Raw genomic sequence first — 57,671 nt, forward strand, 5'->3', positions numbered from 1 at the left:
TCGGCCCCGGAATCCATCGCCTGTGCCTGCAGTTGCTGCAGTTCCCGTTGCAGTTCTCCGGACGATAGCGGGCGGGCGTTGGGCTGGAACGGCACAGGTTCGGGGTCGCCCCGCGCCACACGGCTTGCGGTCAGCGTATTGAGCAGGTTCCGTACGGTCGCAAAGGCGGTTTGCGCCGCCTGGGCGTAGCCCCGGAACCCGCTACCGGGCATGCCGGGTTTGCGGTGGGTAGCATTTTCGGAGGCAGCGGCCTTTTCCGGTTCCGGTTCAGGGGCAGTGGCCGGTTTTTCTTCCGGGCGCGGCGGTGCCGGCCTGGCCTGCGCCGGCTTTTCATCACCCTTCACACCGGCCTGTTCGCTCAAGTACTTGCTCAGATCCAGATCCGGCAGGACGCCATGACGAATCAGGATATTGTTCAGTTCCTCGTAAAGAGGCCCCAGCTGTTGCAGAACGGTCTGCTCAAACACCCGCAGGCAGACTTTTTCTACCTCACGGGTGGCCCTGAGCTGGCTCAGTCCACTATGGAAGGCCTCACAAACCAGTGATGGCCCGAGGGGGTTGTGATGCCCGGTGGCGTTGGCAATACCCAGATTGTCGAGGCGCAGCTTCAACTGCAGCAGGTCACCCCGGTACCGGGTATCCGCCTTGGTGACCATCACCCGGATGGTCAGCCAGTCCTCGAATTCGCCCTTGTCCACCACGGACAGCTCTGAACCGGGAAAGCCCCTGGGGGCCGGTTTGAGGGGAGATTCCAGGCTACGGGCCATGTGGTGCCACATGACGCGCTGACGGGCCTGGATCTGGCCAGATGCGTCCATGTATTCATTGGCCTGCTGATCATTCGGGGCTTTCCGGGCAGCCTGCTTGAGCCCGTCGACCATCTGCACAAAACAGGCATCCATCAGCGGCTCAATAAACTGAATGACCGCTTTGGCAGACTGGAGTAAAACAAACTGGACCCGGTCACTGGGGGCGCGCAGGGAGGCGCGGTCCTGGTTCCGGGAGCTACCGCACTGCCGCAGCATGGCATCCACGGCTTCCGGATTCGGTCGGGTAAAATTCACCCCCATCGCCCCATCAATACGCCGGACGACGGCAACGTGCAGCTCATGGCGACGAGCACCATCCAGGCCGCGGAAACGCACGACCAACTCCGGCGGCGTACCGGACGCAAAGGCCCGCTCAAGCTTGTGGGAGGTTTCACCGGAATAGCGAACAAACAGGCCCTCCGGACAGAAATCTGAAATCTGACACGGCCAGGACTCGCCGGTTCCCAGATCAATCTGGGCGGCAAGTTTGATGGGTTGGCGGGGGCTGTTACGACGTTCTCTTGGATCCATGAGCTACCTGATATCTCGCTAAGCCGGAGTAATCGCCGGACCCACAGTCCGACACCGACTCACGTCCCTGAAACGGCGGCGGATGCCACCTGCTACTATGGGAACCCTGACTGTACTATAGCGGCCTGGCCGTCACCGGCAAACCCATCCACTATAATATCCTGACCCATGAAACAGCTTAGTCAGATCTATCTATTTTTGCTACTGGTAACAATGCTGAACGGCTGTTCGGCCATTGGCTACTATTCGCAGGCGGCCGGCGGTCACCTATCACTGATGATGTCGGGGGAACCCGTGGAAGCGGTGCTCTCCGACAACACGGCTCCGGCAGAACTGCGGGAAAAACTTGGCCTGGCCCGACAGGCCCGGGAATTCGCGGCTCAACGACTGGCCCTGCCGGTGGGAGGTGCCTTCAGTGACTATGTCCGGCTTGACAGGCCCTGGGTGGTGGTCAACCTGGTGGCGGTTCCCGAGTTCTCTCTGGAGCCCCATCGCTGGTGTTACCCCATCCTGGGCTGCCAGGCCTACCGGGGATATTTCAGTCTGGCGGATGCCCGTGCCGAACAGACCAGATTCCGGGACAGGGGGTTTGATACCTTTATTGGCGGCGTGACCGCCTATTCCACCCTCGGCTGGTTTGATGACCCGCTGCACACCGGCTTTACCCGACTGCCGGAGGACCGCATGGTCGCGCTCATGTTCCATGAACTGGCCCACCGCGTTGTCTATATTGCCGATGACACCGCGTTTAACGAGAGCTTCGCCACAGCGGTGGAGCTGGAAGGGCTCAGGCTCTGGCTGTCGGAGCAGGGCAAACCCGGACAATTCCGGGAGGCGCTGGAACGCCTCATTCGCCGTAACCAGACCCTTGCCCTGGTCGAGGACGTCAGCACCCGGCTGGAAGCACTGTACACCCGCCAGGACCGCCTGCCGGAAGAACAGCTGCGCGCCCGCAAGGCGACCATACTCGAAGACCTGGCTCTCGCCTATCACCAGCTTACCGCCGACTGGCCCGAGCCCGGCCCCTTCGGCCCGCCGCCGGTCAGTCTCAACAATGCCAATCTCGCGCTGTTCCGGCAGTACAACCAGCACCTGCCGGCATTCCGACAGATGCTGCGGGACGCAGGGTACGACTTCCCGGGCTTTTACCGGGCCGTCGAGGCGCTGTCTGAAACACCCGAACCTCAGAGGTCAGAGTACCTGGCCGTCCTGTCAGAGCGGTTTGAAGAACACCTTTGAATTCCGCCGGGTGTTGTAGGAAGCCAGCTTGGGGCCCGGCAGAGCCTGCACGGTTGAGGGCTGGAAGCCACGTTCCCGGAACCAGTGCTCGGTCTGGGTGGTGAGTACAAACAGCTTCCGGATACCCTGGCCCCTGGCCAGTTTCTCAACCATCGCCAGAATCTCATCGCCCCGCCCGGCCCGGCGGTAGGTCGGATCTACCGCAAAGCAGGACAACTCACCGGCGCCCTCATCCGGGTAACTATAGAGGGCCGCACAGCCCACGATAGTGCCGTCGCGCTCGGCCACCACAAACCGGTCGATTTCGGTTTCCAGCATTTCCCGGGAGCGGCGCACCAGAATGCCCTGTTCTTCCAGCGGCTGGATCAGCTCCAGAATGCCGCCAATGTCTTCCACCCTGGCCTGGCGGAACTGCTCATAGTGATCACCACTGACCAGGGTGCCGGAACCGTCCCGGGTAAACAGTTCCTCCAGCAGCGCGCCGTCGTCCACATAACTGATAATGTGCGCCCGTCGCACGCCCTTCACACAGGCATCACAGGCGGCTCTGAGCAGGTCGGCATCGTGACCGGTCACGGCACCGGCAGCAAGCCGCTCGGACGCCTGGCGCGCCGACAGCTCCCGAATCAGGGTGCCATCCTCTTCCTGCAAGCCGGGATCATCAATAAACACAATCAGTTTCTCGGCCTGCAGCGCGGCCGCCACCTGGCTGCCAACATCCTCGTAGGAGAGGTTAAAGGTGTCCCCGGTGGGCGAGTAGCCCATCGGCGGTAACAGCACAATGTGCCCCAGCTCCAGCAATTTCTCGATACCGGCGACATCGACCCGGCGAACCCTGCCGGTATGGCCGAAATCAATACCGTCCAGCACGCCCACCGGCTTGGCGGCCACATAATTGCCGCTGGAAACCCGGATGCGGGCATTATGCATGGGGGAATTCACCAGCCCCATGGACAAGTGGCTCTCCAGATAGGCCCTCAGGCCACCGATCGCCTCCATCACCATGCCCAGATGATTCTCGGGCGTAATCCGCAGACTCCGGGCAAACGACGACTCCACACCGGCACCATCCAGGCGCGCCTGGATCTGCGGACGGGCGCCGAAGGCAACGACCAGCCGAACGCCGAGGCTGCTCAGCAAAGCGATGTCATGAACAATGTTGATGAAATTCTCATGCGCAATGGCATCCCCGGGAATGGTCAGCACCACCGTGTGGCCGCGATGAGCATTGATGTAGGGGGATGAGTGGCGGAATCCATGCAGCCAGTCGTTTGATTTCAATGCGAGTACTCCAATCGTTTTCTTTGGGCGGCCTGCAGATCAGTCTGACGAACACTGTCGGGGGCCCGCTCCAGAACCGTGGAGCGCCAGGGATGGCGCGACCGAGCCCTACAGGGACGTATTCACGGGCGTGTTTTGGAGCAGGCCCCCGACAGTGTTCAGCCCCCTATTTGACCCGGACTCCGAGCTAAAGGCAAAACTGCCGGATAAGCCCTTGTAGTACTCTCACCGTCGGCGCCAGCTGGGAAAGCTCGATATATTCGTCTGGCTGGTGCGCCTGATCGATGGAACCAGGCCCCATAACCAGGGTTTCCAGGCCCAGTTTCTGCAGCCAGGGGGCTTCGGTGGCAAAGGCAACGGCATGGGCCGTGTGGCCGGTCAACTGCTCGCAGGCTTTGACCAGGGCGGCATCGGCCGGGGTCTCGAACGGGGGAACACCGTCAAACAGGGGTTCGAACAGCATGGACAACTCACGGCGCTCGGCCACCGGCCGGACCTTGTTGAGGATCGCCTGGCGCAGGGTTTCCATATTCATGCCCGGCAGGGGGCGCAGATCGAAGTGCAGCTCGCAACGGGCGCAGATGCGGTTGGGGTTGTCACCACCGTGGATGCAGCCGAGGTTCAGGGTCGGCACCTGAACTTCGAAGCTGGGGTTCCGGTACTGTTCCTGCCATGCCGAGCGGAGAGCCAGCAGCTCGGTCATGGCTTCGTGCATCCCTTCCAGGGCATTACGGCCCAGGGCCGGATTGGAGGAATGGCCGGACTGGCCCTCGAACTTCAGGCGCTCCATCATGATGCCCTTGTGCATGCGCACCGGCTTCAGACTGGTGGGTTCTCCAATGACCGCGTAGCGGGCCCTGGGCTTGCCGGCCTCGGCCAGTGCCCGGGCGCCATCCATGGAGCTCTCCTCGTCTGCGGTGGCCAGAATGATCAGGGGTTGCTTCAGGTCTTTCCCGACAAAGGCCCTGGCGGCTTCGATGGCCAGCGGGAAAAAGCCTTTCATGTCGCATGTGCCCAACCCGTACCAGCGGTTGTCCCGCTCGGTCAGGGTAAACGGGTCGCTCTGCCAGCGCTTGTCATCAAAGGGCACAGTGTCAGTATGGCCGGACAACACCAGGCCGCCCGGGCCGCTGCCCAGGGTTGCAATCAGGTTGAACTTGCCGGGCATGCCCGGCACTGGCAGGACCTCTACAGAAAACCGGAGAGCTTTCAACCACTCTTCCAGGGTCCGCACCACCGGCTCGTTGCTGTGATCCCACTCCGCCGAGGCACTGCTGATGGACGGCAGGGAGACCAGGCGGGCAAGCATGTCGCGGATGCCCGGTACCGCTATGGTCTTGCTATCGGACTGCGACATAGTTTCCTCTCAGATTCCCGACGGAATCATTGTGCACGGCCGCGCCGCCACACTTCAAAATTGGTAATGGCGCGGATCAGCATCGGGTAGGCAACTTCTCCGCCGGCAACCACCCGGGCCACCTCAAGTTCCTTTTCGCTGACACTCACCAGACGGCCGTCCACAACCCTGTCGTTGGAGAGCGTCACCCGGACCTTATAATCAATCCATTGGTCCGCATTCGCCATATCCGCCACATACCAGCCTTCGACGCCCGGGTTCTCCCGCGGCACGACAGGGTCTACCGCGATGTCTGGGACTTCCGCCCTCACTGGCCGGGCTTCCGTGAGATAGACATCAGGGACCGCCGCGCCATTATAGCGCACTGGCCAGCTGTGGCCGGCCTGCTTCGCCTCTTCAGCTCTGACCGGAATACCGAACAAGGCCTCGCCGGGCCGGAGACTCACCGTAAGCTCACCACCTTCCAGTAACCACTGCCGATACAGTGCCTTCAACTGATCGCTTGGCTCCAATCCCCGGGCTTCCAGCCCCGCTACAAGTGCGTCCAGTGAACGCCCGGCCCATTCGCCGGGCTCAACGCCCGCCTCGCGGGCGCAATAGGCGGCGATGCGACGCATCAGGCCAGCATCCCGCAGGGTCAGTTGCAGGGGCTCCGTGCTGCTGGATACCGTAATTTCTCCGTCCTGCAAACGGACTCTGGCGGCTGGCCAGTCCAGTTCCAGGCTACCGGTACTGATGGTATTCAGTTCGGCATGAATACGATCAGGATTCTGGTGCAGAAAGGCTTCGCCAGCCAGACCGGCAATCCCCATCCGGATCAGATCCCCGCTTCCAAGCTGCTGGCGAGGCTCCGGGGCACAGGAGAGAACAAACAGGGCCTGCTCGCCTTCACTGTCCACACCCTCCGCAGTGACCCAGTTGCGCAACATGGCGGGGTCCAGGATCAGGCTCAGACCCTCCAGTCTTACAGACCACTGCGCCGGCATTCGGGAGGGGGCGGCGAGGCCGGTCAGCAGGTTGACCGGAGAACCCGCATCAAACTCGGCACGGGCTATGTTCAGGGGCTGGGTCAGTTCAAAATCATGCCAGCTCGCGCCGTTGAGAACCACACGACCTTCCACACCCGAACCGATGCTGCCCCGGTGCAGCACTCCAAACTCCGCCAGCGCCTGCCGTGCGCCTGCCATTCGCTGGTCTGCCAACCACCAGACGCCCGTCTTGAACGCGGCAAGGCCGACCAGGGCCAGTATTACCAGCGTCGCTAACAGGCGTCTCATCCGGTAACTCCTTGCCGGGGCCTTCAGTTACGGGAAATCAGGGTGCCGACACCCTCATCGGTGAAGATTTCCAGCAGGCAGGCATGGGCAACCCTGCCGTCGATAATATGGGCCGTGCGCACGCCGTTTTCCACCGCGCTCAGGGCACACCGGATTTTCGGCAGCATGCCGCCATGGATAGTGCCGTCTTCAATAAGATCGTTGACCTGCTTTGCCGTCAGTCCGGTGAGCACCTTGTCGTCCTTGCTCTTCAGCCCGGAAACGTTGGTCAGCAGTATCAGCTTCTCGGCTTTCATGGCTTCGGCCACCTTGCCCGCTACCAGATCGGCATTGATGTTGTAGGAAGCACCGTCCGGCCCCACTCCGATGGGTGCAATCACCGGAATCACATTGCCGTGAGTGAGCATGTCGATCACGCCCACGTTCACGCTGGCAACTTCGCCGACATGGCCGATGTCGATGATTTCCGGTCGCTCCAGCTCGGGGGAACGGTTGACCACCTCCAGCTTGCGGGCCCGGATGAGGTTGGCGTCCTTTCCGGTAAGCCCCAATGCGGTGCCACCCTGGGCATTGATCAGGGACACGATTTCCTTGTTCACCTGGCCGCCGAGCACCATCTCCACCACATCCATGGTTTCGGAATCGGTAACCCGCATGCCATTGACGAACCGGGACTGGATGTTCAGCCTTTCCAGCAGCTCCCCAATCTGGGGGCCACCGCCGTGCACGACAATCGGGTTGATGCCCACCAGCTTCATCAACACCACATCGCGGGCAAAGCTGCTTTTAAGGTCTTCGTTCTCCATGGCGTTGCCGCCATATTTGATGACCACGGTCTTGCCGGTAAATCTCTGAATATAGGGCAGCCCCCGGCTCAGTACCGAGGCCACCTGCATTGCTGTTTCACGATCCAGCGCCATGTTTTTGCCTTGTTAATCCTGAATGACCTTGTTAATCCTGAATGAATAGGTGCCTGCGAGTCAGCGACGGTGCAGGCATCAGAAATCCGCCACCAGATCCGGCGCCGCCTTCCGCAGCTGTTCCCGGAACACAGATTTGATACGCTCAAGTGCTTCCTCGGTCTCCGCTTCAAAGCGCAGAACCAGCGCCGGCGTGGTGTTCGACGCCCGGCACAGACCCCAGCCGTCGGCGTAGTCGACACGGATACCGTCAATGGTACTTATATTACCGTCACCAAAATCCCCCGCCTCACCGAGCCGTGCAATGATGTCGAACTTGGCGCTGTCCGTCACCTCGACATTCAGCTCAGGGGTGCTGATATCGTCCGGGAAATCCTCAAAAACCTCATCACTGCGCCGGTCTTCCACACCAAGAATTTCGAGTAATCGGGCAGCGGAATAGAGGCCGTCGTCAAACCCGTACCAGCGCTCCCCGAAAAAGATGTGACCGCTCATTTCTCCGGCCAGCAGGGCGCCGGTCTCTTTCATCTTGGCCTTCATGAGGGAATGGCCGCTCTTCCACATGATCGGCCGGCCGCCGGCTTCGGAAATCACACCCGCCAGCCTGCGGCTGCACTTCACGTCGTAGAGAACGTCTGTGCCAGGATTCCTGGAGACCACATCCCGGGCGAACAGCATCATCAGCCGATCAGGCCAGATAATCTTGCCGGAATCAGTCACCACACCCAGGCGGTCACCGTCACCGTCGAACGCCAGCCCGATATCGGCGCCCTCTGATTCAACCCGGGCAATCAGGTCTGTAAGATTCGCCGGCTTGCCCGGATCCGGATGGTGATTCGGGAAGTCACCATCCACATCGCAGTAAAGCGGAACCACTTCACACCCCAACTCCTCAATCAGCATGGGCCCGAGCTCACCGGCAATGCCATTTCCAGCATCCACCACCACCTTCAGCGGCGCCGCTACCGCGATGTCACCCAGAATCCGATCCAGATAGGCCCTGCGGACATCCTCTGAAGACTGGTTGCCCTGACCGCTGGCGAAATCGCCGGTCTGAATACGCTGATACAGCTTCTGGATGGCTTCACCCGAGAGAGTTTCCCCGCCCAGCATGATTTTCAGACCATTATAGTTGGCCGGGTTGTGGCTGCCGGTCACCATAACACCGGAGCCGGTCTGGAGCTCATGGGTGGCAAAGTAGAGCACTGGCGTGGGCACCGCACCCACATGGATCACGTTACAGCCGGCGACCATGACCCCGCGTGCCAGCGCCCCTGCCAGATCCGGGCTGGAATGGCGACCGTCGTAACCGATGCAGAGGCTGTCGACACCCCGCGCCAGGGCTTCAGAACCAATGGCCCGGCCGATCACCTGAACCCCCTCGGCCGTCAAGGTCTCGCCAACAATGCCCCGGATGTCGTAAGCCCTGAAGATGTCCCGGGAGAGCTCCACCTGCGGCAGCCCTACCTCTTCCACGTCCGGGGTATCGCCGGACCCAAACACCGTATCGTCACCGGTGCCGAAGCCGAGCACATCCTCATCGCCATCCAGCATGTCGATGTCGGGCATATCCTTGTCCTGAAACAGGGGCTCATCGCTGCCCTTGGAGGCACCGGCACCCGACTTTCCGGAACTGGCCGGTTTCGGCTTCGCCGTCTCACCCGCCTTCGCAACCCGCTTGTCGACGACCTGAGACAACCGGAATAGCACCTCGCCGGCCGACGCCACCATGTCCCACCGGAAAGTCGGCAGTTTCACCCGCTCCCCGCCAAACACCTTGTGGGCCCACTGGATCAGGGCTGTCACATCCTGGCGCAGACCTTTCTGGGCACCGCCCAGCAGAACCCAGATAATGATCGCGGCGATCAACGCGGGCGCTCCTACCAGGATGGCAATCATCACGGTACCAACCGGCGCAGCGGACACCTTTGCGGGGGTATAGGCCACCGTCCAGTCCGGGTTGGTGAGCCTGCGGGATTCGGCACTTCCGGAGCCGCTACCATTACTGACCACCGTCCGGGACGCACCGGACACGGTCTGGACCAGGGCCAGCTCGCCACCCAGGCTGGCATTGACCACTTTCAGCAAAGGCTGGATCTGGCCGGTGTCAAAGATAATCAGCAGACTTCCGATGACGGCGTTACTTGTGGGATTACGCACTGGGGCCGCTATCTGGACAAACCAGCGGTTATCCCTGGGAAACGCATCGGGGAAAAGTCGTTGGCCGGTTTCAGCGCGACGTGCAAGTTCAAGGCCCGAGAAGCCCAGCAGCCCATCACCGGTTGAAGCGCGCGGAATATCACGGTAGGGAAAGAGGTGGACTTCCTCGATTGCAGGCAGAAAATTCGCCAGTTGCAGTTCCGTTACCGGTATGTCGTTCCTGCTGTTGAGAGCCTGAATCACGTGCGGCTGGGTGGCCAGGCCATTGATGCTTTTCTGGACCTGGTCAAAATACTGGTTCAGACGAAGTGCGGCGGCATCGGCCTCAAGCGCTTTCAATGACGCGAAACGCGCCTGTGCGGAAGGCTGGACCACGAGAAAATGAAGCAATGCAACAGCAATCATACCCGCCAAAACCACGACCAGAGACTGGTTCATTGCCACGGAGCTGAGCCGTTTGAGTCTTGGCCCCGCCGTCCTGGCGTTTTCCTTTTTTGCCGGCTTCTCATCAACGGACGCATCGGCAGCCTTCTTTTTACCCAGCTTCATAGTCCATCCTGCCATTGTGATTTTATCGTCCTGGACACGCAGCTACCCGCAAAGTATAGACGCCGGAGCGGCCTTCTGCGTGGCTGGCCTCCGGGGTCACCGTGTTCCGGTGGAACCAAAGCCGCCATCACCGCGGGCACTGGCGCCAAACTCCGAAACCACCTCAAAATCCACCTGAACCACCGGCACCAGAACCAACTGGGCCAGACGCTCGCCCACCTCCACCGTGAAGCGGGTTTGCCCACGGTTCCAGCAGGAGACCATCAACTCGCCCTGGTAATCCGAATCAATCAGCCCCACCAGATTGCCAAGCACAATCCCGTGCTTGTGGCCGAGACCGCTTCGGGGCAGGATCATGGCTGCCAGCGACGGGTCGGCAATATGGATCGACAATCCGGTCCGGATCAGTTGCGTTTCGCCCGGCGCCAGGGTCAGCGGCTCATCAAGGCATGCCCGAAGATCGAGGCCGGCAGACCCTTCGGTGGCGTACTCGGGAAAGGGAATCTGGTTGCCAATGCGGTCATCCAGAATGCGTACCTGAAGATTTTTCCTGCTCATGAAGGGTCCTGTCGGTTTTGCGGCCTGCGCTGCATCAGTGAGTGGCCTCGCCAAGATGTTCGGCTATCATTGCCACGAGGTGCCGGGCAATGTTCGTTTTGCTGTCCGGCCCGATCGACTCCTGGCCCCCCGGCCAGAATACGGTTACCGCGTTGTTCTCACTGTTAAAGCCCAATCCCGGAGCCGACACATCGTTGGCCACGATCATGTTCAGCTTCTTGCGCTGCATCTTTTCGGTGGCGTAGTTTGCCACATCGCTGGTTTCTGCAGCGAAACCCACGGTAAACGGCGCATCGGCACGTCCGGCAATGGTGGCCAGGGTATCCGGGTTACGCACCAGGGAGAGCAACATGGCTTCACTGGACTTCTTGATCTTGTCCCCGGCGCAGGTTTGCGGGCGGTAATCCGCCACTGCGGCAGTCGCAATAAAAAGGTCGCAGCCCTCATCCACCGCGCCCGAGGCTTCCCGCAACATGTCCTCCGCCGTTATCACCGGGCGCACATCGACACCGGCAGGGGGCGCCAGGGCCACCGGACCGCTGACAAGAGTCACCCGGGCGCCTGCCTTGCGGGCTGCACTGGCCAGGGCATAGCCCATTTTCCCCGAGCTGTGGTTGCTGATATAACGGACCGGGTCAAGGGGTTCCCGGGTGGGACCTGCCGTAATCACGACCCTCTTGCCAGCGAGCATCCCGGAGCTACCACCATCGACGAGACCGAGGATTACCTCCGGCTCCAGCATTCGCCCGGGGCCGGTATCACCACAGGCCTGTGCGCCCTGTTCGGGGCCCCACAATTCAATCTGGGGATCGTCCCCCAGAAGCCTGATATTTCTCTGGGTACGACCGTTGCTCCACATCGCCTGATTCATGGCCGGCACCACGGCAATGGGCGCTTCGGTTGCGCAACAGACGGTGGTCAGCAGGTCATCCGCCATGCCCTGGGCCAGCCGGGCAATAAAGTCCGCGGACGCCGGTGCAATCACCACCTGATCGGCCCATTTGGCCAATTCGATATGCCCCATGCCCGCTTCCGCCTCGGGATCCAGCAAGGATGTCCGGACCGGCTCTCCACTGAGGGCCTGGAACGTCAGCGGCGTCACGAAGGCTTCCGCCCCCCGGGTCATGACCACTCGCACCTCGTGGCCCGCTTTCTTCAGTTGGCGCACCAGTTCGGCACTTTTGTAGGCGGCAATACCACCGGTCACTCCCAGAAGGATTCGTCTGGCGGCCATCGAGGCTCCGTTTCCACGTTATAAAGAAAGGCTTTTAAGATAGCATGCTCCGGCGGCAGGGACAGCCCACGGACAATGAACATACGTTTACCGATTGTTACTTTTTGAAGTAACCTTTGTAACCCTGATGTAACCCTGAGACCACCGTTCCGGTGCGGGAAGCGCCCGACCACAAATGCCAACGCAAGGAAGCCCATATGACAGACCCCGCCTGGCCCACGGACGAACGTCCGAGGGAACGCCTGCTCGCCCATGGCGCGCAAACCCTCTCCGACGCCGAACTGCTCGCCATTTTTCTGCGCACCGGGACCACCGGCATGCCGGTTATGGCGCTGGCCCGTTACCTGATTGATGAATTCTCCGGGCTTCGGGGCCTGCTGGCCGCATCCCGTCGCCAGTTCTGTGAGGTAAAAGGCCTGGGAACCGCCAAATACGCCCAGGTTCAGGCTGCCATGGAAATGGCCCGCCGGGTTATGGACGAGCCACTTCGCCAGGGCGACCCCCTGCGCTCACCGGAAGACACCCGCCGGTTCCTGACCAGTCGCCTGGGCACCTACCCCCACGAGGTATTTGCCGGTCTGTTCCTTGATAACCGGCACCGGGTCATCCAATACCGGGAACTGTTCCGGGGCACCATCGACGGCGCTGCCGTGTATCCCAGAGAGGTGGTACGACAGGCCCTGGAGGACAACGCAGCGGCGGTTATTTTCGCACACAACCATCCATCCGGCGTAGCAGAGCCCAGCCAGGCAGACATTTCCCTGACCCGTCGCCTGAAGGAGGCCCTGGGCCTGGTGGATATCAGGGTTCTTGACCATATGGTTGTTGGCCACGGCGAGGTAGTATCACTGGCTGAACGGGGGCTGATGTAGGAACAGTGAGCGCGGACACCGGAAAACTGGCCAAATTCCCAACAATTTTTTGCGTTGGAGGGACAGTTCTGGTATAAAAGCGTCCCTTTCTGGCGGCGTCTGGCGAGCAGCGCTCAGTTTAGAGGCGCAAATGGGAGTGTAACGGCTCCTTAGCAACCAGAGACGCATTTAAAACGAATTCGTATTTTTGAGACCATTGCTCAGGTCGGAGGCAAGTATGTCCAGAGTTTGTCAGGTTACCGGTAAGCGTCCGCTGTCCGGTAACAACGTTTCCCACGCGATGAACCACACTCGTCGTCGTTTTCTGCCGAATCTGCAGAACCATCGTTTCTGGGTTGAGTCCGAGAAGCGTTTCGTGAAGCTGCGCGTATCCACCAAGGGCATGCGCATCATCGACAAAAAAGGCATTGACGCTGTGCTGGCCGATCTTCGTGCCCGCGGCGAGAAATTTTAAGGAGCCGCATCATGCGCGAGAAAATCAAGCTGGTATCTTCAGCAGGCACTGGTCACTTCTACACGACCAAGAAGAACAAGCGTAACACGCCGGAAAAAATCGAGATCAAAAAATACGATCCGGTTGTCCGCAAGCACGTTGCCTACAAGGAAGCCAAGATCAAGTAATTCCTGATCCGGCATCCAGAAAAGCCCGGCACATTGGCCGGGCTTTTCTGTGGATCAACCCCGCTCAGAACTTCTCCAGATAGCCCTCGGGTAACGCCACATCCATGGCAATAGGCAGGTGATCCGACATCGGATAGCTCACCACCTCCGAGCGCCGGATTTCCAGGGACGGGCTCACCAGAATGTGATCCAGGGCCTTCTCGGGTCGCCAGCTGGGAAAGCTGTGAGCGGTATCCGGCAGAGGCACCAGGTTGGTCTCTTTCAGAGGCGTCTGGGTCAGCAGTTGTTCAGCGTGGGCGTTCATGTCCCCCATCAGGACCACATGCTGGTAGTCCGCAATCAGCTCCCGGATATATCCCAGTTGTCGCTGCTGGGCTGCCTTACTCAGGGAAAGATGCATTAACACCAGTACCAGCGGGTCATGTTCGGTTCCATAACGGGCAATGATGGCCCCACGGCCGGGAATCAGCCCCGGCAACCTGTGCTCGGTCACATCCAGCGGCCGGTATCGGCTTAGCAGGCCATTGCTGTGCTGGGCGATCTGGCCGAGATTGCGATTCAGCTGCTGGTACCAGTAGGGAATGCCCGCAGCCTCTGCCAGATACTGCACCTGATTGATGTAGCCACTGCGCAAACTGCCACCATCGCATTCCTGCAAGGCGACCACATCGTAGTTGCACAGCAGCGACGCAATGCGATCCAGATTCCCGATACGATTTCGGTGAGGCAGGAAGTGCTGCCAGCTCCGCGTGAGGTAATGGCGATAAGAGGAGGTATTGATACCCACCTGAATGTTGAACGTCAGCAGGCGGATGTGCCGGTGTGGTTCGAATTCCGGCACATGCTCGGTTCCGGAGCAGGCACCCCTGGGGCCGCCGGCCGGCCCCAGGATGCCATTCAACTGCTTTCGGATATGCTTGTACATAATGGCAGTCTCAACCGGCAGACTATTCCCGGCATTCGGGCTGCAGCCTCAATTTTCAATAATGAGACGCCTATTCGGCGTTGTCGTGCTCCTTGGCAACAAGGTAGTCCAGCACTTCCAGAACAGCTTCATGGCTGCCAGCCATGGACGCAGTGACCCTGTACTTGCCATTTATTAGCATAGTCGGTGTTCCGGTAACCCGCGCACCACGGATTTTAGCCTGGGCCTTCTGCATCAGCGCATTCACGCCAAAGCTTTTGTAATTGGCAAGAAACTCGTCCCGGTCCACACCGTACCCTGCCACAAAATCGGCCAGTGCTTCCGGGGTATTCAGTGGGCGACGTTCGCCGGCGAGGGCATCAAACAGGGCATCGTGCACCTTGTCCAGCTCCCCCATGGCCTGCAGGGCATAAAACGCATAGGCATGGGGCTCCCAACTCCTTCCGAGGGCGGCGGGAATTTTGACAAAATTGACGTACTCCGGTGCATTGGCCTCCCAGTTTTCAATCAGCGGCTTGAAGTTATAGCAGTGAGGGCAGCCATACCAGAACACTTCCGCCACCTCGACCCCTGACTGACTGTTTGTGGGCACAGGCGTATCCAGGCGCTCGTAGTGCGTACCCTCCTTCCACTCCGCGGCACTGGCCAGGCCAGAGACAAACAGGGCCAATATAAGCGGAAAAGCCGCTCTGAAAGATCGAAACATGGGAAATCTCCGGTTATTTGAATGTCGTTATTAAAAGGATTATGACCCAGCGAACCGGATAAGTTCCACACGCCCGCGATTACGGAATCGCAAGGGACAAAAAACCCCGCACGAGGCGGGGGTTTTTGGCGCAGACTGAACAGATCAGTTAAGACCGGAAATGTAGCTGGAGACCGCTTTGATTTCAGCATCAGTCAGCTTTGACGCCACATCCATCATAATGGCCGCATTGGTACCGGTGTTGCGGGTACCTTCACGGTAGGCCTTGAGCTGCTTGGCCACGTAATCGGCGTTCTGGCCACCCAGGGCCGGATAACCGGCCGGTTCGTTGCCGTTGCCTTGAGGACTATGACAACCGGCACAGGCCGGAACACCCGTGGCCATGTTACCGCCGCGGTACAGTGCCGCCCCCTTGTCAGCCAGATCAGGATCGGCCTGGCTGACAACCATGTCCTGTTTATTAAAGTACGCTGCCAGGTCCTGCAGATCCTGATCGGACATGCTGCCCAGCATACCGGTCATCTCTGGAATGACCCTCTCGCCTTCCTTGATAGCCACCAACTGGTTATACAGGTACTTTTCACCCAGACCAGACAGCTTCGGGTAAACACCCATTACCGGCTTGGCACCGCCCTGGCCATGACAGCCAGCACATACCGCTGCGTTTTGTTCGCCTGCCTGGGGATCTCCTGCCCCGTGCGCCATGGCTGCGAGGCCAATACCAAGAACAACTCCTGCGATCAGTTTTTTCATGCCCGCTCCGCTTCTCTCATCTTTTTAAGGGTATTCTTCGCTTTGCAGCCGGCAGGCGCTGAGCGGTCAGGCTCAAGACCGGGGCTGCCAGCGGTCACGCACAGCGCGCCGCCCGGAATTGGTGTAGCATTATACATTAATCCCCGATAACTGAAATGCAAAGGAAAGCCAACCGCTGTGGACTCTGATCTGACTCAAAAAACCGTCTCTTTTAACAGCGCCCGTTTCCTGGTCAGCGCCTCCCGCCTGGATGAGTGCCCACCGGATATCGGCGCGGAAGTCGCCTTCGCCGGCCGCTCCAATGCCGGCAAATCCAGCGCACTCAACGCCATTACAGTAAACGGCAAACTGGCGAGAACCAGCAAAACCCCTGGCCGCACCCGCCTGATCAACTTCTTCTCCCTCAACCGGGAGCAATGCCGCCTGGTGGACCTGCCCGGGTATGGTTATGCCAAGGTTTCCAGGGACATGAAGGATGACTGGCAACAGCATCTGGGGCACTACCTGAATGACCGTCGCTGCCTGCGCGGGCTGGTTCTGGTGATGGACATCCGCCACCCGCTGACCGACTTTGACCAAATGATGGTGCAATGGTGCGAGCATAACAACCTTCCGCTGATGATTCTGGCCACCAAGGCCGACAAACTGAAGTTCGGCCAGGCCAAAACCAGCATGATGGGCATCGCCAAAAAACTTTCGGGGTTTCAGTGTGTGGAACACCTGATCATGTTCTCGGCAACCTCAAAACGAGGCGTCGACGAATGCCGGAAGGCACTGACTGACTGGCTGGAAGATAATGACACCAATGATGATGTAACGGCCTGAAACAAGAAATAAAAAAACCGGCCTGCCAGAAAACGGGCCGGTGAAACGTCAGGGTTTGCGACGTGCTAAAACCTGAGATCGCACTCAGGAGACGCAAGGAATGTCCGAATTCCCAACGTCTCCTGTTTTGAGCAGGGTATTCGACGAAAGTTCCAGGTCAGATCATTTCTTGACCAGACCTTCCGGTTTCACCTGCACAGTGCCTCGCCCACACCCAGGCTATCCCTGTCGTGAAGTGCCGGCCGGTACTTCTCTCTCAGCGCCATCACCCGATCCCGGTAGGCCGGGGTCAGGTAAGGAATCTCGAGGGTCAGCACCTGGTAGATGCCCTGCTTGAGCTCAGTGAGCGTCAGGCTGGCCGACGCCTCCTCCGCATGGGCCGTTTTCAGGAACGCCATCCAGTTGGTGATCACCAGCCACACGTTCAGGGACATGGCCGACCGCAGATCCTCTTGCTGAGGCTCAACGATTCCGGCCTCTGCCAGCTTTTCGAAGATCCGACTGATCGACACCAGACAGCGATTGGTAAACTCCCGGTAGTCCTTTCGCAGACGCTGATCGCTGTCCAGCAGGTACTCCAGGTCCCGGTGAAAAAACCGGTAACTCCAGAGGCCGTCGAAAACCGACTCCAGGTAGAAAGTCATATCCTCGAGCGTCATGGCCCGGTCTTCCGGAATATCCAGATAGAAATCCACCAGCTTTTCGTATTCCTGGAAGATCTCGTAAATGATGTCCGACTTGTTGCGGAAGTGGTAATAAAGGTTCCCCGGCGAAATAGCCAGATGCGCCGCAATATGGTTGGTGGTGATATTGCGCTCACCCCGCTCATTGAACAGCTCCAGGCTGGAGAGCAGTATCTTGTCTCTTGTCTTCATAGGCCCGTCGGCGTTTGTTGCTGTGCAGCTCACAGATGGCCCGATCCGCCACCTGCCTTAGCTTGACTCACTAGAGTATATACTCTAATAATACCTCCAGACGCAAATCGCACAATTTTTCGCCACAATCGTGCAATGCCAGGAATAACGGCTGCCGACTGATTCAGACCGGCACCACAGAGGAGAGATCATCATGGGAGCCACTGTCGTCCAGCTCACCGAGAGCAAGAAACAGATCCAGCACACCCACCGGGTGTTCGAGGAACAGAAAAAGGCGTTCCGCAACAATCCCATGCCTTCCCTGACCGAGCGTCAGGAGAACCTGAAACGCCTCAAGCGGGTACTGCTGGGCAATCAGGACCGTTTGCTGGACGCCATTGACCGCGACTTCAGTTGTCGCTCAAAGGACGAATCACTCATCGCCGAGGTGATGCCCTCCATTCAGGGCATCAATTACACCCTGAAGAACCTCAGTGGCTGGATGAAAGCCTCCAAACGGCACGTTTCCGTCCTGTTTCAGCCCGCCAGCAACAAGGTTCACTACCAGCCAAAAGGGGTTGTTGGTGTGATCGTGCCCTGGAACTACCCTCTCTACCTCGCCGTAGGTCCGCTGGTAGCCTCACTGGCAGCGGGCAACCGCACCATGATCAAGATGTCGGAATACACGCCACATACCTCCGCCCTGTTCAGGGAGCTGATTCAAGCCAGCTTCCCGGGGGACCTGGTCTCGGTCATCACCGGCGAGGCCGACGTGGCGGCGGACTTCTCGTCGCGCCCGTTTGATCACCTGCTGTTCACCGGCTCCACCACCGTGGGCAAGCTGGTCATGCGGGCGGCTGCGGAAAATCTGACCCCGGTCACCCTGGAGCTGGGTGGCAAATCGCCGGCTGTGGTATCACCGGATGTGCCAATGGAAGATGCAGCCCAGCGCATTGCTTTCGGCAAGGCGTTCAACGCAGGGCAGACCTGTGTGGCGCCGGATTACGTGCTCTGCCCGGCAGACCGGGTTCAGGCGTTTGTGGACGAGTTCCGGGCCCGTTTCTCGGAAATGTATCCAAGCCTGCGGGACAACGATGATTACACGGCCATCATCAATGAGCGGCAGTATGATCGGCTGCGGGGCTACCTGGAGGATGCCCGGGAAAAGGGTGCCGAGCTGGTGGAGATCAATCCGGCCCGGGAAAACCTGAAGGACGGCACCCGCAAGCTTCCGCTGACGCTGGTTCTGAAAACCACACCGGACATGAAGCTAATGCAGGATGAGATTTTCGGCCCGATTCTGCCGGTGGTCAGTTATGGCAGCCTGGATGAAGCCATCCATTACATCAATGACCGACCGCGGCCGCTGGCCCTGTATTTCTTCGGCTATGACAAGACCCAGCAAGAGCATGTTGTGGATAACACCCACTCGGGCGGCATGTGCATCAACGATTCGCTGATGCATGTGGCTCAGGATGATCTGCCGTTTGGTGGCGTCGGGGATTCCGGGATGGGCCATTACCATGGCCGCGAAGGCTTCCTGACCTTCTCCCACCACCGGGCCATTTTCACCAAGCAGAAGTTCAACAGCGGCAAGTTTGTCTATGCGCCCCATGGAACGGCGACACACAAGATGGTTTATAAGTTTTTTATCCGCTAAAACCTTTGCCTTCGTTCCTCGGGGCTGGCTGAGGCGGGCAGGGGCTTTCGGGACACGCCGTGGATACGTCCATGTAAGCTTGAGCAAAACATCCCTGTTTTGCACAGTCCCGCAACCCCCTACCCGCCTCAACCGATCAAGCTTTTTGCAGGCACCAAAATAAAAAAATAAGAGACGGATCCATGAATGATCATCCCACTTCTTCCAATTCTCTTGATTTCTCAAACATCGACCGCCGAAGCTTTCTGAAAACCGGACTGGGCGGCGCCCTTCTTCTGGGCACCGTCAGCGTCACCGCCGGGCTGAGCGGTTGCGCCTCCCAGCCAGCGGGTCGGCTCAGTGCCGTTGGCACCCGGATGGATGCCAGTTACCAGTTCCGGTTTTTAACCGAGGATGACATTGCGCTGTTCGAGGCCCTGCTGCCGGCCATGGTTGGTCCGGGTTTGCCGGAACGGCCCCAGGCCAGGAACAGCGCGATTGCCGGGACCATCGAGCGGATTGATGCCGGCATCCACAAGTTCGGGCCAGCCAATCAGGCGGAGCTGCGGCGGCTGTTTGATCTTCTGAACTTCGGTCTCACCCGGGTGACGGTTGCCCGGGTCTGGTCCAGTTGGCCGAATGTGACTACGGCGGAGGCGGACGCCTTTCTGGAGCGCTGGCGCACCAGCCGGATCGGGCTGTTCAACAATGGCTACATTGCCCTCACCAAGATCAGCAACGTGGCGTTCTATGGCTATCGGGATTTCTGGCATCTGTCCGGTTACCCCGGACCGCCCCAGCATGCGGTCGATGCCCTGCCACAGTTTCAAAACGCCTGATTGCCAACTGATCTGACGGAGCCAACCATGTCATTAACTGATCGTATTGCCCAGGGCCTGGAATCGGGCTGGAACGTCACCGATGGCGCTAACCTGGAGGCAAACCTGACCACGGAAGCCGACGTTGTGGTGATCGGGACCGGCGCCGGCGGCGGCACCACCGCCGAAATTCTGGCCCGCAGTGGGTTGTCCGTAATCCTCGTGGAGGAGGGCCGGCTTTACTACCAGAAAGACTTCAAGATGGACGAGCAAACCGCCTATGCCAATCTCTACCAGGAAGGCATGAGCCGGGTAACCCGGAACGGCGCTATCGCCATTTTGCAGGGCCGCTGCGTGGGTGGCTCCACCACCGTGAACTGGACCAGCAGCTTCCGAACACCGGCGGCCACCCTCAATTACTGGGCCAACCAGTTTGGCCTGGAAGCACTCCGGCCAGACGCCATGGCGCCCTGGTTCGACGGCCGGGAGGAGCGACACTCCATGGCACCCTGGCAGGTGGATCCCAACGTCAATAACGACATCCTGCGCCAGGGCTGCGAGAAACTGGGCTACAGCTGGCAGATCATCCCCCGCAACGTCAAAGGCTGCTGGAACCTGGGCTACTGCGGCGTTGGCTGCCCAACCAATGCCAAGCAGGGCGCGCTGATGACCACCATCCCGGGGGCACTCGATAACAACGCCCGGTTATTCCATAGCCTGCGCGCAGACCGTCTGGTCATGAAACAGGACCAGATCGACCATCTGGAAGCCTCCGCGTTCGCCACCGATGGCATCACCCCGACCGGGGTCAGGGTCACCCTCAAGGCCAGACATTTCGTGGTCGCCGCCAGCGCCATCGGCAGCCCCGGTCTGCTGCTTCGCTCCGATATTCCGGACCCGAACCAGCGCATCGGCAAGCGGTCGTTCATCCATCCGGTCAACGCCACCGTTGCCCGGATGCCCCAGCAGGTGAACCCCTTTTACGGCGCGCCGCAGTCCATCTACTCGGACGAATTCAACTTCCGAAACGGCGTCGACGGCCCCGTTGGCTACAAACTGGAAGTGCCGCCCCTGCACCCCGGCATGTCCAGCGGCGTCATCCCCGGCCACGGCGAAAACCAGATCAACACCATGGCCGGTCTGCCCCACATGCAGTCCGTCATCGCCCTGCTCCGGGATGGCTTCCACCCCGAAAGCCCCGGCGGCACCGTCTCCCTGCGTGACGACGGCAGCCCGGTACTGGACTATCCGGTTACCGACTACCTCTGGACCGGACTGCGGCAAGCCTTCCACACCATGGCTGAAATCCAGTTCGCCGCCGGCGCCGAAAAAGTCCGCCTGATGCACCTGGATTCCGACTGGTATACCAACTGGGCCGACGCCAAAGCCGCCATCAACCAGCTCCCCATGGCACCCCATCGGGTCCGCCTGTTCACCGCTCACCAGATGGGCGGTTGCGCCATGGGCACTAACCCGGAAACTTCCGTCGTCAACGGCTTTGGCGAACACCACCACGTCTCCAACCTCAGCATCCACGATGCCTCCATCTTCCCAACCAGCATCGGGGCAAACCCGCAGCTATCGGTTTATGCCCTGGCGGCAAGGAACAGCACGAGGCTTGTGCAGAGACTTGTCACGCCCTAGCACAATTTTCGGGGAGGCCGAACTCGTGCGAGCGTGCATGTGTGCCTCCCCTCCTCCCGGGAATGTCGAAGGCCATGGATGGCCTGAGCCAAGCGCACAGGGATGTGCTTGTAGCGTTTCCCGGGAGGAGGGGAGGCACACATGCAATTCACGGAGCCGCGACCGCCTTCTCCAGTGTCCCGGACTACAGCACACAAGGTGATCCTGATATCCTGTGGGTCTTAAATAAAAGGAGCTGTGCATGCCTAAAGTCATCTATCCGGGCACCTTCGACCCAATCACCAACGGCCACACCGACCTGATCGAACGGGCCGGCCGCATGTTCGATGAAATTGTCGTCGCCATCGCCTACAACCCCAAGAAACAGCCGCTTCTGAACCTGGAAGAACGCTGCGAACTGGTCCGCCGGGCAACTGCGCACCTCCCCAATGTCAGCGTCACCGGCTTCAGCAACCTGCTGGCGGACTTTGTCCGTGAGCAGGGCGCCACCGTGATCCTGCGTGGCCTGCGCGCCGTCTCCGATTTCGAGTATGAATTCCAGCTGGCAGACATGAACCGCCGGCTTGCCCCGGAGGTGGAAAGCGTGTTCCTGACACCCGCGAACCACCTGTCCTACATCTCCTCCACCCTGATCCGGGAAATCGCATCCCTGGGCGGCGATGTGTCTGAATTTGTTGATCCGGTGGTAGAGGCTGCCCTGAAACGGAAGTTTGAACGGGCCTGAGGTGCCTCACCTGCGCATCCGGCACCAGCCTGTCGCCCTCCTGAACCAGCAAGCCCAACTTGATCAGGGGCGACAGTTGCGGGCGCAGCTCCGGATACGCCTCTGCCAGGGCCAGGAGCAGACCCAGATTCGTTTCGCCGTCCAGGCGTTGGGGGCCGTAAGTTTCCCCGGAAATCAGTTTTTCCCGGTCAATCGTTCCAGCAACACCAACTGGGACGCCAGGCGCTCCTCACCTTCAGCGGGCTGGTTCTGGATATAACTGCCGTCCGATTGCAGTACCCAGGACTGGCAGTTATCCGCCAGATAGGTATCCAGGTCTTCGCGAACACGGGCCGCCAGGGCCGGGTCATCCAGGGGAAACGCGGTTTCCACCCGGCTCAGCAGGTTACGCTCCATACCATCCGCGCTTGAGCAGTAAACATCGGGCCGGCCGTTGTTGCCGAAGTAATAGACCCTGGTATGCTCGAGAAAGCGACCAATGATGGATCTTACCCGAATGTTATCGGAAAGGCCCGGCACTTCCGGACGCAGGCAGCAGATACCGCGAATAATCAGATCGATTTTCACGCCCGCCTGGGAAGCCCGGTACAGGGCCTTGATCATCTGGATCTCGGTCAGGGCATTGAACTTGATGATAATCCGGCCCTTCTCGCCATAGCCGGCTTCCCGATCAATCAGGCTAAGCAAACGCGAGTGCAGGGTAAACGGGGAATGAAACAGCTTCTTGATCTTCAGGGCCTTGCCCATGCCTGTCAGCTGCTGAAACAGCTTGTTGACGTCATCGCTGATGGATTCATCACAGGTCATGAAGCTGTAATCGGTGTACAGGCGGGCGTTGCCAGCGTGATAGTTACCCGTGCCCAGGTGCACATAGCGCCGCAGTCGTCCTTCCTCCCGGCGAACAATCAGGATCATCTTGGCGTGGGTCTTATAGCCGACAACGCCATAGACCACGATCACCCCGGCTTCCTGAAGCCGGCTCGCCAGTTCAAGGTTTTCTGCCTCACTGAACCGGGCCCGCAACTCAATAACGGCGGTCACTTCCTTGCCGCGCCGGGCCGCGTCCGCCAGCGCTTCGACAATTTCGGAATCCGCCCCGGTCCGGTAGAGAGTCTGGCGAATGGCCAGCACCTGGGGATCCTTGGCGGCCTGGCGCAGTAAATCCACCACCGGGCTGAAATTCTCATAGGGATGCAAAAGCAGTATCGGCTGCTTGCGAATGGAATCGAACATCGAGTCCTTGCTTCGGATCTGCCTGGGAATCGATGGCGAGAAGCCGGAATAGGTCAGGTCCGGCCGGTCCACCAGGCCACCCACGGCCATCAGCCGGGTCAGGTTCACAGGGCCATGGACCTGGTACAGATCCCGTTCGGTGAGGCCAAACTCGGCCAGCAGGAATTGCACCAGCTCCTGGGGGCAGTTGTCCGCCACTTCCAAGCGCACGCCGTCGCCGAAACGGCGGCTGAGCAGCTCACCGCGCAAGGCCGACGCCAGGTCTTCCAGGTCGTCCTCAAGCTCAAGGTCGGCGTTACGGGTGAGCCGGAACTGGTAGCAGCCTTTCACTTCCATGCCAGGGAACAGCTCGTCGGTATGGGCGTGGATCATGGAGGACAGAAACACCAGGTTTTCTCCGCCGTCGCACACCTCATCCGGCAGTCGCACCAGGCGCGGCAGCGACCGGGGGGCCGGGACAATCGCCATGCCGGTTTCACGGCCAAAAGCATCCTTGCCGTCCAGTTCCACGATAAAGTTCAGGCTCTTGTTGACCAGGCGCGGAAAGGGGTGCGAGGGGTCCAGCCCGATGGGGCTGACAACCGGCAGAATTTCCTCCTCAAAATAGTTTCGAACCCATTCGGCCTGCTGCGGGGTCCACTCCCGGCGACGCACGAAATGGATGTTCTGCTGCTCCATTTCAGGAATGAGTACGTTATTGAGGATGTCATACTGTTCGTGGATGTAGTCGTGGGCAACGCAGCTGATTTCCACCAGTGCCTGGTCCGGCATCATGCCATCAGCGCCAAGGGTCTCGCGGCCATATTTCATCTGCTGACGCAGGCCCGCGACACGGATCTCGAAAAACTCGTCCATGTTGCTGCTGAAAATGCAGCAGAAAATCAGACGATTAATCAGGGGGTGGGTGGTATCCAGAGCCTGTTTGAGCACCCGGTAGTTAAACTGGAGCTGGCTCAGTTCCCGGTTGAAGTAGTTTTCACTGGCGTCCAGATTGACCTCTTCGCCCACCGGGGGAACTTCCACCGGCGCAGGCACACTCAGCTCACCACCCTTTGTCTGGTCCTTGACCGTTTCCGTCGTCATGTTTCCTCGATTTCAGTGTTGTTCACCGCCGCTGGTTTGCACGCCGGCGATTGGTTTGTATCGGTTGTCAGCGAGGCCGGTCCCGCATCAGGCGGGCCGCACGCACGGCAAAATAGGTCAGGATGCCGTCGGCACCGGCCCGACGCATTGCCATCAGGCTTTCCATCATCACCGCATCTTCGTCCAGCCAGCCATTCTGTGCCGCCGCCATGTGCATGGCGTATTCACCGCTGACCTGGTAGACAAATGTGGGCACCTGCAGTTCCGTTTTCACCCGGTACACAATATCCAGGTACGGCATACCGGGCTTGATCATCACCATGTCGGCACCTTCGGACAGATCCATCGCCACCTCGTGCAATGCCTCGTCGCTGTTGGCCGGATCCATCTGGTACGTGGACTTGTTGCCTTTGCCGAGATTGGCCGCCGAACCCACCGCGTCACGGAAAGGCCCGTAATAGCTGGATGCATACTTTGCAGAATAGGCCAGGATTCGGGTGTTCACATAGCCGGCATTTTCCAACGCTTCCCGAATGGCGCCAACCCGGCCGTCCATCATGTCCGAGGGGGCGACCACATCGGCACCGGCATCGGCATGGGAAAGCGCCTGATTGACCAACGCTTCGACGGTCACATCGTTGAGCACATAACCCTCGTTATCAATGATGCCGTCCTGGCCGTGGGTGGTGAACGGGTCCAGCGCCACATCGGTGATCACGCCCAACTCCGGCTGCGCTTTTTTCAGGGCCCTGACAGCCCGCTGGGCCAGGCCGTCAGAATCCCAGGCGCCGGAACCGGACAGATTCTTTCTCTCCGCAGGCACCACTGGAAACAGGGCAACGGCCGGAATTCCCAGCTCTACCAGCTCCGCCGCCTGCTCAACCAGAAGATCGATGCTCAGGCGCTCAACCCCCGGCATGGACGGCACCTGCTCGCGCTGACTTTCGCCTTCCAGCACGAAAACCGGATAAATGAGATTGCCCGGGCTCAGTTGGTTTTCCCGAACCAGACGGCGGGAAAAATCGCTGGCCCGGTTGCGGCGCAGGCGGGCAGCTGGGAAAGCACGGGGAGTCGGAATCGGCACGGATGACCTCCTGAATAACTGTACAAAACGTCTGATGGATATTCCCGGCGCCGGTCTGGCGCCCTGTGCACCATCATACACGGCCAGCGCCGCCGGTTGCAGGCTCGCCCAGCAGGTTAATCCGATTTGATGACAGGGCGATTAGCGAATGGAATCCAGCGCCTCGGCACGGATCCGTTCGGTTTCATTGAAGTGGCGGGCCCTGAGGCGGTCCAGCGCCTCTTGCCGCTCCTGTGCCGCCAACCCGGACGACATCAGGCGGTTCCGTTCCACGGAGTACACCTGCCAACGCCGGTCCCACTCCCGCTGTTCCTTTTCAAGCTGTGCCAGCCGGTCCGCCGCTTCCGCGCCGAACACCTCCTGCCGCCAGGCCTGAAGTGCCCGGGGATCGCCTGCCAGCTGCTGGCGCACCTGTTCATACTCGGCGAACTGACGGGTTTCTTCCCGGGCCTCGCGGAGCGGTTCCGGCAACGATGATTCGGCCTTACGCAGGGCCGCGGCCTTCTCTTCAGCCGTCAGGTTCCCGTCCCGGGCAATTCGGCGTTTCTCCATCTGAAAACGGTCTACCGCTTCATCATCGGCAAAAAAGGCCTCGGCGGTAGCGGCATCCAGCCAGGTTCGGCGCAGGCCATGGATCTCGGCCATTCGTCGCTGCATCTCATCCGGGCCAAGGTCAGTCATATCGCCATAGGCCTGCTCGAGTTCCGAAACGGCCAGCTTGTAATCAAGATAAGAGCCAAGGGTTGCCAGGGCCTGGGATCTCGCTGGCTCCCCAAGCGCTGCCAGGGCGGACCCGATACGGGCCACCAGCTGTTGCAGTGACTCCTCTCCCAGGGCGGAAAGAAAATACTCGAACATCTGACGCAAATGCGCGGTGGGTATCAGGTTGCCTAACCGGTCCGTTCTGGCCCATCCGCCCGGAACAGACGTACCTGCCAGGGAAGCCGGCAAGGTTTTCGGGACGGTAACTGCCGACTCGCCAACCAGCTTCGAGGGGGCACTCCGCCCGCCGGCAGGCCCTTGTTCCGCCACCACGACCGTTTGCCCGCTCTGATAGAAAAAATTGGCGGATGGGGTCGTTTCCTGTGAATCGGTGGTGAACAGCCAGAATGCGACAATAACTGCTATTATCACCGGCAATGCAGCGCAGAATCGGATAAGGGATTTCATGGCCAGGGGCGAATCCGGAATCATCGGGTGACTGACGCCTTGCCCCGGTTAACAGGACAGGATGGTAGTGGGCGAGAATAAACCAGGCTGGCAGGTGGTACCGAGACAGCGATCAAAAACAGGGCCGGGGGGTACCCCGGCTCGCCTGACCGGTGTTCAGAGAGACCGGTTGTTGAACCCGACTTCCACCTTACGCGGGCAATCCGAACGAAAGGTTGTATCGACTTCCTGTATCTTGCCGCCCTGGCCCAGGAAAGCATCAATGTCTGCCTGCAACTGTGCGCGAATCCGTGCACGGCCGGCAATGGAATGGTTGTCATCACTGTCGCTGGTCCAGCTTCCGGACTGCTCCAGGTTGCTTTCGTCGAATTCACTCATCGTCTTTTCTCCATCAACGAAAACAGATGGCCGAGTGCTGCGACCCCGCAGGGAACCTCACTCCGTATCGACGAACAACCGCCTGCGGCCTCGTCTTGGCGTCTTTATAATCTGCTTTTTATGACTACGCCATTCACCGGCAACTACTTTTTTGTAATTTTTTGTAAATATCGATAAGGCAATGAATTAAAAGGTTTAATTTATTATCTATCCAGAGCCTGAAGAATTGACACAAAGAATGAATAATGATTCACTACTTATAGGGAGCCGGAATGGCCTATCGGGAAACGGAGAAAATGCGCCAGCGTAAGGCCGAGGCGCGAAAGCGGATTGTGAAGTGCACCTACCGGTGCGTTGCCGAGGGTGGTTTCCGAAGCGCGAGAGTTACCCGTATTGCTGACCTGGCAGGCGTTGCCACGGGAACCCTCTACCGGCACTTCGAGTCAAGGGAAGACCTGTTTGCGGAAATATTCCGGCTGGCAACCCAGCGGGAAGTGGACAAGGTTGCCGAAGCACTGGCCACCTCAGGAAACGCAGCCGAAAGGCTTGAGCGGGCCCTGAGACAGTTCGCCGAACGGGCCCTGAAAGGTCCGATGATGGCTTGGTCACTGATTGCCGAGCCGGTGGACCCGAAAGTTGAAGAGGAACGGCTGGCGTACCGTAAGGCCTACGCCAGCCTGTTTGAGAAAGCGATCCGGGAAGGCATCGACGAAAAGTGCATACCGGATCAGGACGCACGCCAGAGCAGTACCTGCCTGGTCGGCGCCATTGCAGAAAGCCTGGTTGGGCCGCTGTCGCCAACCCAGACTGCCTGCGCAACAATTGACAACAACGACCCGCTGGTCGATTCCATCATCCGCTTCTGCATGCAGGGGTTGACCGGCACCAGGAGGTAGCAATGAACGCGCGGCAACCCAGACCCCCGATGCCAATAACCGACCAGGAGGATCGCTACCTGGCCACCACCCACGAGGTCTTCAACCAGCCTCCGGCCCTGGAGAACTATAACCTGTTTGAGCAGGACACGGCTTTGCAGGAAGCCGCTCTCCGAGAAGGTGCCGGAAGCGCAACCGAAGACCTCACGGCATTCGGTGCCCTGGCCGGCGCCGCCGAAACCATCGAGCTGGGCTTTCGCGCCAACGCCAACAAGCCGGTGTTCAACACCCACGACCGTTTTGGCCACCGCATAGACGAAGTGGATTTCCACCCGGCCTACCATGAACTGATGCGGATTGCCTTCGAAAACGGCCTGCACAGCAGCCCCTGGAGCCAGCCCGGTCAGGGCGCTCACGTGGCCCGCGCCGCCAAATACTACATGCACTCCCAGGTGGAAGCGGCCCATTGCTGCCCGGTCACCATGACCTTCGCCGCCATTCCGTCCATCCGGAAACAACCTGAACTGGCGGCGGACTGGGAAGCCCGGATCCTCGCCAACCGCTACGACCCACGCAACCTGCCGGACAGCCAGAAAACCTCCGTCACCATCGGCATGGCCATGACCGAAAAACAGGGCGGCAGCGATGTCCGGGCCAACAGCACCAGAGCCTACCCGGTGGGTGCCGAAGGCCCCGGCCAGGCTTATGAACTGGTGGGCCATAAATGGTTTGTCTCCGCCCCCATGTGCGACGCCTTCCTGGTACTGGCCCAGGCACCGGGCGGACTGTCCTGTTTCCTCATGCCCCGCTGGCGCCCGGACGGCACCAAGAACCCCTGGCAGGTCCAGCGCCTGAAAAACAAGATGGGCAATATCGCCAACGCCTCCAGCGAAACCGAGTTGCGCGGCGCCCTCGCCTGGATGGTGGGCGAAGAAGGCCGCGGCGTACCCACCATCATCGAAATGGTCGCCATGACCCGCTTCGACTGCATGATCGGCAGTTCCGCCGGTATGCGCCAGGCCGTGGCCCAGGCCACTCATCACTGCCGCCACCGCAGCGCCTTCGGCAACCGCCTGATCGAACAACCGCTGATGCAGAACGTGCTCGCCGACCTGGCCCTGGAGAGCGAAGCCGCATTGACCTACACCCTGCGCATCGCCCGCGCCCTGGACAACCAGGACAAGGAACACGAACGCCTGCTGGCACGCCTGGCCACCCCGGTCGGCAAGTACTGGATCTGCAAACGCACCCCGAACCACGCCTACGAAGCCATGGAATGCATCGGCGGCAGCGGCGTGATGGAAGACTGCATCATGCCCCGCCTGTTCCGGGAATCCCCGGTCAACGCCATCTGGGAAGGCAGCGGCAACGTCCAGTGCCTGGACACCCTCCGCGCCCTGCAAAAAGAACCCGAAACCCTCGACGCCTTCTTTAAAGAAGCTGCCGAAGCCAAAGGCGTAGACCGCCGCTTCGACCAGTTCCTGGCGCAACTGCAACACGACTTCGCCGACATCAGCGACTTCCAGTACCGTGCCCGCAACCTGGTCGACCGCATGGCCCTGGTCATGCAGGCGTCCCTGCTGCTGCGCCACTCCGACAAAGCCGTAGCCGACGCCTTCTGCGCCTCCCGCCTGCAATCCGGCGGCGGCATGAACTACGGCAACCTGCCCTCGGGCACGGATCCGGCAGCCATTATCAAACGGGCAACGCCTGTAGTAGGCTAATGTATTTGTTGTCGGCGCTATAACGAACGACGGCCAAGGCAACAGAAGCCTACTGAGAACTATGCGAACCGGTGGGGGTTGGCTTTCCAAAACTGTGCGGAGCCATGGATGGCGGAGCCCAAGCGTCACAGGGATGTGCCGTAAGGAGCGTGTTTTGGAAAGCCAACCCCCGCCGGTTCAGGCACCAAGGTCGGAACCAACCATGTCAGAAGCCCTGAGAAAACTCCTGAGGGAAGGCGAAAAGCCCCAACAGCCAGTAATCACGCCCCACGTGGGCGTCCTGACCCTGCACTTCCAGCTCTACGGCTGCGACGACCTCAAAGCCAAGCGCAAAGTCTTCACCGCCCTGAAAGCCATCTGGGGCAAAGAACCCGACCTGGCCGTGGCCGAAACCGCCGACCTGGACGCCCTCGATTGCGCCACCTGGACCATCGCCGCCCTGGGCACCTCCTCCCGGCAGATTACCCAACGCCTCGACCAGGTCGAAAAAGCCATCCAGGAACGGGTGGATGCTGCCATACTGGATAGTCATCGGGAACTACTCTGACTGGGGCACAACACCCCGGGCAGGGGCGATGTGGCGTAACCTGTCGCCAGGCCGTATACTACGGCCCCTCAGGGATGCCAATGCGCCTGCCAGGGGCAGGTGACCAGAAACCAGTGCCGGACATCAATACCGGCCGTGTCCGCAGGGCATCCGGAACCGGCCCTCCGGATGCCCACTGAGCATGGGTGGCGCCTATGACCGGAAAGAAAAAATCCGCCCAGGCCTCGGTTGAGGCCATGTATCGCGTATTCACGGTGCCCGAGGCGCCGGAATCCACGCTGAGCCGGATTGACCAGAACATCTCCCGCAACCTTGCAGGCTTCCTGCAGGAGCACATTGTTGCGGTTGAACGGGACCTTTCGGACGTGGAGAAAGACTTCTCCGATTACAGCATCCCCGAAAAGCCCGTCTTCGTGTCTGAACAGGCCCAGTTCCTCCTGGACAAACTGGTCGCCAACTCCGTTCACACCGCCTCCCCGGCCTTTATCGGGCACATGACCTCAGCGCTGCCCTATTTTATGCTGCCATTGTCCAAGATCATGATTGCGCTGAACCAGAACCTGGTCAAAACCGAAACCTCCAAGGCGTTCACTCCCATGGAGCGCCAGGTCTTGGGCATGATTCACCGACTGGTCTACCAGGAGGACGGCGCCTTCTATCGTAAGTGGATGCACGACCCCCGCCATGCCCTGGGCGCCATGTGCTCCGGCGGCACCATCGCCAACCTGACTGCCCTCTGGGTCGCCCGCAACCGGGCCTTCCCCGCCGAAGGCAGCTTTCGGGGCCTGCATCAGGAAGGCCTGTTCCGGGCCCTGAAATACTATGGTTACGAAGGCGCCGCCATCGTGGCCTCCCGTCGCGGCCACTACTCCCTGCGCAAGGCTGCCGACGTACTCGGCCTGGGCCGGGAATCCCTGATTTCGGTGGACACCGACGACGAAAACCGAATCCAGACCGACGCCCTGCGGGACAAATGCCTGGAACTGCAGCGCCAGAAGATCAAGGTCATGGCCATCTGCGGTGTCGCCGGCACCACCGAAACCGGCAACGTCGACCCACTGGACGCCATGGCCGACATCGCCCGGGAATTCGGCGCCCACTTCCACGTCGACGCCGCCTGGGGCGGGCCAACCCTGTTCTCCCGCACCTACAAACACCTGTTGCGAGGCATCGAAAAAGCGGACTCCGTCACCTTCGATGCTCACAAACAGTTATACGTACCCATGGGTGTGGGTCTCGTCGTGTTCCGCGACCCAAGCCTGGCCAGTGCCGTGGAGCACCACGCCCAGTACATCATCCGGAAAGGCTCGCGGGATCTGGGCAGCACCACCCTCGAAGGCTCGCGGCCCGGCATGTCCATGCTCATCCTCTCCGGCCTGAAAATCCTCGCCAGAGAGGGCTACGAGATCCTGATCGACCAGGGCATCGACAAAGCCAAAACCTTTGCCGAAATGATCGAAGCAGTGCCGGATTTCGAACTGGTTACCCGACCAGAACTGAACATCCTGACCTATCGCTATTGCCCCGAGAACGTTCAGGATGCTCTGGCATATGCCGATCCATTACAGGCGGAGAAGCTCAACACCTGCCTGAACCGGATCACCAAGTTCATCCAGAAAACCCAGCGGGAACGGGGCAAGGCGTTCGTCTCACGGACCCGGCTGGAACCCGCCCGTTATTTCAACTTCCCCTGCATCGTATTCCGGGTGGTGTTGGCAAACCCGTTGACCACAAAGGACATCCTGGCGGACATATTGGCTGAACAACGGGAGCTGTCAGCGGATGAAGGAATCCGGGACGAAATGAACATACTGCATCAGATGGCTGAAGCCGTATTGAAACAGGTAACGCCCAGCGCCCGGCAAGCATGAAGGCGACCGTAAATGCCAGGTGAGCCGGCTGGGGGCGCTTCAAAACACGCTGCGAATACATCCCTGTACGCTCGGCTCCGCCATTCCTGGCTCCGCACGGTTTTTGCAGGGACTCTGCCCCACTCGCTCCGAGTTCAACTCAACCTCAGTAAAGCGCCTCTTCATCATCCAGGACTTCGTGGATGATATCCAGGAACATGCGGTCCGCCTCACTCCAGTTCTCGGGGATCCGAATGGTGGTATTGGCACTGATTTCCCGGGCGATGATCTCCTCGGCATTCGGCTCACCGCGATGCTTGCGGGCAATCTCCATGGATTTGACCGCAATGGTCGGATCACTCAACACCTTCTTGATGAATACCCGAAGCTCATCAATCATCTTCGCCTGACGGCTCTCACTCGACGTACTCATACTTCACTCCCCGGACAAATGGATGCGCGAAGGCACCGCCTCCGTACTTTCTGCATAGTATGGCCAAACTGGTCGGCTACAACCAGCCCAGTCAGATCAACAAGCCCCGCAGGGTGAAGAACAGGATAGCCGCCATAAAGGCCGACGCCGGCACGGTGATAATCCAGGCTGCCGCGATGCGTACCAGGTGGGAGCGCTTGACCATCTCTTCCCGGTAGATCTTTTTCAGCCGCTTGCGTTCGGATTTGGACAACGGCACCTGTTTTTTCTTTTTGGCCTGCTTCAGCAGGTCTTCCATTTCCTCGACGGAGGCATTGCGAAAGTCATCCAGGAAGGGCTTGAGGCGCTCCTGCTCGACAGGATCGTGGTGCTCCATGATCTTGTGCAACTGGGTTGCGTAATTGGATTTCAGGTATTCCCGGAGAAATCCCACGCCGAATACACCGCCGATCGCAATATGGGTGGAGCTGACCGGCAGGCCCAGTTGGGAAGCGAGAATAACGGTGAGCGCGGCAGACAGGGCGATACAGAAGGCCCGGGTCTTGTCCAGTTCGGTGATTTCGCTGCCAACCGTCTTGATCAGGCGCGGACCAAACAGCATCAGGCCAACGGCAAGACCGAGAGCACCGACCATCATGACCCATAGCGGGATACTGGCCGAGGTAATCACCGCTCCGGTTGACAGGGCATCGTTAATGGCCGCCAGCGGGCCGATGGCGTTTGCCACGTCATTGGCACCATGGGCAAAGCTCAGCAGCGCAGCTGCAAAGATCAGTGGCCAGATAAACAAGGTGTTCACTCCGGCCGGACTGTTCTCCATGGTTGACGCCAGTCGTCCCACCAGCGCGCGCATCACGAAGAACACCACAGTCCCTGCCACAAGACCGATCAGCGTCGCCTCAAGAAAGTCTACCTTGACGACTTTCTTCACCCCTTTGACCATCAGATAGGTACCGAATGCCCAGGCCATAATAGCCACCAGCCAGGGCACGAAGGTGCGCGCCGCCGGGATGACATCCTTGCGATACAGCACCGTCTTCTTGATCACGTACAGGAACAGCGCCGCCAGGGCACCACCCAGCACCGGTGAGATAACCCAGCTCGCAGCAATCTTGCCCATCACCGCCCAGTCAGCAATGCCCCAGCCGCCGGCAGCAATGCCGGCACCGAGAACGCCGCCAACAATGGAGTGGGTTGTCGATACCGGTGCGCCCATCCAGGTGGCCAGGTTCAGCCAGAGCGCGCCGGCCAGCAGGGCCGCTGTCATCAGCCAGACAAAGGCCCGACCCTCTTCCAGGGTCGAGGGATCAATAATGCCGCCTTTGATGGTAGAGACCACCTCGCCACCGGCGATGATCGCACCGCTTGCCTCAAAAACAGCCGCAATCACAACCGCCGCGCCCAGTGAGAGTGCCCCGGACCCCACCGCCGGACCGACGTTGTTGGCAACGTCGTTGGCACCGATATTAATTGCCATGTAACCACCAATGACCGCGGCGGCCATCAGCAGCATGCTGTTCGGCATTCCCTGGCTGAATGATCCGACGGTCAGCCATATACCAAGCAGGAAAAGCAGGCTGATGCCGACCCTGTATCGTTCTGTGGTAGGGCTGGTAAGGAGAGTGTCCAGGAATCCGCTCGAACGGGCCATAACAGATCAGGTCTCGTTTAGTCTGTGAAAAAAGGGAGCGCGCTTTGCCGCGCCGCAACTATAAAATCTTTGACATGAAATTGAAATAAAACGGTCATATTTCAGCCAGGCTAAACACATCACAGACGAGGCTGCGAAATTTCACTAACGTCACTCATAATCCGGGTCCAAAAGCGTCTAAATCACAAAAACACCAAAAATAAGGCTTTCATGTCCCAACCAACCTCCTCCGGCCAGATCGCCGCCGGCGCACAGGAAGACGCCCAGGTCTCGCGGCTGCTCACCTGGCTGTCGGCCACCGCCATTGCCTTTCTCGTCGGAATCGGCGCCAAGGCCTGGTTCGCCGGCCACGCAACCCACGCCTGGGTGCTCTGGTCGTTTATCGGGCTGATCGGCCTGAACATGCTGTATTTTGCCAGCACCGGCAACCAGACAAGGCAGAAAGGCGGGCTGATTGTTATTGTCGGCCTGCTGTTTACCTATCTGATGGCCTCTGGCGGTGAGAGCAATACCGGCCCCCTCTGGTTCTATGTATTTCCACCCCTGCTGTTCTACCTCACCGACCTGAAAACCGGCACGGCGGTTTTGCTGTTTTGTTACCTCATTGCCGTTGTGGTGTTCCAGTTTCCCGGACTGCCACTGGTGGTCGCGGAATACAGCACGGACTTCAAGATCCGTTTCTTTGCCACCTTCACCTTCGAATCGATTTTCTGCTTTGTCCTTGAGGCCAGCCGTCTCAAGGCCCGCAATGAGCTGCTGGCGCTTGCCGAAACCCACGAGCGTGCGGCGAGAACCGACGAGCTCACCGGGCTTTCCAACCGCCGGGACATGCAAAACCGGCTGGCCATGGAGTTTTCCCGCTACCTGCGCTCCGGGCATCACTTCTCCATTGCCCTGATTGATCTTGACCTGTTCAAGACCATCAACGATCAGTTCGGCCACGATGCCGGTGACGAAGTGCTCCGCGAATTTTCTGTGCTGATGAACACAGTGATCCGGCAAACCGATGTGGCGGCCCGGTGGGGCGGCGAAGAGTTTCTGGTACTCCTCCCCGACACGTCCCTGCTCCAGGCACTGACCCTGGCAGAAAGGCTTCGCTCCCGGGTCGCCCGGCAGCCGTTTCGGTTCAGGGGGCAAAGCCTGCCGGTTACCATCAGTGCGGGCGTCTGTTCTATTGCCAAGGCCGGATCCCTGGACGAACTGCTGAAACAGGCCGATATGAACCTGTACGCTGCCAAGGAGTCCGGTCGCAACCGGATCGCACCACGAGTGCGCAGTCAGGAGACTGACCCGCCCGTTAAGCCCGTGAGTTGAGCCGGCCAGAAGCGGACACACTGCCCCGGGCCCGGGATTGGCTTAATCAGAGCTGGCGGGATTTCAGAAATTTGCCAAACCGGTCCCGCCAGCGACTTGAGCCATTAATGGCGACACGTCATACTCGCAAAGACAGCAATAGAAAGCGGTACACCGTGGCATCAACACACTGGCTCCGTTTGCTGATAGCACTTACTCTGCTGTCAGGCCATGCAGCCCCTTCCCAAGGGGCTGAGACATCGTATATCCCGCAGATTGAGTACCTCCGCGTTGGCCCGGATAGCGCCCTCACCGCCGCCGAAGCGATGGCGTCCGGCGACTGGCAAACCCTGAAAGAGGAAAGCCCGAATTTCGGCTACATCAGGGACACGGTCTGGCTCCGGTTTCCCGTCAGCCACCCGGAAACGATCAATCTTCTGGAAGTCCGCTATTCCCAGCTCGACAGGCTCACTTTCTATCTGCTGGAAAACGGCCGGATCGCCACCCGGGTAATGACCGGGGACCGGGTTCCCTTTAAGCAGCGACCCATACTGCACCGCTATTTCCTGTTTCCCTTTGAACAGAGCATTGCCAGTGAGTACCAGATTCTGCTGGAGGTGAACACTCAGGGAGCCATGCAGATACCACTCAAGCTCTGGAACGCGCAGGCATTCTTCGAGCACATATCTATCGAAGATCAGTTGCATGCAGTCTATTACGGCATCCTGATCACCGTTATCTTCTTTAACCTGTTCATTTTTTCCGCCCTGAGGGAGCCGGTTTATCTGCTCTACGTGCTCTCAACCCTTGGCTACCTGCTGTTGATCGCCAGTCTCAATGGCACAACCTTCCAGCTTATCTTTCCAGACAGTCCCGCCATACAGAACCAGATAATGCTGCTATCGGTGCCGTTTGCGGTGTTGTTCACCCTGCTGTTCTCCCGCTCGTTCCTGAAGCTGAAGAATACCGGACCCACTCTGGATCGGCTGGTCGTTCTCACCATCACCCTGAATGCCGCGGTTGCCGCTATCATCTTCTTTGTTGATTACAGCACCGGGAGCCGCCTGACCGTGGCACTGGCCATTCCCAGTTGCCTGCTGCTGACGACCCTTGGCCCATTGCAATGGGCCAAGGGTAATCCCCAGGCCAGTTACTACACCCTGGCCTGGGGTGCACTGACGCTCGGCAGCGCCGTCACCGGGGCCAACAAATACGGGCTGCTACCCACTACCTTCCTGACCACCTACGGGATGCAGATTGGCTCGGCGTTGGAGGCCATCCTGCTCACACTGGCTCTGGCAGCGAGACTGTACCAGCAACGGCAGGAGAAGGTGGAAGCCCGGGAGGCCGAACTCAGGGCCATGGCAGCGCGACGCTCGGCAGAGCTCAAGCTGATGGACCACGCCCTGCATAACCCGCTGACCGGTCTCCCCAACCGCAGCAGTTTCGAGATGATGCTGAATGACCTGATGATGCGCAGCCCGGATAAACGTTATGGTGTTGCGATCATTCATCTGAACAACCTGCAGTCCATTACCAAGACTCTGGGCCACCGCAACAGCGACCGGATTCTGGAACTGGCATCGAAACACTTCAATGCCGTTATCCGGGAACTGCCGGGTGCCATGCCGGTGGAACAGAGTGATCTGCGCAATTTTTTCCTGGCCTCACTGGATCCACAGACCTTTGCGTTTGTCGTTGACGCCGATGCCACCGGCTCCGTTCCCCGGTCGATTATCAAAGGCCTGGACGGCATTCGGTACCCTATCGATTACCTTGGCATGCAGGTGCCCCTGGACCCGCGACTGGGTGTGGCGATTTTCCCGGAGCATGGCGTGGATGCAAACACGCTGATCCGCCGGGCGGTGATCGCCGAAGGCTCGGACTCGGCCCGGGAACGGGGCATCGCCTATTACAAGCCGGCAAGGGATTCCTACAGCGCTGACCGGCTCACCATGGTTTCGGAGCTGCGGCAGGCACTGGAAAATGATGGGTTGGCGCTTTTCATGCAACCCAAACAGTGCCTGAAAACCGGCCGGATTGTGGGCATGGAGGCACTGATCCGATGGCCAGGACGGCCCCAGCCGATACGTGCCGACGAGATTGTCAGCCTTGCGGAGCAGACCGGGCTGATCAAACCCCTGACACGATGGGTGCTTGAGCAGTCCCTGGCCATGCGCTCGCAACTGCTGGACAGCGGCTGGGCCCTGACGATTTCCGTGAACATTTCTCCGAATAATCTGCGAGAACCGGATTTCCCGACTTTTGTACAACGCTTAATGAGCAGCTATCACGGCCATCGGGGTGCCATCATTTTTGAAGTCACAGAAACCTCAATGATGCAGGACCCGGGCAATTCCCTGAAAGCCCTGAACTCCCTGAATGACACGGGCATTCCGGTGTCCATCGATGATTTCGGCTCCGGTTACTCTTCGCTCTCATACATCAAGCAGTTACCCGCCAGCGAGGTCAAGATTGACCGGTCACTGGTCACGGATCTTGCCACCGAGGCTGAAGACCGGGTCATCGTGCAGACCACCATCGACATGTGCCACAGCCTGGGCTATCAGGTCGTTGCAGAAGGCGTGGAGGATCACGGCACGGCGGATCTGCTGCGGGAGATGGGGTGTGACATGATCCAGGGTTACCTGATCACACCGCCGCTCCCCTTCCATGAGCTGCTGGACTGGCTGGGCCGAAACCACCACCAGCCGGACCAGCGCAAACTTGGCTGAGCATCCTGTCAACGCTGACGGATCAACGCCTCCTGGGTGGTGGAAGCCACCAGCAAACCCTCCTCATTGAAAAAGTTGCCGCGGTTAAAACCACGACCTGCCGAGGCGCTGGGGCTGTCCTTGTCGTACAGCAGCCATTCGTCCATGCGAAAATCCCGGTGAAACCAGATGGCGTGATCCAGGCTGGCCACCTGCAGGTTCTTGCTCATGAACGTCAGGCCGTGGGGATTCAGGGAAGTTCCGAGAAACTGGAAATCGGAGGCATAAGTCAACAGGCAGCGGTGCAGCACCGGATCATCCGGCAACGGCCCCTGGGCGCGGAACCAGCTCTGCTTGTGGGGCGGACGTTTTTCGGGCTTTAGCGGATTGACCGGGTTCACGGGCCGGATTTCTATCGGGCGGTCACGGGTCAGGATCGGCCGCATTTTCTCCGGCACCTGGGGTGCCAGCAGCTCGCCCCACTCCTGTTCCGAGCGAAGCGTTTCCGGGCCCGGTGCATCCGGCATTGTCAACTGGTGCTCAAAACCGTCTTCGGCCACCTGGAACGACATGGACCCGGTCAGGATTTCCTTGCCATCCTGGCGGGCAATCACCCGTCGAACGGAGAAACTGCCACCGTCCCGGACCCGCTGGACCTCGTAGTCAATGGGCATGCTCTGATTGCCCGGTCGCAAGAAGTAGGCATGGAGGGAATGACAAAGGCGACCCTCGACGGTGCGGCTGGCAGCCATCAGCGCCTGGCCGAGAACCTGTCCGCCGAACACGTTGGGAAAGCCCAGGTCCTCGCTATCGCCCTGAAAGTGATCATCGCCGATGGGCGAAAGGTCGAGCAATTCCACCAGCCTCCTGGTTACCTCAAGCATGCCTGCTCCTGTGATTTCGTTAGCACACGACGGAGTTTTCTACCGCAAGCGGGGAGATTTCGCAATAAAAAGCCGCGAACGGCAGGCAAAACGGCTCCAGGGAACCGAAGCCATTCAGTCAGTTCGGAGAGTTACCCGTGTATCGGCGGCACTTCCCGGGACAACGCCTGTTTCTCCAACGCGAAGCGGCCAGTTACTGCAAACCCGAGGACCTCACCCTCCGGCCCCCTGAACAGCGCCCTGACGTCAGTGCCGTCCTGCTCCACATCCCAACTGCCCCGGGCATCCGGAGCCGGCGGGCAAACGGCAGTGGGGCAACAGGGGGTCTTGACCATCACCGGCATGGTGCCATAGCTCACGTCGGTTCGCTCGCCGGTCAGCGTCTTGGCGAGGGCCCGGGCACAGGCCATCAGGGGCAGGACATAAAGCAGGACATGACCGTCCACCTCGGCACAGTCTCCGAGAGCGTAGACGTCCGGCGCCGAGGTTTCCAGGGCACGGTTGACGGTAATGCCATGACCGGTAGCAAGGCCGGCCGCCAGTGCCAACCCGATCCTGGGCCGCAGGCCGACGGCGGACAACACCAGGTCGGCATCCAGAGTCTCGCCATTGGCCAGAGTCAGGCTGACGCCGCCTCCCTTCCGGTCGATCCGGTCCACCACGGTGCCGAGGTGGAAGCGGACGCCCAGGCTTTCCAGCTCCCGCTGAACCGCATTGGCGGCAACCTCTGGCAACAGGCCAGGCATCACCACTTCCGAAGGCGCAATCACGTCCACCTCGTAGCCGCCGTTGCGCAGATCATTGGCGAACTCACAACCGATCAGGCCGGCACCCATAATTGCGACCCGCTTGCCATCGCCAAGGGCCTTGCGAAACTCGCGGTAGTCCATCAGGTCATTGATGGAGAACACGTGCTCCTGACCATCGCCCTCCAGGCCCAGCCGAATGACATCGGCGCCCCAGGCCAGGACCAGCTTGCTGTAGACGAGGCGCTCGTCGCCCAGCACCAGTTCGTGTGCCCGGGTATCAATTCCGGTGACAGTGGTGAACGCCCTGATCTGCACATTCAGCTGTTCCGCCATGGCGCCGGCTGCGCCCTGGGCCAGACCCTCGGCATCCTTGCCCCTGGTAAAGCCGGTGGAGAGCATGGGTTTGGAGTAGCTTACGCCGTCATCGGCAGTCACCATGATTACCGGGGTCTCTTTGTCCTGCTTGCGGATTTCCCGCGCCAGCGAGTAGCCGGACAATCCGGTACCGACGATAACGATGGGGGCCTGCTCAGTCATAACCGCGTTCCTCATTTCGTCAAACCGCGCCAGGTGGTATCAGCCAATCTCGATCATCTCAAAGTCTTCCTTGCCAACCCCGCAATCGGGGCAGACCCAGTCTTCCGGCACGTCTTCCCACTTGGTGCCGGGCTCAATGCCATCCTCGGGCCAGCCTTCCGCCTCATCGTAAATCAGACCGCAAACCACGCACTGCCACTTCTTCATAGAACGTCTCCCAATGTCTTTCGGGCGCAATGATAATTGTCTGACAATATTGCGCACAAGTGTTTTTACCCTGTTACCAGGTACGAACAACGGTTGAATCAGGCCATCATACCCATCGCCCCGGAATTGACCAATGCCAATACCGGCGGACCATACCGGGGGGTTCTGCCAATAGCCACAAATACAGACCCGCCGAAAAAGGAGCAACCCTCCCTTCCGGCGACTCTCTCCGGTATAATCGCCCGTTTTACGACAGGACCGACCGATATGACCGATACCGTCGCCGGGATGAACGAGGTAATGGCCGAAGCCGACTGCCTGGTCGATGAGCAGCAGGTACAGACTGCTATTGGCAAACTGGCCGACGATATTACCGAACGCCTGAAAGACAGCAATCCCCTGTTATTCTGCGTTATGAATGGCGGACTGATCCTCACCGGGCAGTTACTGCCCCGGCTCCGGTTCCCGGTCCAGGCCGAGTATCTGCACGCCACCCGCTACCGCCAGGAAACCACCGGCGGCATCCTGGAATGGAAACTTCAGCCAGAAGCCGACATGAATGGCCGCACCATTCTGATTGTGGACGACATTCTGGATGAAGGCACCACCCTGTGTGCCATTGCCGATTACTGCCGGGCCCATGGTGCCCGGGAAGTACTCACCGCGGTACTGGTGGACAAGAAACACGACCGCAAAGCACGGCCGGACCTGAAGGCGGACTTCACCGGCCTGCAAGTGGAGGACCGTTTCCTGTTCGGCTACGGCATGGACTACAAGGGCTACTGGCGCAACGCGCCCGGCATCTATGCGGTCAAGGGACTCTGATATCAAAAGCCGACAGAGCGACATCAACAGCCAACTGACCATCCCCCCGACGAGCTGGTATCGCTCTCTCACAGCGGCCGGGCTGCGCAATCCCGCGGTGCACGGTCGCGCCCGGTACTGGCTGCAGGTGGAAGGCTCGTTTACCCGGGCCCTGCAGAAACAATGCATCCGGTCATTTCATGTCGAGGTTCGGCGGGAGGGCTTCGGGTCACCGAGCCTGGAGGAATCCCGGCGCCTGGCAATTCCCCCCAGGCAACACGCCTGGATACGGGAAGTGCGGCTGTGCGGTGACGGCGAGCCCTGGGTGCTGGCACGGACCGTCATCCCCCTGAATTGCCTGGAAGGTGAAGGGCGCCGCCTGCTGCATCTGGGCAACAGGCCACTGGGGGCCTATTTGTTCACCAGCCCTCATTGGGAACGGGGCCCGCTGGAAACCGGCCTCTGCAATCCTGTCATTCCCGGCCAGCCAGAGCTGGCCCGGCGCTCCCTGTTCAGTGGCCATAACAGCGCCCTGCTGGTGGGTGAATATTTCCTGCCCGCCCTGTTTCACCGGAACACGCTTTAACCGGCTGCCTGCCACTGGCTATAATCCCCTGCACTTGCTGAATTCGCAGAACACCAGACGGACGCACCCCATGTTGCCCGATGCCGTGCCAGACCCTATCCAGCGCCGGCTGGCCGACTACGCCAGCCTGCTCAGAATCGACCGCCCGATCGGGACATTGCTCCTGCTCTGGCCTACCTACTGGGCCCTGTGGCTGGCCGGGGAAGGCAGCCCCGGATTTGGCAATGTCATCATTTTCACGCTGGGCGTCTTCTTCATGCGGGCCGCCGGTTGCGCCATCAACGATTTTGCTGATCGGGACTGGGACAAGCATGTCAAACGGACCAAAGACCGCCCACTCACGGCCGGCCGGGTCAAACCCTGGGAGGCGGTGGCACTGTTTGCCGGCCTGTGCCTGATCGCCTTCCTGATGGTGGTCCTGTTCACCAATCCGCTGACATTGTATCTCTCTTTCGGCGGCGCCCTGCTGGCGTTCATCTACCCCTTCATGAAGCGTTATACCCATCTGCCGCAGCTGTTTCTCGGGGCGGCGTTTTCCTGGGCTATCCCCATGGCCTGGGCGGCCGAGGCCGGCGAACTCAGCCAGCTCACCTGGCTTCTGTTCACAGCCAACGTACTCTGGACAGTGGCCTACGACACCCTCTATGCCATGGTGGACCGGGACGACGACCTGAAAGTGGGCATCAAATCGACGGCCATCCTGTTCGGTGATGCGGATAAAACGATCATTGCCATCCTGCAGGCTATGGTCGTGCTGATCCTGATCATCGTGGGCCAGCGCGCCGAACTCGGCACCTTTTACTATCTGGGCGTCGTGGCCATGGCCTGCCTGTTTGTGTACCACCAGTATCTGGCGCGGGAACGGGACCGTGAGGGCTGCTTCAAGGCGTTCCTGAACAACAACTGGGCTGGTTTCGCGGTGTTTGCGGGCCTGGCCATCGATCTGCTGATGCGCTGAACCTGTCATATACTTGTAACATCTGGACGTTGTAATGAGGCAGCAACAAACCAAGGTCTGACACAGGTTGAAGCTCATGACTGGAAAAACTGTCCTGATCGTCGATGACGAGGCGCCGATCCGCGAGATGATCGCCGTGGCCCTCGAAATGGCGGATTATGACTATCTGGAGGCAGCGGACGCCCGGGAAGCCCATGCCCTGATTGTCGACAAACATCCGGATCTCGTGCTCCTGGACTGGATGCTGCCCGGCACCAGTGGTGTGGAGTTGGCCCGCCGCCTGAAAAAAGAAGGGGCAACCGCCGATATTCCCATCATCATGCTCACCGCCAAGGTTGAGGAAGACAACAAGATCCAGGGCCTGGAGGTGGGTGCCGATGACTACATCACCAAGCCGTTCAGCCCAAGGGAACTGGTGGCCCGCCTGAAAGCAGTCCTGCGGCGCACGACGCCGCCTGGGGTGGACAGCCCCATTGACGTGGACGGCCTGACCCTGGATCCGGTCGGGCATCGTGTCACCACCCAGGAAGGCGCCCTCACCATGGGCCCCACCGAATACCGGCTGCTGCAGTTCTTCATGACCCACCAGGAACGGGTATATACTCGCTCCCAGCTTCTCGACCAGGTCTGGGGCGGTAATGTCTATGTCGAGGAACGGACGGTTGATGTCCACATCCGCCGACTGCGCAAGGCCCTCGGCGACGACTACGACCATCTGATCCAGACGGTTCGGGGAACCGGTTACCGCTTTTCGACCAAAGCCGCGTAAGTAACTCTGGCCAGCTGAGCGTCAGCCCCGGATCGGACACAAGGCAGTTTTTGATGCAACACAACGGGTCTCGGTACCTGCGCCATATCCTCAGCGGACTGCTCGGCTCCACGCTGGTCGGCCTCTACTTCGGCGAGCCTGTTTACGGGCTGACTTTCGGACTGGTGATCTATCTCTGGTGGACGCTTGTTCAGGCACGACGCCTGCACCAGTGGCTGGCCAAACCCAGCGCTACCGACGAAGCGCCCCAGAGCATCGGGCTGTGGGGCGACATCTTCGACAATCTCCACAAACTGCACCAGAATCATCTGAAAACCCAGGACCGCTTGCGTGCCCAGATAAACCGGGTGCAGGAGTCCACCAACGCCATGCGCGACGGGGTGATCATGACCGATTCCCGGGGCGCCATGGAATGGTGGAATGGCTCCGCGGAATACCTGCTCGGTTTCCGGCGCAACACTGACCAGGGCCAGTACATTCACAATCTTATTCGTACCCCTGCCTTCAAGAGCTACTTCGATTCCCGGGACTATCGTGAACCGCTGGAAATACACTCGCCAGCCAAACCCCGCATTCACCTGCAGATCCAGATCAGCCTGTTCGGCGATGACGACCGTCTGATCGTCGCCAAGGATGTGACCCGGCTGTACCAGTTGGAGCAGATGCGCCGGGACTTCGTCGGTAATGTCTCCCATGAGATGCGCACACCGCTCACGGTAATCAGCGGTTACCTGGAAACCCTGGTCGACAACGCCGGGGACCTGCCGCCAAAGTGGCGCCGCGCCATCAACACAATGGCAGCCCAATCGTCCCGGATGGAAGCCCTGATTACGGATCTGATCCTGCTGTCGAAGATTGAAACCGGTGAGCAGACAGTGAATGACACCCTCACCGACGTGGACCAGCTGATCAGCCAGATCAGCCACGATGCCCGGGCGCTCAGTGGCGACAGGCAGCACGAGATAAGGGTTCAGGTCGGTGACCACCGGTTACTGAAAGGTGATGAAAGCCAGTTGCGCAGCGCCTTCTCAAACCTGATCTTCAATGCCGTCAAGTACACGCCAGCCGGGGGGAAAATTACCGTATCCTGGTCCACCAACCGGGAAGGCGCGCACCTGTCCGTGAAAGACACCGGGATCGGCATTGATCCGGTGCACATCCCTCGTCTGACGGAACGCTTTTACCGGGCTGATCCGAGCCGGCACAAGGACACCGGAGGCACCGGGCTGGGTCTGGCGATCGTGAAACACGTGCTGCTCAATCACGATGGCAATCTGGAAATACGCAGCCGCATTGGCGAAGGCAGCGAATTCATCTGCCATTTCCCCAGGGACAGGCTGGTCGAGCGGGTACCGGAGAAGACCGGAAACTAGCGCTTGCAGGCACGGAAACGGGCGATAAACCGGGACAGGTCTTCCAGCTTTTTGGGATCCTCGTCGACAAAGCGGATGGTCACGCTGACAAAGTCGGTATCCTGGCGCTTGTCTACCGCCTGTAACTGATGCACGTAGCCATTCAGCCGGGCCATTTGACCCTCGCCCGTTTCAATGTCCACGACCGCCTGATCGAGAATGCCGGGAAACACCTGATCCCGCTTTGCAACCACCCGGACCTCGGTCAGGTTGATGTCCTTGACCACGGATTTCAGGGTACTTTCGGCAAAGCGGACGGAGGCCAGGCTCATCGCGCCCCGGGCCGGAGTCTGTCTCGGAATTGCCCGGCTGCCGGGCACCAAGGGCGATGACCGGGCCGGTTTCCCAGCAGTTTCCGGCGCCGTGGCCGGCTCCTGCTTGCGAGTCAGCAAGGTCGCGGACTCCTTGAATGCGTCCGCCGCGCTGGCCATGGACTTGCCGCTGTGATCCATGGCGTCCTGCAGTTTTCGCCCCATGACCTTGATGATTTTCCTGCTAAGGCCATCCGGGCTGAACGGCTTGCCGAGGTATTCGGAAACGCCTCCCCTGACTGCTTCAATCACATGATCCTTATCGCCCCGGCTGGTGATCATGATAAACGGCACCTTCTCGTACTGGGGCTGCTCGCGCATCCACTGCAACAGCTCCAACCCGGACATCTCGGGCATCTCCCAGTCGCACAGGATCAGATCAAACGCCGTACGGGACATCAGCGACTGGGCCCGCCGGCCGTTCTGGGCATCGGTTGTCTCGATCACCGGAAAGCGCTGGCGCACTGTTCGCTTGACCAGATCACGTACAAAGCTGGCGTCGTCCACCACCAGCGCTTTCAGCATTACCATAATTGCAACCTTCCGCTCTCCACCACCCGGGTTAATGCCCCAACTATAGAACAAAGGCCAACGCCGGAAACCTGCCTGCAACAAAAAGACGACAAATGCGGTTTGCCGGGAACCGGCAGGTTAAAGAATTGTCACTCCTCCTGGCCCCAGACAATGTTTCTCCGGCGTAAAAACACGCTACCATGGGGTTCGGAATTTTCACACCACCATTACCCTGATAGAGGTTCTGTGTGCTGACCACACCTGCAAGGATTCTGCACCCTCGCGGCCTTGCCCGCGGCTTACTGGTTTCCGGTTTTTTATCACTTCTGTCACTGCCCACCGTCGCCCAGGACAGCGCGGCATCGGCACCTGCCGGTTTTTCCGAATGCAAGGCCCGGCTGCAGGAACAGGCCATTGCCGCCGGAGTCAACAGCAAGACCGCCAGCGAAGTGATGGCCGGGGCTGAGCACCTGGGCCGGGTCATTGAACTGGACCGCCGGCAACCGGAATTCACGACCACCTTTGCCGATTATCTGAACCGGCGGGTTAACGATGCCCGGGTCAGCAAGGGCCGTGAATTGCTGGAGGAACACCGGGAGCTGCTGGGCCGTGTGACCCGGGAAACGGGCGTGCCGGCGCCCTATCTGGTGGCCTTCTGGGGACTGGAAACCAACTTTGGCAGCTATTTCGGTAAAATGCCGGTACCAAGCTCCCTGACCACCCTGGCCTGCGATCCCCGCCGCAGCACCTTCTTCACCGAACAACTGATCGCCGCCCTGCGCATCATTGATGAAGGCGCCATACCGGCAGATCAGATGGAAGGCTCCTGGGCCGGTGCCATGGGCCATGTGCAATTCATGCCCACGGTTTTCCTGAAGCACGCCGTGGATGCCGATGGTGACGGGCGCCGCGACCTCTGGAACAGCCTGCCGGATGCCATGATGTCCGCCGGCAAGTTTCTGCAATCCATGAACTGGAACGGCGACTACCGCTGGGGCCGGGAAGTACTTCTGCCCGACAACTTCGACTACTCCCTGGCAGACGGACGGCGACTGCCGCTGGCACAGTGGCGGGAGATGGGCATTACCGATGCGTTCGGCGATGCACTGGCCCGGGAACCCATTGATGCGGCCCTGGTGGTGCCCGCCGGACACCGGGGCCCAGCCTTTCTTGCCTACGACAACTTCCGGGTGATCATGGGCTGGAACCAATCGGAATTCTACGCCATCGCGGTTGGTTATCTGGCAGACCGGATCGCCGGCGCCGGCAAGTTGCAGAACCCGCCGCCGGAGGATGCGCCGGCCCTCTCCCGTGACAGCATCATCCGCCTTCAGGAGGCCCTGCAGCAACGGGGTTATGAGCCTGGCAAGCCCGATGGCATTATGGGGCCGGCAACCCGCTCTGCCATTCGCCAGTTCCAGGCCGCCAACAACCTGGTGGCAGATGGCTACCCCGGTGAGTCGGTTCTTGCAGAACTGGAGATACCGGCGGGCCAGTGATCCACTGCACAGCCGGCAGCCTACTATTGCAGGTAACCGTTTTATGCGAGACTGATCTGACATGGATTCCAGAACCCAGGTCACCCCGGGCACCGGGACAACACTGCTGAACACCATGCGCCTGGACCAGTTTATTGCCAACAGCACAGAACTTTCCCGCAAGGAGGCCAAACGGGCCATCAGCCAGGGCCAGGTGACGGTGAATGAGCAAACCTGCACAGGTGCCAACACGAAGCTGGCCGGTCATGAGCGGGTGGCGTTGTTGGGAACGCCGCTGACCTTGCCGGGCAAGCGCTACCTGATGATGAACAAACCGGCAGGCGTGGTAAGCGCCACCACCGACAGCGACCATCCAACCGCACTGGACCTGCTACCCGCGAATCTGGCCCGTAACCTCCACATTGCCGGTCGCCTGGATGCGGATACCACCGGCTTGCTGTTGCTGACCACCGATGGCCAGTGGTCCCACCGGATCATCTCGCCCCGCACGGATTGCCCCAAGACATACCGGGTAACCCTGAGCGAACCGCTATCCACCATGGCGGTTCGGAAACTGCAGCAGGGGGTGTACCTTCACAATGAGCCCAAACCCACCAGGCCTGCGCAAGTGGCCATTCTGGAAGAGAGAATCATCGAGCTGACGATTTCAGAGGGGCGCTACCACCAGGTCAAGCGCATGCTGGCGGCGGTCGGCAACCATGTCGAGGCACTACACCGCCTGCGGATCGGCGGTGTCACGCTGGACCCGGAGCTGGGCCCCGGCGGACACCGGGAACTGACCCGCGAGGAAAAAGACAGCCTGGCCTGAAGTCAGGTGCGTTCGAAACGCTGGGCCTGGAGGTTTTTCCGCACCGCACCGGCTTCGAATACCTCACCGTTCATGGCGATATAGACACCGGGCGGCAACAGTTGCACTGCCGCCCAGGCAAAACCGACATTGAAAACCGCGTCGGTCCGGCGCATGCGGGCCGGCTGCATGGCACCGGTCAGGACAATGGTCTTGTCCTTCAGGCTGGATAACACCGCTGCGGTATCGGCCATGGTATCAGTGCCATGGGTGATAATGATTCGGTCACAATCGCATTCGCTGACTGCCGCCAGTACCTGCCGCCGATCCTCGTCGTTCATCTCAAGGCTGTCCTTGCGCATCAACTCACGCAGTCGGTAACCACCGTGGATATTGGATTCCGAAAGCACCTCCGGCAACAGGCTGTGGCCCACCTCAAACTCGCTGTTGGCGTCAAAATACACCTTGTCGATGGTGCCACCGGTGGTGAAGATCTGGATCATGACGGGATTCCTTTCAGGGTCCAGGATCAGTTCACGCTGACCGTGCTGTTACCGGCAGTCGCATAGGCCGCGTTCTTCTGCTGTTCGTAGCGCCGGGCCGCTGCCGCCACCGAACCCCGGGCCCCGGTGTCCAGCCAGCGCCTGATCCGCCCGGCATCACCCATGGGAGAGCGGGTACCAAGGGAGTCCAGCAAGACAGTAACCACTTCCTTGCCGTTCATCTGCGAAATCATCACCAGGCAACGCCCGGCCTCAGAGAGATAGCCGGTCTTGCTCAGAGCCACGCCCCAGCTGTCCCTGTGAACCAGGGCATTGGTGTTACCGAAAGACAGGCTGTACCGGGGATTACGGAATTGCCCCCGGAAATAGTCGGTCGTGGAATATTTACCGATCTCGGGATGGGCGGTGGCTGCGTTCACCAGTTTAACCAGATCGGACGCGGTGGAGACATTGTCAGATGACAGCCCCGTTGGGTCTACGAAGTGGGTTCCAGTCATGCCCAGCTCCCGGGCCTTGGCGTTCATCGACTCGATGAACGCATCAAAACCGCCCGGGTGGCTGCGGGCCAGGGTGTAGGCCGCAAAATTCTCTGAAGACATCAGCGCGATTCTCAGCACGTCCGCACGGCGCATCTGCGAGTCAATACGGATCCGGCTGTAGGCGTTGGCGGCGGCCGGGGTGTGGCGCTGGTGAAAAGTCAGCCATTCATCCAGCGGCTCTCCGGATTCCAGCACAACCAGCGCCGTCATGACCTTGGTGATCGAGGCAATGGGCACGGATCGATCCGCGTTTTTGCCGAAAATCAGTTCGTCGGCGCCGGCCACCGCAACCGCGGCATTCACCGATGCCAAGTTGGGACCCGCTTCCTTCGCTGATGACAGAGCGTTGGCGGATGAATTCTGTTGATGGGCCTGCGAGAGCCAGGGCGCCAACATCAGAAAAAACGCCCAACCAATCGCCATACTCCGGTTACCCATGCATCAAAGCCCCTTCTGTCGTCTTCTGTCCAGCCAGTTACGTCCTCACCAGCGCCGGATTATAGCAGCGATAGTCAGGTGTCATCAGTTCATGGCAGATCGGTAATGGCGCCCCTGGACGCCGAACTTACGGTGCGGGCATATTTCGCCAGCACGCCCCGGGTGAATCGCGGGACCGGTGCCTGCCAGGCCTGCCGGCGCCGCTCCAGTTCTCCATCCGAGACACCCAGTTCAATCCGGTTACTGACCGCATCAATGGTGATGGTGTCGCCATCCTCAACCAGCGCAATCGGACCGCCCTCGGCCGCTTCTGGCGTAATATGGCCAACCACAAATCCATGGCTGCCACCGGAAAACCGGCCATCGGTAATCAGGGCTACGTCGCTGCCCAAACCCTTGCCCATGATGGCAGACGTGGGACTGAGCATTTCCCGCATACCCGGCCCTCCTCTTGGCCCTTCGTAACGGATGACCAGTACATCGCCGGCAACTACCGTGCCATCCAGAATCCGCTCCTGGGCCTCTTCTTCGGAATGGAATACCCGGGCCCGGCCGGTGAAACGGGTGCCTTCCTTGCCAGTGATCTTGGCCACCGCGCCGGTCGGCGCCAGGTTCCCGAACAGGATGCGCAGATGGCTGTCGGCCTTGATCGGGTTGTCGAAGGCATGGATGATGGCCTGCCCCTCCGGATAGGGTGCCACATCCGCCAGATTCTCCGCCAGGGTCTGGCCGGTCACGGTCAGGCAATCTCCGTGCAGCAGGCCCCGGTCCAGCAGCATCTTCATCAGCGGCTGGATACCGCCAATGGCCACCAGCTCCGACATCATGTAATGCCCGCTTGGCCGGAGGTCCGCCAGCACCGGCACCCGCTTGCCGATCTCTACGAAATCCTCCAGTCCCAGATCCACACCCACCGTGCTGGCCATGGCCAGAAGATGCAGCACCGCATTGGTGGAACCGCCCAGGGCAATCACCACGGTGATGGCATTCTCGAAGGCTTCCCGGGTCATGATGTCGCCGGGTTTGATGTCTTTCTCCAGCAGGTTCAGCACCGCCGCCCCGGCACCCCGGCAATCCGCCGCCTTGGTGTCCGACACGGCATTCTGGGCGGAACTGCCCGGCAGACTCATACCCATGGCTTCAATGGCCGACGCCATGGTGTTGGCGGTGTACATGCCGCCACAGGAGCCGGGCCCGGGAATCGCGGTTTCCTCGATCTGCTTGACCTCAATCAGGTCCAGATCGCCTCGGGCGTAGGCTCCAACAGCCTCGAACACCGAGATAATATCGGTGTGGTTCTCCCCGGGCATGATGGTGCCGCCATACACAAACACCGACGGCCGGTTCAGGCGAGCCAGTCCCATCATGCAGCCCGGCATGTTCTTGTCACAGCCACCAATGGCCACCAGGCCATCAAACCCTTCACAGCCGGCCACGGTTTCAATGGAATCGGCAATCACCTCCCGGGACACCAGGGAGTACTTCATGCCCTCGGTGCCATTGGCGATGCCATCGGATACGGTGATGGTGTTAAAGATCAGCGACTTGCCGCCAGCCTCATCGGCACCGGCCGCCGACGCTTCGGCCAGCTGATTGATGTGCATGTTGCAGGGCGTGAGATTACTCCACGTAGACGCAATACCGATCTGGGGCTTCCTGAAATCCTCATCGGTAAACCCGACCGCCCGAAGCATGGCGCGACTGGCCGATTTGCCAATGCCATCGACCACGGGTGCCGAATATTTCCGGCGCTTGTCCTGATTCTTGTTTTGCGTCATGGGAGTCTCCTTTTCAGATGCCTTATCTGACCAGACTCTCAGAAACCATGACATTCGGCAACGGGAAGTCTATTCCCAGGCCTGGTGCAGGCCGGTGGGAAGCCCTGTCCAGAATCGTGCGGAGCCATGGATGGCGGAGCCGAGCGTACAGGAACGTATTCACAGCGTATTTTGGACAGGGCTTCCCACCGACCTGCGCTCCCCCGGAGGCAAAAAGCTTTACAGGAAAGATGTATTTCCGACTGACCTGCATCAATGGCTCTACCCGGCGGTGGTCTTAAAATCCCCTGACATACTGACGCCATGGAGGCCTTTCGTGCCATCGCCAACTCAATCAGCACCGGTGGACAACACCGCTTCGGACTGCCCCGATTACCGGCGCTGGTGCGACGGCTATGGTGTTGTCCAGCACAGCGAAGCAACCAGACACCAGGTCAGGGTTCTGGCGGAGCATCTGGTCGCTGCCGGGCACCAGCCGGATGCGGCAACAGTGTATCGCCGGCTTGCGGATCTGGACCGGCTCACCAGCGCCGGGCTCTGGCTGGTGGTTCATATGACCTATGCCCGCCGGGTCGATGTCTCGGGACAGCCGCTGGCACCCCAGGATTTCAAGACCAATCCCGAAGGCCACACAGGCGGCGCGCTGAACATGGTGCCGGCTTATGCCGGTTATCTGGCGCTGAACAATTTGACCGGTCGGACCCGGAGCTGGCTGATGGGCCAGGGCCATTGCGTGGCGGCGGTGGATGCCCTGAATGTCCTCACAGGCAATCTTCATCCAGAACAAGCCGGGCGTTATCGCGGGCCGGACGGGCTCTCGGCGCTGGTGTCCGATTTCTACAGTTACCGCCAGAAACCGGACGGAACCATGGCGGCGCCGCTAGGAAGCCATGTCAATCCACATACAGCCGGCGGCATACTGGAAGGCGGCTATCTGGGGTTCGCCGAGCTTCAGTATGCCCATATGCCATTGCCCGGGGAATCGTTAGTGGCCTTCCTGTCAGACGGTGCCGCCGAAGAGCAACGGGGCAGCGACTGGATTCCCCGCTGGTGGCGGGCGGAAGACTGCGGCGCCGTGATGCCGGTGATGATTGCCAACGGCCGGCGTATTGAGCAGCGCACCGAACTGGGCACCCGAGAGGGGCTTGAGCGCTTTGAAGCCCATCTGGAGCATCGCGGTTTTGTACCCTTCCGTTTTGATGGCCGGGACCCTGCGGCCTTTGTCTGTGCCCTGTATGAAATGGAACAGGCACTTGCCGCCAATGGCGAGGCGGCCCAGAGGGGCGAAAGCCGTTACCCGGTGCGGGTGCCCTATGGTATTGCGGAGACGGTCAAGGGCTACGGTTTTTTCGGGGCCGGCAGTAATGCTGCCCACAACCTTCCCCTTCCGGGCAATCCACGTATGGATGCCCGGGCCCGGGAACGGTTCAACGAACATTCCGCCCGTTTATGGGTCGCGCCGGATGAGCTCCAAGACTGCATTGCCGCGCTGAACCAGCATGCCAAACAGGCCCGCCCGCTTGAGCGGGATCACCCCTTGGCAACCCGGAATCCGCCGGATCCGGTGATTCCGAAACTGCCAGCCAATCCGGAGCGAACCTCGCCAATGAAGGCGGTGGAAGACTTTTTCCGGGCACTCGTGGCAGAGAATCCCGGCCTGAGACCCCGTGTGGGCAACCCGGATGAATTGGCCAGCAACCGGCTCGGTGGAGTTCTGGACAGCCTGAAACACCGGGTAAACGATCCTGAGAGCGACCAGGAATCGGTCCACGGCAAGATTATCACTGCCCTTAACGAGGAAGCCGTGGTCTCAGCCTGCCTGGCCAACAAGGCCGGGCTTAACCTGGTGGCCAGCTACGAGGCCTTCTGCGTGAAAATGCTCGGCGCCATCCGCCAGGAGCTAACCTTTGCCCGGCACCAGAAAGAGGTGGGCCGGCCGGCACGCTGGCTTGGCCTGCCGGTCATTGCCACGTCCCATACCTGGGAAAACGGCAAGAACGAACAATCCCATCAGGACACCACCTTCTGCGAAAGCCTGCTCGGGGAAATGAACGACGTATCCCGCGTGCTGTTTCCGGCCGATTACAACAGCACACTCGCCTCGCTGCCATCGGTGTTCAGCGAAAGGGGCAGGATAAGCTGCATGGTGATCCCGAAGCGCGAACGGCCCTGCGTCTTTGATACCGGGGAAGCCGAACTGTTGGCCAGGCATGGCGCCCTGGTGGTGGACGAAGACACGTCTGCCGGCGAGCCGTTGCTCTTGATAGCCAACGGCGCCTACCAGTTGTCTGAAGCTATGAGGGCCTGCGAACGCCTGCGGGAAACCGGGACGCCGTTCCGGCTGGTCTACATTCAGGAGCCCGGGCGCTTCCGGCAGCCCAGGGATACCATGGAAGCCGGGGCCTGCCTGTCTGAGTTCGAACGTGAGCGGCTGTTCCCCCATCGCATTCACCGCCGGGTTGCCCTCACCCACATGCGCCCGGAAGTATTCCGCGGGCACCTGTATCCGCTGTTCCCGGAGCCTTCACGAGCACGGGTTCTCGGCTACATCAACCGGGGCGGAACCCTCAATGAGGCAGGCATGCTGTTCGCCAATGGCTGCTCCTGGGCCCACACCCTGGCCGCCTGCGCCAGCGTTATGGATAAGCCGCCCGGCGAGTGGCTGTCCAGTGCCGAACTGGCCGCAGTGGAAGGCCGGGGTGACCCGGCCATGATTACCCGGGGCCTGCCCTGAGCAGGCGCTTTCTCAACGCGGTCTCGATTTCCAGAACCACCAGAACCACCACCCCGGCCCCGGCAGCAAAGGCAAGCATGCCCAGGCTCAGCGCCTCAGTGCCAAAAGTACCGTTGAACCACGGCAGATAGGTGAACAACAACTGCAATGCAATCACAGTTGCCACCGCCAGTAACACGATGGGGGTGCCCAGCACACCGCGCAAGGTAATTGAGGGGCTGTCCAGGTACCGCACCGCAAACAGGTAGAACACTTCCATCGCTACCAGGGTGTTAACGGCGAGAGTCCGGGCGGTGGTTTCACTGCTGTCGTGGTGCATGGCCCAGTACCAGGCGGCAAAAATGCCAGTCAGGAACAGCAATGAGACGAAGGCCACGCGCCAGACTACGAATCCCTGCAAAAGGGACTCATCCCGGAGCCTTGGCGGCTTTTTCATGACATCCGGTTCTGCCGGCTCAAACGCCAGGGTCATGGCCAGAACCACGGAGCTGACCATATTGACCCAGAGAATCTGCAATGCTGAGATCGGCAGGGTCAGCCCCAGAAGCAGGGCAGTAATAAGGCTGATGGACTCTCCGCCATTGATCGGCAGCATAAAGGCAATGCCTTTTTTCAGGTTGGTGTAGACGGTCCTGCCCTCACGCACGGCTGCGGCAATGCTGGCAAAATTGTCATCCAGCAACACCACCGAAGACGCTTCCCTGGCAGCCTCAGACCCCTTCACCCCCATGGCAATTCCCACGTCTGCCCGCTTCAGGGCCGGGGCATCGTTGACACCATCACCGGTCATGGCTACAACCCCATGCTGGGCCTGAAGCGCTGTCACCAGTCTCAGCTTGTGCTCGGGACTGGTACGGGCAAAGACATCCACCTCGCCTACAAGCTCACGTAACTGTTTGTCGTCGAGCTGATCCAGTTCTCTGCCGGTCAGCACATGATCGGTATTTTTCAGGCCCAGCTTCCGCGCAATGGCCCCGGCCGTTACCCCATGGTCTCCGGTGATCATCTTGACCCGGATTCCGGCGTCGTGGCAGTCGGCTATGGCCCGGATCGCCTCCTGCCGGGGCGGGTCCAACAGCCCCACCAGGCCCAGCAACTCCGCCCCCTGCTCCAGCTCCTCGATGGCCAGTTCGCTGAGCCCCGGTCGCGCCGGTTTACGGGCCAGCGCCAGTATCCTGAGCCCCTCCGTGGCCATTTCGGTGATCACCTGATCCCAGAACCCACGATTCAGGCCCGACACCTCCCCGGACTCGGTAACCTCCCCTGAGCACATATCAAGAATGCGTTCCGGCGCCCCTTTCAGGTAAATCACGCTGTGTCCATGGTGATCGTGGTTCAGCGTGGCCATGAAGCGATTCTGGGTATCGAAGGGGACTTCATCTTTCCGGGGCCAGTCTGCGGAGCTGCTGTGCACATCAAACCCGGCTTTGCGGGCAAACACCGAGAGCGCGGCTTCCATGGGGTCGCCATTGATACGGACCCGGCCGGACTCCTGATGCACATGGGCATCGTTACACAGCGCTGCCGCCCGGGCCAGTTCATCCAGCAGGGGTGACTTCGCCTGCTGTCCCTGTTCGCCGTTTACCGCACCCTCAAAACCATACCCTTCCCCGGTCACCTCCAGCCGGGCACCGGATAACACTGCCCGGGTTACCATCATTTCGTTGCGGGTCAGGGTTCCCGTTTTGTCAGAGCAGATCACCGAGACCGCACCCAGGGTCTCGATCACCGGCATGCGCCGGACGACCGCCTTGCGACGGGCCATCTGGCGAACGCCGATAGCCAGGGTAATGGTGAGAATGGCGGGTAAACCTTCGGGGATGGCGGCAACGGTGAGCCCTACCACGGCCATGAACAGCTCCCGGAATGGCAGGCCGCTGAACACCAGCCCGCCAAAGAAAATCGCAATGCCGGTAAGAATGACGATGATGGATAGTACCCGGGCGAACCTGTCCATCTGTTCCAGCAGCGGGGTTTTCAGGGTGGTGGTCTGGGCAAGCAGGCCGGAGATCCGACCAATTTCAGTCCTGGCGCCGGTGCGAACCACGATACCGCGACCGGTGCCGGTCGCTACCATGGTGCCCGAAAACGCCATTCCGGACTGGTCCCCCAGCGGGGCGTCTGCGGAAACAGCGCCCGTTGATTTATCAACGGCCTCGGATTCACCCGTGAGAATGGCCTCATCAATTTTCAGGTTATGGGATTTTTCCAGACGGAGATCGGCGGGAACCCGGTCGCCGGGCTCCAGCAGCACCGTATCACCCGGAACCAGGTTCGCGGCATCCAGCTGGTGCTGGCCACCGGACCGCAGAACCCGGGCTTTGGGCGCAAGCATGTGGCGAATGGCCGACAGGGCCTGTTCAGCCTTTCCTTCCTGGATAAAGCCCACCAGGGTCTGAATAACGACCACGGCCGCAATCACCCCGGCATCCACCCACTGGCCCAGGCTGGCCGTAATCACCGCAGCCGTTGCCAGCACATAGATCAGAAAATTCCTGAGCTGCCGGCCCAGCCTCGCCCATGGCCCCTTCGCGCGCGCTTCCGGCAGCGCATTGGGGCCATAGCTGACGAGGCGATTACCGGCTTCCTCGTCAGACAGGGGTGACTCTGCCTTCAGTTGCTCCCTGACATCAGCAGGCTCAAGCACGTGCCATCCAGCCCCCTGCTGATGGCGTTCGCTGCTTTTCCGTTCCGCCGCCCCAGACATACCGTTAACCCCCCCCTGCCTCTGCAGTATCGCCATTAAACCCCGGAAGGAACCCCGAGTGGCTTGCGCTGCATCAAGAACAGAATAGCAAACGGAAAGGCTCGTCACCCTACCCGGCGGTTACCTTCTCCAGGGTACGATTACCCTGACCGGGCAACACCCTACGGGAAGCGGTTCGCGCGGCATCAATGCGGTAATCCCGTGACTTGATGGTCTCCACGAAGTACCAGTCCGCCCGAGCTTCTTGTGGAGTAAAGGTGACGACCATGTAGCCTCGCTGATTCACATTCAGGTAGTCCAGATCGTCTACCAGCAGGCTGATCGCCTGTTCCGCCCCCTGGATCATCTCATCGGGTATGCCCAGATACTCCTCAAGCCCAGGCGAGGTGACCGAGGAAGTGGCGAATTCCACGCCAACCTGGTCGCCCTTGATGTCTTTCAGGTTATTGGCCCAGGCGTTGTGGGTATCACCCGCCAGTACCACCAGGTTCTTGTTCAGCGCCTTGGCGGTGCCCAGAACCACTTCCCGCTCATATTGATAGCCATCCCAGGCATCCAGGTTGTAGGGCGCGACCGTGTTGATCCGCGCCAATTCTTCTTGGGTCAGGGACGGATCGCGCTGAAG

The 57,671-nt window shown here is 60.1% G+C and carries 50 protein-coding genes (2 of these 50 cut by a window edge); 23 read left to right on the forward strand and 27 right to left on the reverse strand.

What is annotated here, in order from left to right; all coding sequences use genetic code 11:
• A protein-coding gene (locus tag QPL96_RS04920; RefSeq protein WP_303285960.1) for a DUF1631 family protein crosses the window boundary here: on the reverse strand, nt 1-1,340 show its 5' end (the start). The gene continues 2,425 nt to the left of window position 1, outside the view; 1,340 of the gene's 3,765 nt are visible here — the first part of the coding sequence; the start codon lies at nt 1,338-1,340; its stop codon lies beyond the left edge, outside the window.
• A gap of 213 nt (nt 1,341-1,553) precedes the next feature.
• On the opposite strand from QPL96_RS04920, the gene QPL96_RS04925 reads away from it, so the two are divergent.
• Nucleotides 1,554-2,579, forward strand: coding sequence for an aminopeptidase (locus tag QPL96_RS04925; RefSeq protein ID WP_303285961.1), 1,026 nt, complete (start codon nt 1,554-1,556; stop codon nt 2,577-2,579).
• On the opposite strand, the gene argA is transcribed toward QPL96_RS04925, so the two are convergent.
• From argA to coaBC, 7 genes are all read right to left on the reverse strand, one after another.
• Nucleotides 2,553-3,860, reverse strand: coding sequence for an amino-acid N-acetyltransferase (gene argA / locus QPL96_RS04930; protein WP_303285963.1), 1,308 nt, complete (start codon nt 3,858-3,860; stop codon nt 2,553-2,555). The two genes, QPL96_RS04925 and argA, sit on opposite strands and share 27 nt — an antisense overlap.
• Before the next feature lie 187 nt (nt 3,861-4,047).
• Nucleotides 4,048-5,217: an acetylornithine deacetylase gene (gene argE, locus QPL96_RS04935; RefSeq protein WP_303285964.1), complete on the reverse strand. Its 1,170-nt coding sequence runs from the start codon at nt 5,215-5,217 to the stop codon at nt 4,048-4,050.
• A 26-nt stretch (nt 5,218-5,243) separates the two neighbouring features.
• On the reverse strand, nt 5,244-6,494 hold the full coding sequence (locus QPL96_RS04940) for an acetylornithine deacetylase (RefSeq protein ID WP_303285966.1): 1,251 nt from the start codon (nt 6,492-6,494) through the stop codon (nt 5,244-5,246).
• Nucleotides 6,495-6,517: 23 nt separating this feature from the next.
• Complete coding sequence (gene argB, locus QPL96_RS04945) at nt 6,518-7,414, reverse strand: acetylglutamate kinase (RefSeq protein WP_303285967.1); 897 nt, start codon at nt 7,412-7,414, stop codon at nt 6,518-6,520.
• Nucleotides 7,415-7,492: 78 nt separating this feature from the next.
• The gene (locus tag QPL96_RS04950; RefSeq protein ID WP_303285968.1) at nt 7,493-10,123 is read right to left on the reverse strand and encodes a phosphomannomutase/phosphoglucomutase; all 2,631 of its coding nucleotides are present in this window, start codon (nt 10,121-10,123) and stop codon (nt 7,493-7,495) included.
• Nucleotides 10,124-10,219: 96 nt separating this feature from the next.
• On the reverse strand, nt 10,220-10,681 hold the full coding sequence (gene dut / locus QPL96_RS04955; protein WP_303285969.1) for a dUTP diphosphatase: 462 nt from the start codon (nt 10,679-10,681) through the stop codon (nt 10,220-10,222).
• 34 nt (nt 10,682-10,715) lie between these two features.
• Nucleotides 10,716-11,915, reverse strand: a complete 1,200-nt coding sequence (gene coaBC / locus QPL96_RS04960) for a bifunctional phosphopantothenoylcysteine decarboxylase/phosphopantothenate--cysteine ligase CoaBC (RefSeq protein ID WP_303285971.1) — start codon at nt 11,913-11,915, stop codon at nt 10,716-10,718.
• A gap of 197 nt (nt 11,916-12,112) precedes the next feature.
• Here coaBC and radC point away from each other — a divergent pair, with 197 nt between their 5' ends.
• The 3 genes from radC (at nt 12,113) to rpmG (ending at nt 13,408) form a co-directional block, all read left to right on the forward strand.
• Nucleotides 12,113-12,787, forward strand: coding sequence for a DNA repair protein RadC (gene radC / locus QPL96_RS04965; protein WP_303285973.1), 675 nt, complete (start codon nt 12,113-12,115; stop codon nt 12,785-12,787).
• A 217-nt stretch (nt 12,788-13,004) separates the two neighbouring features.
• Entirely contained in the window at nt 13,005-13,241 is a 237-nt protein-coding gene (gene rpmB / locus QPL96_RS04970; RefSeq protein ID WP_091988362.1) for a 50S ribosomal protein L28, read from the forward strand.
• Nucleotides 13,242-13,252: 11 nt separating this feature from the next.
• On the forward strand, nt 13,253-13,408 hold the full coding sequence (gene rpmG, locus QPL96_RS04975; RefSeq protein ID WP_008173465.1) for a 50S ribosomal protein L33: 156 nt from the start codon (nt 13,253-13,255) through the stop codon (nt 13,406-13,408).
• 64 nt (nt 13,409-13,472) lie between these two features.
• Here rpmG and QPL96_RS04980 read toward each other — a convergent pair whose 3' ends face one another.
• The 3 genes from QPL96_RS04980 to QPL96_RS04990 all read right to left on the reverse strand — a co-directional run bounded on the left by QPL96_RS04980 (nt 13,473) and on the right by QPL96_RS04990 (nt 15,792).
• Nucleotides 13,473-14,333, reverse strand: a complete 861-nt coding sequence (locus QPL96_RS04980; protein ID WP_303285978.1) for an endonuclease/exonuclease/phosphatase family protein — start codon at nt 14,331-14,333, stop codon at nt 13,473-13,475.
• 70 nt (nt 14,334-14,403) lie between these two features.
• On the reverse strand, nt 14,404-15,039 hold the full coding sequence (locus QPL96_RS04985; RefSeq protein WP_303285979.1) for a thiol:disulfide interchange protein DsbA/DsbL: 636 nt from the start codon (nt 15,037-15,039) through the stop codon (nt 14,404-14,406).
• Nucleotides 15,040-15,183: 144 nt separating this feature from the next.
• On the reverse strand, nt 15,184-15,792 hold the full coding sequence (locus QPL96_RS04990) for a cytochrome c (protein WP_303285981.1): 609 nt from the start codon (nt 15,790-15,792) through the stop codon (nt 15,184-15,186).
• A gap of 177 nt (nt 15,793-15,969) precedes the next feature.
• On the opposite strand from QPL96_RS04990, the gene yihA reads away from it, so the two are divergent.
• Nucleotides 15,970-16,617 (forward strand): ribosome biogenesis GTP-binding protein YihA/YsxC, encoded by a 648-nt coding sequence (gene yihA / locus QPL96_RS04995; protein ID WP_303285983.1) that lies wholly within the window; start codon nt 15,970-15,972, stop codon nt 16,615-16,617.
• 188 nt (nt 16,618-16,805) lie between these two features.
• Here the strand turns inward: yihA and QPL96_RS05000 are convergent, their stop codons facing one another.
• Nucleotides 16,806-17,492 carry a TetR/AcrR family transcriptional regulator gene (locus tag QPL96_RS05000; RefSeq protein WP_303285985.1) on the reverse strand — a complete coding sequence of 229 codons (687 nt, stop codon included), beginning with the start codon at nt 17,490-17,492 and terminating at the stop codon, nt 16,806-16,808.
• Between the two features lie 193 nt (nt 17,493-17,685).
• Here QPL96_RS05000 and QPL96_RS05005 point away from each other — a divergent pair, with 193 nt between their 5' ends.
• The 4 genes from QPL96_RS05005 (at nt 17,686) to coaD (ending at nt 22,296) form a co-directional block, all read left to right on the forward strand.
• Complete coding sequence (locus tag QPL96_RS05005; protein WP_303285986.1) at nt 17,686-19,131, forward strand: coniferyl aldehyde dehydrogenase; 1,446 nt, start codon at nt 17,686-17,688, stop codon at nt 19,129-19,131.
• A 182-nt stretch (nt 19,132-19,313) separates the two neighbouring features.
• Complete coding sequence (locus QPL96_RS05010) at nt 19,314-19,949, forward strand: hypothetical protein (RefSeq protein ID WP_303285987.1); 636 nt, start codon at nt 19,314-19,316, stop codon at nt 19,947-19,949.
• Nucleotides 19,950-19,976: 27 nt separating this feature from the next.
• Nucleotides 19,977-21,572 carry a GMC family oxidoreductase gene (locus QPL96_RS05015; protein WP_303285989.1) on the forward strand — a complete coding sequence of 532 codons (1,596 nt, stop codon included), beginning with the start codon at nt 19,977-19,979 and terminating at the stop codon, nt 21,570-21,572.
• Nucleotides 21,573-21,813: 241 nt separating this feature from the next.
• Nucleotides 21,814-22,296, forward strand: a complete 483-nt coding sequence (gene coaD / locus QPL96_RS05020; RefSeq protein WP_303285990.1) for a pantetheine-phosphate adenylyltransferase — start codon at nt 21,814-21,816, stop codon at nt 22,294-22,296.
• Between the two features lie 174 nt (nt 22,297-22,470).
• Here the strand turns inward: coaD and ppk1 are convergent, their stop codons facing one another.
• From ppk1 to QPL96_RS05040, 4 genes are all read right to left on the reverse strand, one after another.
• Complete coding sequence (gene ppk1 / locus QPL96_RS05025) at nt 22,471-24,612, reverse strand: polyphosphate kinase 1 (protein WP_303285992.1); 2,142 nt, start codon at nt 24,610-24,612, stop codon at nt 22,471-22,473.
• A 67-nt stretch (nt 24,613-24,679) separates the two neighbouring features.
• Nucleotides 24,680-25,696: a porphobilinogen synthase gene (gene hemB / locus QPL96_RS05030; RefSeq protein WP_303285994.1), complete on the reverse strand. Its 1,017-nt coding sequence runs from the start codon at nt 25,694-25,696 to the stop codon at nt 24,680-24,682.
• Nucleotides 25,697-25,837: 141 nt separating this feature from the next.
• Nucleotides 25,838-26,866 (reverse strand): lipase secretion chaperone, encoded by a 1,029-nt coding sequence (locus QPL96_RS05035; RefSeq protein WP_303285996.1) that lies wholly within the window; start codon nt 26,864-26,866, stop codon nt 25,838-25,840.
• Between the two features lie 156 nt (nt 26,867-27,022).
• Complete coding sequence (locus tag QPL96_RS05040; RefSeq protein ID WP_303285998.1) at nt 27,023-27,244, reverse strand: hypothetical protein; 222 nt, start codon at nt 27,242-27,244, stop codon at nt 27,023-27,025.
• Between the two features lie 272 nt (nt 27,245-27,516).
• On the opposite strand from QPL96_RS05040, the gene QPL96_RS05045 reads away from it, so the two are divergent.
• The 4 genes from QPL96_RS05045 to panP all read left to right on the forward strand — a co-directional run bounded on the left by QPL96_RS05045 (nt 27,517) and on the right by panP (nt 32,261).
• Nucleotides 27,517-28,140 carry a TetR/AcrR family transcriptional regulator gene (locus QPL96_RS05045; RefSeq protein WP_303285999.1) on the forward strand — a complete coding sequence of 208 codons (624 nt, stop codon included), beginning with the start codon at nt 27,517-27,519 and terminating at the stop codon, nt 28,138-28,140.
• Between the two features lie 2 nt (nt 28,141-28,142).
• Nucleotides 28,143-29,843, forward strand: a complete 1,701-nt coding sequence (locus QPL96_RS05050; protein WP_303286000.1) for an isovaleryl-CoA dehydrogenase — start codon at nt 28,143-28,145, stop codon at nt 29,841-29,843.
• A 202-nt stretch (nt 29,844-30,045) separates the two neighbouring features.
• Nucleotides 30,046-30,390, forward strand: coding sequence for a DUF503 domain-containing protein (locus QPL96_RS05055; protein ID WP_303286001.1), 345 nt, complete (start codon nt 30,046-30,048; stop codon nt 30,388-30,390).
• Between the two features lie 194 nt (nt 30,391-30,584).
• A complete protein-coding gene (gene panP / locus QPL96_RS05060) occupies nt 30,585-32,261 on the forward strand; it encodes a pyridoxal-dependent aspartate 1-decarboxylase PanP (protein ID WP_303286002.1) in 1,677 nt (558 codons plus the stop codon).
• Nucleotides 32,262-32,406: 145 nt separating this feature from the next.
• On the opposite strand, the gene QPL96_RS05065 is transcribed toward panP, so the two are convergent.
• Together QPL96_RS05065 and QPL96_RS05070 are read right to left on the reverse strand one after the other, a co-directional pair.
• On the reverse strand, nt 32,407-32,673 hold the full coding sequence (locus QPL96_RS05065) for a hypothetical protein (RefSeq protein ID WP_303286003.1): 267 nt from the start codon (nt 32,671-32,673) through the stop codon (nt 32,407-32,409).
• A gap of 91 nt (nt 32,674-32,764) precedes the next feature.
• Entirely contained in the window at nt 32,765-34,324 is a 1,560-nt protein-coding gene (locus QPL96_RS05070; RefSeq protein ID WP_303286005.1) for an inorganic phosphate transporter, read from the reverse strand.
• 210 nt (nt 34,325-34,534) lie between these two features.
• On the opposite strand from QPL96_RS05070, the gene QPL96_RS05075 reads away from it, so the two are divergent.
• Nucleotides 34,535-35,638, forward strand: a complete 1,104-nt coding sequence (locus QPL96_RS05075; protein WP_303286007.1) for a GGDEF domain-containing protein — start codon at nt 34,535-34,537, stop codon at nt 35,636-35,638.
• 155 nt (nt 35,639-35,793) lie between these two features.
• Nucleotides 35,794-38,352, forward strand: a complete 2,559-nt coding sequence (locus QPL96_RS05080; protein WP_303286008.1) for an EAL domain-containing protein — start codon at nt 35,794-35,796, stop codon at nt 38,350-38,352.
• Between the two features lie 8 nt (nt 38,353-38,360).
• Here QPL96_RS05080 and QPL96_RS05085 read toward each other — a convergent pair whose 3' ends face one another.
• From QPL96_RS05085 to QPL96_RS05095, 3 genes are all read right to left on the reverse strand, one after another.
• On the reverse strand, nt 38,361-39,215 hold the full coding sequence (locus tag QPL96_RS05085; protein WP_303286010.1) for an acyl-CoA thioesterase II: 855 nt from the start codon (nt 39,213-39,215) through the stop codon (nt 38,361-38,363).
• Nucleotides 39,216-39,346: 131 nt separating this feature from the next.
• Complete coding sequence (locus tag QPL96_RS05090; protein WP_303286011.1) at nt 39,347-40,501, reverse strand: NAD(P)/FAD-dependent oxidoreductase; 1,155 nt, start codon at nt 40,499-40,501, stop codon at nt 39,347-39,349.
• A 39-nt stretch (nt 40,502-40,540) separates the two neighbouring features.
• On the reverse strand, nt 40,541-40,708 hold the full coding sequence (locus QPL96_RS05095; protein ID WP_008173532.1) for a rubredoxin: 168 nt from the start codon (nt 40,706-40,708) through the stop codon (nt 40,541-40,543).
• Nucleotides 40,709-40,975: 267 nt separating this feature from the next.
• On the opposite strand from QPL96_RS05095, the gene QPL96_RS05100 reads away from it, so the two are divergent.
• From QPL96_RS05100 to phoR, 5 genes are all read left to right on the forward strand, one after another.
• Complete coding sequence (locus tag QPL96_RS05100) at nt 40,976-41,533, forward strand: hypoxanthine-guanine phosphoribosyltransferase (RefSeq protein WP_303286013.1); 558 nt, start codon at nt 40,976-40,978, stop codon at nt 41,531-41,533.
• A complete protein-coding gene (locus tag QPL96_RS05105; protein ID WP_303286015.1) occupies nt 41,514-42,098 on the forward strand; it encodes a chorismate lyase in 585 nt (194 codons plus the stop codon). Before QPL96_RS05100 ends, QPL96_RS05105 begins: the two co-directional genes overlap by 20 nt.
• Nucleotides 42,099-42,168: 70 nt before the next feature.
• A complete protein-coding gene (gene ubiA, locus QPL96_RS05110) occupies nt 42,169-43,056 on the forward strand; it encodes a 4-hydroxybenzoate octaprenyltransferase (protein ID WP_303286017.1) in 888 nt (295 codons plus the stop codon).
• Between the two features lie 76 nt (nt 43,057-43,132).
• The gene (gene phoB / locus QPL96_RS05115) at nt 43,133-43,825 is read left to right on the forward strand and encodes a phosphate regulon transcriptional regulator PhoB (protein ID WP_303286018.1); all 693 of its coding nucleotides are present in this window, start codon (nt 43,133-43,135) and stop codon (nt 43,823-43,825) included.
• 53 nt (nt 43,826-43,878) lie between these two features.
• Nucleotides 43,879-45,198 (forward strand): phosphate regulon sensor histidine kinase PhoR, encoded by a 1,320-nt coding sequence (gene phoR, locus QPL96_RS05120; RefSeq protein WP_303286019.1) that lies wholly within the window; start codon nt 43,879-43,881, stop codon nt 45,196-45,198.
• Here the strand turns inward: phoR and QPL96_RS05125 are convergent.
• On the reverse strand, nt 45,195-46,079 hold the full coding sequence (locus QPL96_RS05125; RefSeq protein ID WP_303286020.1) for a response regulator: 885 nt from the start codon (nt 46,077-46,079) through the stop codon (nt 45,195-45,197). The genes phoR and QPL96_RS05125 overlap by 4 nt on opposite strands.
• A 230-nt stretch (nt 46,080-46,309) precedes the next feature.
• On the opposite strand from QPL96_RS05125, the gene QPL96_RS05130 reads away from it, so the two are divergent.
• Both QPL96_RS05130 and QPL96_RS05135 read left to right on the forward strand, forming a co-directional pair.
• Nucleotides 46,310-47,560, forward strand: coding sequence for a lytic murein transglycosylase (locus tag QPL96_RS05130; RefSeq protein ID WP_303286022.1), 1,251 nt, complete (start codon nt 46,310-46,312; stop codon nt 47,558-47,560).
• A gap of 115 nt (nt 47,561-47,675) precedes the next feature.
• On the forward strand, nt 47,676-48,368 hold the full coding sequence (locus QPL96_RS05135; protein WP_303286143.1) for a pseudouridine synthase: 693 nt from the start codon (nt 47,676-47,678) through the stop codon (nt 48,366-48,368).
• A 2-nt stretch (nt 48,369-48,370) separates the two neighbouring features.
• Here the strand turns inward: QPL96_RS05135 and QPL96_RS05140 are convergent, their stop codons facing one another.
• From QPL96_RS05140 to ilvD, 3 genes are all read right to left on the reverse strand, one after another.
• On the reverse strand, nt 48,371-48,850 hold the full coding sequence (locus QPL96_RS05140) for an asparaginase domain-containing protein (RefSeq protein WP_303286024.1): 480 nt from the start codon (nt 48,848-48,850) through the stop codon (nt 48,371-48,373).
• Nucleotides 48,851-48,876: 26 nt separating this feature from the next.
• Nucleotides 48,877-49,827: a D-alanyl-D-alanine endopeptidase gene (pbpG, locus tag QPL96_RS05145; RefSeq protein ID WP_303286025.1), complete on the reverse strand. Its 951-nt coding sequence runs from the start codon at nt 49,825-49,827 to the stop codon at nt 48,877-48,879.
• A gap of 89 nt (nt 49,828-49,916) precedes the next feature.
• Nucleotides 49,917-51,605, reverse strand: a complete 1,689-nt coding sequence (gene ilvD / locus QPL96_RS05150) for a dihydroxy-acid dehydratase (RefSeq protein WP_303286027.1) — start codon at nt 51,603-51,605, stop codon at nt 49,917-49,919.
• 316 nt (nt 51,606-51,921) lie between these two features.
• On the opposite strand from ilvD, the gene QPL96_RS05155 reads away from it, so the two are divergent.
• Nucleotides 51,922-54,339: a xylulose 5-phosphate 3-epimerase gene (locus tag QPL96_RS05155; RefSeq protein ID WP_303286029.1), complete on the forward strand. Its 2,418-nt coding sequence runs from the start codon at nt 51,922-51,924 to the stop codon at nt 54,337-54,339.
• Here the strand turns inward: QPL96_RS05155 and QPL96_RS05160 are convergent.
• Entirely contained in the window at nt 54,320-56,986 is a 2,667-nt protein-coding gene (locus QPL96_RS05160) for an HAD-IC family P-type ATPase (RefSeq protein ID WP_303286030.1), read from the reverse strand. The two genes, QPL96_RS05155 and QPL96_RS05160, sit on opposite strands and share 20 nt — an antisense overlap.
• A gap of 169 nt (nt 56,987-57,155) precedes the next feature.
• Nucleotides 57,156-57,671 carry the end of an alkaline phosphatase gene (locus QPL96_RS05165; protein WP_303286032.1) on the reverse strand. Its footprint extends 1,230 nt past the window's final position, so only the last 516 of its 1,746 coding nucleotides appear in the window; its start codon lies beyond the right edge, outside the window; the stop codon is at nt 57,156-57,158.

The sequence above is a fragment of the Marinobacter sp. SS8-8 genome (assembly GCF_030540945.1).
GTDB lineage: Bacteria > Pseudomonadota > Gammaproteobacteria > Pseudomonadales > Oleiphilaceae > Marinobacter.

Coding starts and splice junctions, on each gene's coding strand:
- QPL96_RS05140 (WP_303286024.1), bottom strand. CDS start 48,850: ATGATCCAGATCTTCACCACCGGTGGCACCATCGACAAGGTGTATTTT.
- QPL96_RS05005 (WP_303285986.1), top strand. CDS start 17,686: ATGGGAGCCACTGTCGTCCAGCTCACCGAGAGCAAGAAACAGATCCAG.
- QPL96_RS05075 (WP_303286007.1), top strand. CDS start 34,535: ATGTCCCAACCAACCTCCTCCGGCCAGATCGCCGCCGGCGCACAGGAA.
- QPL96_RS04985 (WP_303285979.1), bottom strand. CDS start 15,039: ATGTTTCGATCTTTCAGAGCGGCTTTTCCGCTTATATTGGCCCTGTTT.
- ilvD (WP_303286027.1), bottom strand. CDS start 51,605: ATGACGCAAAACAAGAATCAGGACAAGCGCCGGAAATATTCGGCACCC.
- QPL96_RS05085 (WP_303286010.1), bottom strand. CDS start 39,215: ATGCTTGAGGTAACCAGGAGGCTGGTGGAATTGCTCGACCTTTCGCCC.
- dut (WP_303285969.1), bottom strand. CDS start 10,681: ATGAGCAGGAAAAATCTTCAGGTACGCATTCTGGATGACCGCATTGGC.
- phoR (WP_303286019.1), top strand. CDS start 43,879: ATGCAACACAACGGGTCTCGGTACCTGCGCCATATCCTCAGCGGACTG.
- QPL96_RS05135 (WP_303286143.1), top strand. CDS start 47,676: ATGCGCCTGGACCAGTTTATTGCCAACAGCACAGAACTTTCCCGCAAG.
- coaBC (WP_303285971.1), bottom strand. CDS start 11,915: ATGGCCGCCAGACGAATCCTTCTGGGAGTGACCGGTGGTATTGCCGCC.
- QPL96_RS04950 (WP_303285968.1), bottom strand. CDS start 10,123: ATGAAGCTGGGTAAAAAGAAGGCTGCCGATGCGTCCGTTGATGAGAAG.
- QPL96_RS04980 (WP_303285978.1), bottom strand. CDS start 14,333: ATGTACAAGCATATCCGAAAGCAGTTGAATGGCATCCTGGGGCCGGCC.
- rpmG (WP_008173465.1), top strand. CDS start 13,253: ATGCGCGAGAAAATCAAGCTGGTATCTTCAGCAGGCACTGGTCACTTC.
- QPL96_RS05045 (WP_303285999.1), top strand. CDS start 27,517: ATGGCCTATCGGGAAACGGAGAAAATGCGCCAGCGTAAGGCCGAGGCG.
- QPL96_RS05040 (WP_303285998.1), bottom strand. CDS start 27,244: ATGAGTGAATTCGACGAAAGCAACCTGGAGCAGTCCGGAAGCTGGACC.
- QPL96_RS05095 (WP_008173532.1), bottom strand. CDS start 40,708: ATGAAGAAGTGGCAGTGCGTGGTTTGCGGTCTGATTTACGATGAGGCG.
- QPL96_RS05090 (WP_303286011.1), bottom strand. CDS start 40,501: ATGACTGAGCAGGCCCCCATCGTTATCGTCGGTACCGGATTGTCCGGC.
- QPL96_RS05065 (WP_303286003.1), bottom strand. CDS start 32,673: ATGAGTACGTCGAGTGAGAGCCGTCAGGCGAAGATGATTGATGAGCTT.
- QPL96_RS04990 (WP_303285981.1), bottom strand. CDS start 15,792: ATGAAAAAACTGATCGCAGGAGTTGTTCTTGGTATTGGCCTCGCAGCC.
- QPL96_RS04925 (WP_303285961.1), top strand. CDS start 1,554: ATGCTGAACGGCTGTTCGGCCATTGGCTACTATTCGCAGGCGGCCGGC.
- QPL96_RS05035 (WP_303285996.1), bottom strand. CDS start 26,866: ATGAAATCCCTTATCCGATTCTGCGCTGCATTGCCGGTGATAATAGCA.
- QPL96_RS05100 (WP_303286013.1), top strand. CDS start 40,976: ATGACCGATACCGTCGCCGGGATGAACGAGGTAATGGCCGAAGCCGAC.
- QPL96_RS05105 (WP_303286015.1), top strand. CDS start 41,514: ATGCGGTCAAGGGACTCTGATATCAAAAGCCGACAGAGCGACATCAAC.
- argE (WP_303285964.1), bottom strand. CDS start 5,217: ATGTCGCAGTCCGATAGCAAGACCATAGCGGTACCGGGCATCCGCGAC.
- QPL96_RS05015 (WP_303285989.1), top strand. CDS start 19,977: ATGTCATTAACTGATCGTATTGCCCAGGGCCTGGAATCGGGCTGGAAC.
- QPL96_RS05050 (WP_303286000.1), top strand. CDS start 28,143: ATGAACGCGCGGCAACCCAGACCCCCGATGCCAATAACCGACCAGGAG.
- ubiA (WP_303286017.1), top strand. CDS start 42,169: ATGTTGCCCGATGCCGTGCCAGACCCTATCCAGCGCCGGCTGGCCGAC.
- phoB (WP_303286018.1), top strand. CDS start 43,133: ATGACTGGAAAAACTGTCCTGATCGTCGATGACGAGGCGCCGATCCGC.
- ppk1 (WP_303285992.1), bottom strand. CDS start 24,612: ATGACGACGGAAACGGTCAAGGACCAGACAAAGGGTGGTGAGCTGAGT.
- QPL96_RS05000 (WP_303285985.1), bottom strand. CDS start 17,492: ATGAAGACAAGAGACAAGATACTGCTCTCCAGCCTGGAGCTGTTCAAT.
- QPL96_RS05070 (WP_303286005.1), bottom strand. CDS start 34,324: ATGGCCCGTTCGAGCGGATTCCTGGACACTCTCCTTACCAGCCCTACC.
- coaD (WP_303285990.1), top strand. CDS start 21,814: ATGCCTAAAGTCATCTATCCGGGCACCTTCGACCCAATCACCAACGGC.
- argB (WP_303285967.1), bottom strand. CDS start 7,414: ATGGCGCTGGATCGTGAAACAGCAATGCAGGTGGCCTCGGTACTGAGC.
- radC (WP_303285973.1), top strand. CDS start 12,113: ATGACAGACCCCGCCTGGCCCACGGACGAACGTCCGAGGGAACGCCTG.
- QPL96_RS05125 (WP_303286020.1), bottom strand. CDS start 46,079: ATGGTAATGCTGAAAGCGCTGGTGGTGGACGACGCCAGCTTTGTACGT.
- panP (WP_303286002.1), top strand. CDS start 30,585: ATGACCGGAAAGAAAAAATCCGCCCAGGCCTCGGTTGAGGCCATGTAT.
- QPL96_RS05010 (WP_303285987.1), top strand. CDS start 19,314: ATGAATGATCATCCCACTTCTTCCAATTCTCTTGATTTCTCAAACATC.
- QPL96_RS05055 (WP_303286001.1), top strand. CDS start 30,046: ATGTCAGAAGCCCTGAGAAAACTCCTGAGGGAAGGCGAAAAGCCCCAA.
- pbpG (WP_303286025.1), bottom strand. CDS start 49,827: ATGGGTAACCGGAGTATGGCGATTGGTTGGGCGTTTTTTCTGATGTTG.
- rpmB (WP_091988362.1), top strand. CDS start 13,005: ATGTCCAGAGTTTGTCAGGTTACCGGTAAGCGTCCGCTGTCCGGTAAC.
- QPL96_RS04940 (WP_303285966.1), bottom strand. CDS start 6,494: ATGAGACGCCTGTTAGCGACGCTGGTAATACTGGCCCTGGTCGGCCTT.